This window comes from Paenibacillus vortex V453, assembly GCF_000193415.1.
GTDB lineage: Bacteria > Bacillota > Bacilli > Paenibacillales > Paenibacillaceae > Paenibacillus_AQ > Paenibacillus_AQ glucanolyticus.
On sequence record NZ_ADHJ01000018.1, the window covers coordinates 57,672 to 115,342 of the forward strand.

Consider the following 57,671-nt stretch of genomic DNA (forward strand, 5'->3'; position numbering starts at 1 on the left):
TTGGGTCTGGATGCGAAGGATCTTCATGGAATCTTTACGGAGTGGAACCAGGGCGAACTCGACAGCTATCTGATCGAGATTACAGCTGACATTTTCTCCAAATACGACGAAGAAACCGGCAAGCCGATGGTTGACGTTATTCTGGACACGGCTGGTCAAAAAGGAACAGGCAAATGGACAAGCCAAAGCTCGCTGGATCTGGGCGTGCCATTGTCCATGATTACGGAATCCGTATTCTCCCGCTTCCTGTCCGCCATGAAAGAAGAGCGCGTAGCAGCAAGCAAAATCCTGAACGGTCCTAAAACGGCTGCATTTGACGGCGACAAAGCCGAGTTCATTGAAAATGTGCGCAAAGCGCTGTTTGCAAGTAAGATCGTATCTTACGCCCAAGGCTTCGCACAGCTTCGTGTCGCTTCCGACGAGTACGGCTGGAACCTGCAGTACGGCAACCTCGCTAAAATTTGGCGCGGCGGCTGCATTATCCGTTCCCGTTTCCTGCAAAACATCACCGATGCATATGAGAACAATCCTGAGCTGAAGAACCTTCTGCTGGATCCGTTCTTTACCGATATTATCGAAACCTATCAAGATGCATGGCGTAAAGTTGTCGCTTCCGCGGTGTCCCTGGGTATTCCGGTTCCTGGTTTCTCCAGTGCGCTTGCCTACTACGACAGCTACCGCACAGCAAACCTGCCAGCAAACCTGCTGCAGGCACAGCGTGATTACTTTGGCGCTCACACCTTCAAACGTGTGGACAAAGAAGGAACGTTCCACTACAACTGGATGGACTAAAACCTCAGGTGTAGGACAGAGGTCAATCGGTGCGGGCTTGAGAAGGGGAGATCGCTTCCCGCAGCTCAGCAAGTCCGTGCATGGCTTCTAACAGACAGGTGCGAATGTCGTCGCTCTTTGTGTGGACGTGGTTTCCGCTTCCGAGCAAGAGCAGCGCAGCTTCGCTATAACTGTTGAAATTTTGCAGTAATCGTGGCTTTGAAAGATCCAGCAGCGCCGGATCCTTCAGAGCCACTTTTTTTTGCACAAAATGAAGCACCCAGATCACGTCTTCACGACATAAGGGATAGGATGGGTCGAGTATTCGGCGGATGCGTATGGACGAGGAGGTCAGACCGGTCGGATGGAAAGACATGGATGAGGTTCACTCCTTTCTTTGAGTCTGGTGAGTCTGGTATTCTTGTAATGATTATATGATCCAAGTGAACGAGATAGACTCGCTAAAATAGGAGTTTTGCCTGCTGCAGATGTAGGATTTAGAGAGTCAGGTCCATTGTCGAAAGATTTGGGGCTGTGGTATGATATGAACAACCTTTACAGTGAAGCAGCAAATGGGGTGTAATACTTGGATAAGATGGGTAAGAACATCATTCTGATCGGGATGATGGGCACGGGGAAGTCGACCGTAGGACGCCTCGTGGCAGATTCGCTTGGATATACGCTAATAGATTTGGATACCGAAATCGAGAAGCTGGATGGAAGAACCATCCCCGAGATGTTTGAGGCAGATGGAGAGTCTTATTTCCGTGAAGCGGAATCTGCTGCACTTCGCAGTGTTCTGCTCCGGAAGGGAATTGTTGTTGCATCCGGAGGCGGAGCTGTCCTGAGCTCGGAGAATTGTGAAGCGATGAAACAAGGCGGCTGGGTTGTTGCGCTGACCGCAGATGCAGCCAGTATCGTGGAACGGGTTCGGGGCGATGTCAATCGGCCGCTGCTTGCGGGAGATGTAGAGGAGAGGGTCGGGCGCATTCTGGATGAGCGGAAGGATAAATACCTGTTTGCGGACGTCATGCTCGATACTGTAGGCCGTTCCGCGGAAGAAGTGGCGACTGACATTTTAACGCATTACCGCGGCTAAGATGACAAGAGATCGGCCTGCTGCTTGCGTAATAAGGCATGACGTGGATAGTATTATGCAAAAAAAAGGCGGGGATGATCTTCATCCCGCACCTTCAACTTGATGGAATTCCTATTCTTCATCGTCATGCCATTGCAGCATGCCGCCCTTCATGTTAGTTACATTGTCCAAGCCCTGGTGACTCAAAAATTCGCACACATGCTGACTGCGTCCGCCGCTGCGACAGATAATGATTACTTCTTGATCGCGCGGGATATCATCCAGGCGATTCGGAATGTCGCCCATAGGAATATGCTTGGCACCGCTGATCATGCCTGCCGCAACTTCCTCGTCCTCGCGGACATCAATCATGTACACATTTTCGCCGTTTTGAAGCCGGCTTCTAAGTTCCGAAGTTTCAATCTGAGGGATCGGTTTCATCATATAGACCTCTTTTCTAATCATAAAAATTTAAGATCATATCGATCTTTAGTTTCTGGTTTCATATGAACTATGATAACCAAGCGGTTCTTCCTCTGTCAATTTATCCTAATGGATGATTCAAGCGAGGATATCCGCATCATAATATATACAAGGAGAGATACATACCATGGACGTAATCGTCAGGCCTACACCGAAATTGAACGGAGAGATTGGAGCTCTGTCCTCCAAGAACTATACCACTCGCTACTTGCTTGTAGCTGCGCTTGCGGAAGGGACCAGCACGATTTATTACCCTGCTCACAGTGAAGATAGTGATGCTATGAGACGCTGCATTCAGGATCTCGGAGCCGTGATCGAGGAGGACGAGGAGAAAGCGGTCATTACAGGTTTTGGCAAATCTCCTCGCGATGTGAAGGAATTGAATGTGGGCAACGCTGGGGCCGTTCTGCGCTTCTTGATGGGCGTCACCGCATTGTCTAAAGAAGTAACTTTCGTAAATACCTATCCCGATTCCCTTGGCAAACGCCCCCATGATGATCTTATTGAGACGCTGGGCCAACTGGGTGTGGAAGTGGAGCATAATGAGGGCAGACTGCCCATCACGATACGCGGCGGACATCCGAAAGGCGGACAGCTCACCGTATCAGGGGAGGTCAGCTCGCAGTATTTAAGCGCACTGCTGTTCTTGACCCCACTGCTTGCCGAGGATAGCGAGATTACCGTAACCGGTGATCTGAAATCCAAGGTGGTTATCGGTCAGACTCTGGAAGTGTTGGAGCAGGCGGGCATCACCATAGACGCAGCAGAGGATTATACGTTCTTCCGCGTTCCTGGCGGACAATCATACGAAGCGAAGACCTACACGGTTCAAGGGGACTATCCGGGATCTGCGGCTGTCCTGGCAGCTGCAGCGGTAACGCAATCGGATGTTACGATCCGCAATCTGTCGGAGGACAGCAAGCAAGGCGAGCGTGCCATTATCGATGTTCTCCGTAAGATGGAGGTTCCCCTCACGCATGAGAACGGTAACGTTCATGTGGAGGGGAACGGTACCCTGAAGGCGCTCGAATTCGATGGAGACGCAGCGACAGATGCGGTTCTTGCCATGGTGGCGGCAGCCGTATTTGCCGAAGGGACGTCCCGGTTCTACAATGTGGAGAATCTCCGCTACAAGGAATGTGACCGGATTACCGATTACTTAAACGAGCTGCGGAAAGCGGGAGCCAATGTGGAAGAACGTCAGGCTGAGATCATCGTGCATGGTCGGCCGGAAGGAGTCGAGGGCGGTGTGGAGATCAATGCCCATTTTGATCATCGCGTCATCATGGCCCTGACGGTGGTTGGTCTTCGCGCGCAGCAGCCGATCCGCATTAAGGACGCGCATCACGTAGCGAAGTCGTACCCACAGTATTTTGATCATGTGAGGGCGCTTGGCGCCGATGTGGAATGGGTAAAATAGAGGGGAACTCCGCTACGCATATCAAGGGAATGGAAAGGTGGTCATAAACCATGGCATTTGAAAATCCGACACGTGAAGAAATCGCGGATATTTTGCGTAATGCAGGCAATATCGCTGTCGTAGGTCTGTCTGACCGGCCGGATCGTACATCCCATATGGTATCCGCTGCAATGCAGATGCGCGGATACCGCATCATCCCGGTTAATCCTGGTGCAGCTGAAATTCTGGGGGAGAAGAGTTATCCGTCTCTGAAGGACATACCGGAGCCCGTCCATATCGTCAATGTGTTCAGACGCAGCGAATATTGCGCGGAGGTCGCACGGGAAGCTGCCGAGATCGGCGCCAAGGTGCTCTGGCTGCAGCAGGGCATTATCAGTGAAGAGGCTGCGGCCATCGCCGAGAGCAGCGGTATGATCGCGATCATGGACCGGTGCATTAAGGTGGAGGACTCTATTGCACTCGGCGGGCGTTAACATGAATCTGTAATCAGGGTATCGCGAGTTAGTAAAGCAAGTCTTACATTGAAGCAGCCGGTAGCAGACTGGACACGGTCTGAACCTGCCGTTGTTCCTGCTTGTAGGACTTGCTTTTCTGTGTGACATGGCCCTTATTTCTTTTTGACAAAAACAGGCTTAACGCTTACCATCAAGGATAGAAAGGAGGGCTCGCCTTGAATTGGTTGGGATCATTACAGCAGCTGGGCAGAGCAGTCATGCTCCCTACAATGGCGCTTCCGGCTGCAGCTCTCCTGCTTAGCGTGGGGAGTCTGCCATGGTCGGCGTGGGGCTTCGGAATCTTGGGGGAAATTACCCAGGCAGCCGGACACGGTGTGTTTTATTATATGCCGTATTTATTTGCCATCGGTGTCGCGTGGGGGCTCTCGAATCAGGGAGGTCCTGCAGGGCTTGCGGCTCTGGCCGGTATGTTCATTTATGATCAGGTTATATCCCGTCTGGGTGACGGGAGTGTGCAGCCCTCAACCTTGATCGGTATTATTTTTGGAGTCATGTCCGGTTACGTTTATAACCGGTTCAAACATATCAAACTTCCCGAAGCCATACAGTTTTTTGGAGGCTCCCGGTTTGTCCTGTTGTTCATGGGACTGTTCTCCACCATATTTGCATGGATCATGCTGGGGATGGCACCGATTGTACAGCGAGGTTTTGATGCGTTCTATGAGCTTACCGTACATATGGGCGCTTTCGGTTTGTTTCTTTACGGTATTTTGTACCGGGTACTGACAGCGTTCGGTCTGCATCACCTGCTGAACAATGTGTACTGGTTTCAGCTGGGCTCCTATGAGACAGAAGACGGTACCATCGTTCAGGGGGATCTGCCTCGATTTTTTGCAGGTGATCCGACTGCGGGGGACTTCATGGCTGGGCTCTTCCCGATCATGATGTTTGCCCTGCCGGCGATTGCGTTTGCTATCATTCAAGAAGCGCGTGAAGATCTGAAGCCGAAAGTGAAAAAAACGTTTATGCGGTCCGCGCTTGTCTGTTTTTTAACCGGGGTTTCGGAGCAGATCGAATTTGCGTTTTTATTTGCGTCTCCTTATCTGTATGTGCTCCACGCCCTGATGGCCGGATTCGCCATGGTGCTTACCTATTCATTTGATATTCATCACGGGTTTTCGTACTCGGCCGGATTTATCGATTATGTGCTGAATTTTCACTTGTCTCAGAACGCCTGGATGATCATACCGATCGGGATCGTGTACGGTCTTGTCTATTATTTTCTGTTCCGATGGGCGATACGTACCTTCGAGATCCCGACACCAGGGCGCGAGGAAGGCTCGGCGCTGGAAGGCCGGGCGGGAGATATCCCATACCAGGCACCGCTCATACTGGAGGCGCTTGGCGGCAAAGACAATATCGTTCAGGTCCAGTCCTGCATGACGCGTCTGAGATTGACCGTATACAACGATCGCCAGATTGATTCCGATGCACTTAAACTGCTGGGTTCAGCTGGCATCATTAAGCTGGGCGGAGGGAATGTGCAAGTGGTGTTCGGGACCTATTCCGAGCTCATCCGCGAGGAAATCAACAAGCTGATGCAGCAGGATTTGCCGCGCGTTCTGTTCAGTGCACCTGTACAGGGGCGCATGCTTCCGATTGACGAGGTGCCCGATGACATATTTGCCGCCAAGCTTGTCGGCAACGGTGTTGCTTTTATACCGGAAAAAGGGGAGCTTGTATCCCCGGTCTACGGTACCGTGATGCATGTCTACCCGACGATGCACGCGATCGGGATATCAACACCTGAGGGGCTTGAGGTGCTGATTCATATTGGCATCGATACTTCCCAGCTGAAGGGGCCGTTTACGGCTGTAGTTGGGGAAGGGGATACCGTTGAACCGGGGCAGCTGTTGGTCAAATTTGATCTGGCTTATCTAAAGACACATGCCGCATCACTGGCCACGCCAATGGTCATCACCAATCCCGATAAAGTAAGATCTTGGAGCTATGCTCCATTCAAGTCCGTTAAGAGAGGACAGTCATCTGTCATGTCCGTCGTTTTAAATGAGAGTAATGCTGGGGGTAGAGAATCATGATACAAGGCATTGGCGCAGCAACAGGCGTAGCGATCGGTAAGGCTTTCGTACTGCCGCATTGGGAGCTGGATCTTCCCGATTCCGAAATGGACGCTGTCGATTTAGCCAAAGAGTTCGAGCGCTTATATGAAGGCATACGAACCTCCAAGAATGAAATTGAATATATCAAGAACGAGTTCAAGGAAATGGTGGGGCACGAAGAATCGCAGATCTTTGATGCGCATCTGGCCATACTGGAGGATCCTGTATTTATGAATGAAATTCAAGGGATCATCGAGCGCCAGTACAAGGCGGCCGAGGTGGCGGTCAAAGAGGCGATTGATCATTTCGTATCCATGTTCGATCTGCTGGATGACGAATATATGAAGGAGCGGGCGCTCGATATTAAGGATGTTGGCAACCGGCTGCTCAAGCATCTTCTCGGTGCTCCCGAAGTCAAGCTTCCGGCCGATACCCAGCCCTACATCCTGGTGGCGAAGGAGCTTTCTCCGTCACAGCTGGTGCATCTTAACCCTTCCCACGTTCTTGGTATAGTAACGATGACAGGTGGCAAGACCTCTCACTCGGCAATTATGGCTCGTGCGCTTGGCATACCGCTTGTATCAGGCATTGAGAACAAGCTGGAGAAGCCGATCCAGACCGGGGAGCATTTGGTTGTGGATGGGGACGAGGGCCTGCTGTATTTGGAGCCGGACACCCTGATTGTGGAACGTTATGAAGGAATACGCGATCAGCAGCGGAAAAAGAAAGAGCAGCTGCAGCTCCTAGCAACCGTTGACGCGGTGACGAAGGATGGCACGTATTTCAATCTGGCCGCGAATATGAACTCCGTCAAGGAGCTCGATATTGCGCTGAAGAACGGGGCTAAGGGAGTCGGACTGTTCCGGACTGAATTTTTATATATGGATCGTCACAATTTCCCGACCGAGGAAGAGCAGTTTGAAGTGTATAAGCTGGTGGCCGAGAACGCTGGTAAAGCCTCGGTCGTGATACGTACACTGGATATCGGCGGTGATAAACAGCTGGATTACTTCGCGCTGCCGGAAGAAGAAAACCCATTCCTCGGTTACCGCGCGATACGTATCAGCTTGGATCGGACGGAGCTGTTTCAGACGCAGCTGTCAGCTATTTTGCAGGCGAGCGCTTATGGCAACGTCAAAATCATGTACCCGATGATATCCTCGGTTGAGGAAGTCAAGCAGGCTAATGTCGTGCTTCGGCGTGCGATGGCCGATTTGGACCGTCGTGGCATTGCATACAATCCTGACATTAAGGTCGGGATCATGATTGAGGTACCGGCAGCTGTCACGATCTCGGATTTGCTGGCGGAAGAAACGGATTTCTTCAGCATCGGCACCAACGACCTCGTTCAGTATGTGCTGGCGGTGGACCGGATGAATGAACAGATCGCGCATATGTACCATCCGTTTCATCCTGCGGTCTTGCGCATGCTTCGGACGACGGTAGAGGCGGCACACGAGGCTGGCATTCCGGTTAGTGTGTGCGGAGAATTGGCCGGGGACGAGAGAGCGATTCCGCTGTGGCTTGAGCTTGGCGTTCAGGATTTAAGCATGTCTCCGCAATCCCTGCTTCGCGTGAAGCATCGCATATTGAATACAAATGCGGCTGAAGCGAAGGGAGAGGCAGCAGCTTGCTTCAAATTGCGCACCAGCTCCGCTGTTGAAGAACGTCTCAGCGCCTTTGCGGAACGCAGCAGTTATTTGAACGGCACCAACGGTACGGACAGCACGGCCTCTTGAAGGTTCATAATAAGGGTTGAAATTTTTATTTCAGGTTTTCTTTTCTGGGAGGACAAGCTATATTTACGCCAAAACAGCCTCTGCATTCACGGTCCAGTGAATGCAGAGGCTGTTTGTGCATCGTTAGGTTAAGGGGAATCTAGTCACGCTGTGCCAGAGCATCGCAAAAAGCTTTGCCGTATGGCGGCAGGTCCGGTGGGCGGCGCGCCGAAATAATGTGGCCGTCGGTCACAACCGCCTCATCCACCCAGATGGAGCCGGCATTCTCCATATCGTCCCGAATCCCGGGCGTGGAGGTCACCGTGACGCCATCCAGAATTTTGGCGGAGATCAGCACCCATCCAGCATGGCAGATTTGTCCGATCGGCTTTTTGTCTTCGTTCATTTCTTTGACCAACTGGAGCACTTTATCATAACGGCGCAGTTTGTCCGGCGCCCAGCCGCCTGGGACGAGAATCCCGTCATAGTCCTTGCTGTTCAGCTCTTCGAATGCATACTCGGCCTGAGCCGGAACACCATATTTGCCGGTGTACGTTTTTCCTTTTTCAAGCCCGGCAAGATGGACCTCCGCCCCCTCTTCACGGACCCGGTATACGGGGTACCACAATTCCAGATCCTCAAACTCCTCGTCTACAAGCGCTATAACTTTTTTTCCTGTCAGTCTCATGTTATAACAGACTCCTTTCTCCGCGAATGTTTTGATCTATCCGTATTACGACTGATTACATCTCTTGAGTCTGTATATATTGTAACAAAGATAGAGGGGCGTTTCATAGGAATGACCCGGAAATGAACATTTGGAAACATATCTGGTAAATAAAGCATTATCACAAATTAGCAGGATTCTTTGGTATGATAGTCGAATAGAACTAGTTTAGGTGACAGATTTGTGACAAGGGACTTTTGGTTTTAGATTACGCGATAGGATTTGGGGTGGGCAATTTGTTCAAAACCTGCAACTGCGGACAATTTATGAAGTTAGAACTAAGAAAGCTGATTCATGAAAGAAAAACTCGAATATGTCATGTTCCTGTTTATGCCTGTCAGGCTTGCAAGAAGTATGAGCTTCTACCTCTTATTAAACCGGATTTACTTCGCTATCTCGCATCGATTAGCAATGAGAGCAGGCGAATAAGCGTCTCGTTTGCAGATGTCAATGAGTCAGCCTATGTTCTACGAGAAGTGTTCCGTACATACGTTGATGATTCTATGGTAGAATTGCAGTCACGCTGCATGGAAGCTTTTGATGACCGAATTAACATGCTGTTGGATCTGTTTCGGTATGCCCAGAACATGGGCGATGATGACTGGATGAGACAAATGGAGGGGAGACTTGAGCAGTTAAGCGCCATAAAATCCCTCATTCCTGAAAACTCCGGTCATTATTCAAGATAATTTTCAGAAAATTTTCGCGGTTGTTGGATTTTTCACGCACTTTTTGTTAGGATAGAGGATAGGAACTTCAATACAATGAAGGGGATGTATATCCTATGGCGACGTTGACGAAAATGACTACTATCGAGGAGGTTACGCAACACGCTTGAATCTTCGGAACAGAAGCCCTTGTCTGTTGTTCAAACATAGTACCAGATGCCCAATCAGTGCCAGAGCTTATAAGGAAGTCCAGGCTTACCTCCAGGACCGGCCGAACGAGCAGATTGACTATGTATGGATCGACGTCATTGCTGACCGACCGATATCGACTCAGGCTGCGGAAACTCTGAGCACTGTACACGAATCGCCACAAGTTATTCTTGTAAAAGAAGGAGCGCCAGTCTGGCATACATCCCATTTTCATATTACGGCTGAAGCGCTGAAAACTCAATTGGACGGCATCTAGTGCCGTGTCGTTGCACAAAGCAGTAATTTGTCGTATCATAAATTCAATTGGTATTGAACGAATGAAAATCTATTGGCAATGGAGAGAAGGAATTTGACGGTAACCATTTACGATGTTGCGCGCGAAGCAGGCGTTTCCATGGCGACGGTATCCCGGGTTGTAAACAATAACCCGAACGTTAAGCCTCAGACCCGGAAAAAAGTATACGAAGCGATTGAACGTTTAGGGTATCGTCCGAATGCGGTAGCCAGAGGTCTGGCCAGCAAGAAGACCACAACCGTCGGCGTTGTGATCCCGGACATTTCGAACTCGATATTTGCGGAAATTGCCCGTGGTATTGAGGATATTGCTAACATGTACCACTATAATATAATTTTGTGTAATGCCGACAAGCGGAAGGAAAAAGAAATCCGCGTTATCAACACATTGCTGGAGAAGCAAGTGGATGGCCTGCTGTTTATGGGCGGGACTGTGACGGACGAGCACATCCAGGCATTCCAGACATCGGCTGTGCCGATTGTTCTGTGTGCGACAAGCGATGAGAGAGGTTCGTATCCTTCAGTCGATATTGATCATGAGCAGGCGGCATTTGATGCGGTTAGCACATTGGTTCGGCATGGACATCGCGAGATCGCTATGATCAGCGGTACATTGCAGGATCCGGCTAACGGTTATGCCCGTTTTCAAGGCTACAAAAAGGCGCTTGAGGCTGCAGGCATCGAGTATCAAGAGGATCTGGTGCGGATCGGGAACTACCGTTATGAGTCCGGTGTTGAAGCTATGAAATACTTCCTGGGACTCAAGAAGAAACCAACAGCGATTTTTGCCGCTACCGATGAGATGGCGATTGGTGCCATTCACAGCATTCAGGATGAAGGTTATAAGGTACCGGATGATTTCTCGATTATCAGTGTAGATAATATCCGGATGGCTTCGATGGTTCGTCCGCAGCTGACAACCGTAGCTCAACCGATGTATGATCTTGGTGCAGTGGCGATGCGTCTGCTTACCAAGCTGATGAAGAAAGAGAACGTGGAGAATCCTCGCGTGATTCTGCCGCATGAAACGATTCTTCGTCTGTCGGTTAGCCATGTGAACGAGTAAGAAGAGAGTACCAAAGCTTTAAAATTAACACCGAATTAATCTGAAGAAAGCTCCTGGTTTTAAGGGGCTTTTTTCTGGTGGAAATCTTTATGCGCTTTTGAACAGGAGGGACGAAGTATGACAACACAGGTAATCGGCCTCATTGGGGCCATGGACGAAGAAGTGGAGCTGCTGCTTGGTCAATTGGAGAATAAAGTGACGACGGTTAAAGCAGGGGTTACTTATGCTTCGGGAACGCTTCACGGCAAACAGGTTGTGGTTTGCAAGAGCGGGGTGGGCAAGGTTAATGCTGCTGTCACCACGCAAATTTTGATTGACTCCTTTGGCGTTTCGAAAATATTGTTTACGGGTGTTGCAGGTGCGCTGCATCCGGATCTGAATATCGGCGATATTGTCATTTCCTCTTCATGTATGCAGCATGATATGGATGTGACCCCGTTAGGATTTGCCCGTGGCATGATTCCTTATCAGGAGGTATCTGATTTTCCTGCGGATCAATCCTTGATCGAGCTCGCAGAAGAAGCTTGCAAAGAGTTGTCTGTTGATCACTATGTGATCGGTAAGGTACTGTCCGGTGACCAGTTCATTGCCAGCCGTGAAACCGTCCAGACTCTCTACGAGGATCTAAACGGAGCTTGCGCGGAAATGGAGGGCTCTGCCGTTGCGCAGGTATGCTATATGAACCACGTGCCTTATGTCGTGATCAGATCCATGTCGGACAAGGCAGACGGTTCGGCGCATGTCAATTTCCCCGAGTTTACAGTGAAAGCTTCCAGGCGCTCTCACGAAATCGTGAATTATATGCTGGGCAGACTCTAGCAACGAAATAGTATAAAGCGAAACTATCATAGTCTTGCATATCGTAGCGTAGTGCAGGACAATATAAACAAACTCCCCGGGGAATCCGGGGAGTTTGTTTATATTCTATCGATTAATACATGAATCGCTGTCTGAACCGGATGCGGTCGAATTGCTCTTGCGATGATAGCGGCACATGTCGCCCGATTTTGACCATCAGACAGTTGGCCGGGTGGGAACAAATCTCCGGATCATCGGTAGCATACCATTCCATATCGACCACTTTCATTAATCGCTCCATCATTTTGCGGTAATCCCATACGTTAAGGCCGCTTCCCTTGAGGTCCCAATGCCAGTAATATTCTGTGGTGAAGACGATGTACTGCTCCATCTGTCCTTCTTGAAAGGCAGTCTTAATCATCTGCTGCCCAAGTCCCAGCGAACGGTAGTCGTTCGCTACTTCAATAGCACCCAGCTCAATTAAATCTTTCATATTGCCCTCAGACCAGCGTTCCTGCTCATCCGGGTAATGAAAAGTTACATATCCTACGATCATGTTGCGGTCTCTCGTGATGATAATTCTGCCTTCGGGCAGGCCTGCAATTTCCACCAAAGCTTCATGCTGCTCACCAGGACGACGAAAAGCCTTGAGATCAGGGTGCATGGTTAGTTCGGATAGTTGCTCGGGAGGTACAGGGCCTTCGATGATCAGGCGGCGGTCTTCAGGGAACAAAACATGAGACTGGTATACCTTGCAGTGTTCCATCCGTTACGCTCCTTTCAATTCCATACCCTACTTATAGCAAAAAAATAAAAAAATGAAAAGCAATGACAGGCAAACAACAGCTATGATATAATCTTTTCGACATAAAACCTTCACAATTATATCGTACTTAACGATATGTTTCCTTGCGAAATCCAGGGCTTCATTACTCGATGACTGTGACAACATGACGGCCCACCGCAATGTGTAAATCGTATGTTTCATTCAATCATTTTGTAAGCGCTGTCCACTATGAGGAGACGATATGAGAATGAGGAGGATGTTATCATGAATCAAACGCATAGCGAAATATTGCCAAGTGAAGTTTCACATTCCAATATGAAGAGTTACGAGCAGGCACGCTCCGAGTTTTCATGGGACGAAATCGAGAGACATTTTACTTGGTATGAGTCGGGTAAAGTGAATATGGCGTATGAGGCTATTGACCGGCATGTAGCGGAGGGACGAGGAGACAAAATTGCTCTCTTGTATAGCGATGCTTCACGCGAGGAATCTCTTACTTATGCACAATTGAAAGAGCAATCCGACAAATTCGGCAACGTGCTGCGCAAGTATGGTGTCGGCAAAGGAGATCGGGTCTTTATCTTTATGCCGCGTGGTCCCGAACTCTATGCAGGACTGTTGGGGTATTTTGAAAGTCGGCGCTGTGGTTGGACCCCTGTTTGAAGCATTCATGGAGACGGCGGTGAAGGACCGTTTGGAGGACAGCGGAGCTGTTGCGCTGATCACTACGCCTGCATTGTTGTCGCGTGTAAAGCGAGACGAGTTGCCTGAGCTGAAGCATATTTTTGTGGTTGGTGAACTGGAGGAAGAGGATCCGCGGCTAGTAAGTTACTTCGAAGAAGTAGAAGCTGCATCCAGTGATCTGGAGCTTGAATGGCTTGAGCGGGAAGATGGATTGATCATGCACTATACATCAGGCTCTACCGGGAAACCGAAGGGCGTGTATCATGTGCAGAATGCGATGATTCAGCATTATTATACCGGCAAGGTTGTTTTGGACTTAAGGGAAGATGATATATATTGGTGCACGGCGGATCCGGGCTGGGTAACGGGTACTTCGTACGGTATTTTTGCACCTTGGTTGAACGGGGTTACGAATGTTGTCCGTGGTGGCCGTTTCAGTCCGCAGGATTGGTACAGCACGCTGGTAAACAATAAAGTGACGGTATGGTACAGCGCCCCGACTGCATTCCGTATGTTGATGGGTGCAGGCTCGGAGCTTATCGACCAGTATGATTTGAGCAATGTGCGCCACGTGTTGTCCGTCGGCGAGCCGCTTAACCCCGAGGTTGTCCGTTGGGGTCACAAGGCTTATCACCAGCGTATTCATGATACGTGGTGGATGACAGAAACTGGCGGTCAGCTGATCTGTAACTATCCGGGCATGGCAATCAAGCCAGGATCCATGGGACGCCCGCTGCCAGGCATTACGGCCGCGATCCTGGATGATCAAGGGCGAGAAGTAGCTCCGTACACGATGGGGAATCTGGCAATTAAGACTCCATGGCCGTCCATGATGAGAGGAATCTGGAATAACGAAGCGAAGTATGAAGAATATTTCCGAATTCCAGGCTGGTACATTTCAGGTGACTCGGCGTATATGGATGAAGAAGGATACTTCTGGTTCCAGGGCAGAATCGACGATGTTATCAATTCGTCAGGCGAGCGGATTGGACCGTTCGAGGTAGAGAGCAAACTGGTTGAGCATCCGGCTGTTGCCGAAGCAGGCGTTATCGGTAAGCCTGACGTTACCAGAGGCGAGATCATCAAGGCCTTTATCTCCTTGCGTGAAGGATATACTCCTTCTCAGGAGCTCAAGGATGAAATTTACCGTTTTGTGAAGGAAGGATTATCTGCTCACGCAGCCCCACGGGAAATTGAGTTTAAGGATAAACTTCCGAAGACACGTTCCGGTAAGATTATGCGCCGCGTACTGAAAGCGTGGGAGCTGGATCTTCCTACAGGTGATCTGTCCACGATTGAAGATTAAGCTAAGAATCGATGCAGGGCTGAGAATGAGCACGGTTTCGACCATGCTCGTTCTCAGCCTTTTTTAAGAGATTAGGAAGCATAAACTTATAGAGGCCCGTCAACCTGATCCAGCAAGTAGTAACTTCTGTTATATGCGTTCTGTGTTCGGAGAAGATACGATGAACTGATTCTAACAAAAAAGCCAGCCCCTCGAACAGGTAATCTGTAAGAGGGACTGGCTTTCTATTTAACGCAACTATTTCTTCTCAAAATATACGGCCGGTGAAGCCGGGGATTCACCGATCGGATTCACAGCAGTAATTCTATAGGTACCGCCTATCGGACCACCAGAGGAATAGTAGAACTCCGTACTCTTGCTAGAGCCAAGAATTTGGTAGTTGCCGTCGCTATTTGGACTGATGTAAATGTTGTAGACCATTACCTCTTCCTCTGGAGCATTGCCGCTCCAGCTGGCCGAGAAGCCCTCAGGAGTAGCCACCAGGGTCGGCTGACCCGGTGCAGTCGGTACGGTTGAAGCACCTTCATTCCCGAGTCCAGGATCGATATTGGGATCTTCCTCCGTGATCCCGTCATCCGGATTGTCGATGGTATCATCAGGATTCGTTCCAGTTTCGCCTGGAAGAGGGAATCCTGGTGTGGTACCGCCCACAATTGCACTTGGCTCGGATGTTTTCCCGGCTACATCAACGGCTACAACATAATACGTGGCAAACATGCCGTTAGCCCCAAGGCCTGAGAAGACAAGGCTTTCGTCGCCAAGGATAACCTGACCTTGATGCGTATACGGACTGCCGTTAATGGATTTAAAGAGTCGGTATCCGACAACGTCAGGCGATCCGCTGGCATTAAAGCTTATCGAACCGCTGCCCATCGAATAATGTACATTTTTCGGTGGAGTAGGGGCTTTGCCATCATCGGTTCTTGGGTCGACCTTGCTTGGCATGCCTTTCTTTGCGTCTTGTGGAAGATAAGATTCTAGAGGTCGCTTATCTCCTTTCATGACTTTCAGGGCATTCTGCAGCTCAACAATCAATTCATCAAGCGGTTTCTCTCGCTTGATTACGATTTGCTCCCTGAGCATATCAAGCGGCGTTGCTTCCTGCGGAATGTAATTTACACCCCGGTAAGTGATATATTTCGCCTTTGCGACACCGTCATCGCTTTCAGTAGGTACAAACTTCGCATTGAACAGATCCGTTACGAATTTGTCCGTTAATGCCGTCGGTATTTTACCGCTGTATGCGGAGACAGTTTTGGAGATAATGCCTTCCGGTTTCTCGAACGTTTTGGTAGGGAACAGGTCCGGTTTGACGTCTGTCACTTCGTTCATGATTCTTGCCCAAATGGCTTGGGCGTGCTTGCGCTGATCGCCAACCAGAGTATTTTTTTGCTCCTTGTATCCGACCCATACTCCGAGTGTAATGTCAGGCGAATAACCCATAAACCAGACATCCCCGTAATTCTGGGTGGAGCCCGTTTTACCGACAACCGGAACTTCATTAAATTTCTTGTAATTGTCTCTAACCTTGCTGCCTGTACCGTTCGTAATAACGGTTCGAAGCATATCCGTCATGAGATACGCTGTCTGCTCGGAGAATACCTGTTCCGGCTTTACATCGTGCTTGTAGACGATTTTTCCTTTGGAATCCACGATTTTTTCAATCATGAATGCATCGGTGAATTTACCCTGGTTACCGATGGCGCTGTAAGCATTGGTAAGCTCTTCTACCGTTACTCCGTAATGCAATCCCCCCAGTACACCGGTTGAAGCATTATAATCGTCTTCCTCCAAGGTAGTGATGCCCAGCTTCTTGGAAAACTCCCAAGCCTTTTCAATGCCGACCGTGTTGTTAAACAGCTTGAGTGCCACCGTATTGGTCGAATCGTTGAGTGCCTGCCTGGCTGTCATCAATCCTCTGTACCCGGTGTACGAGTTTTTAGGGATGTGGTACACCTTGCTGTAGTCTTTTAATATGATGGGTGAATCATCGACTACGCTCGCAGGCTGGAGTGCCCCTGAATCCAGTGCCGGTAAATAGGCGGCAATAGGTTTCATGGCAGATCCAGGTTGTCGTTTCATTTGCGTAGCATAGTTCATTTGTTCGGTGTTGAAATCCCTGCCCTCGATCATACCGAGAATGGCGCCGGTTTTGTTGTCAATCATCATGGCGGAGGTCTGTTCCATTCCTTTTTCCGCGCTGTCAGGGAGATAGTTGCTATCATCCTCCGCAATGGTGCGCATCGTTTTGTACAATGTACGGTCAATCGTTGTGTAAACACGGTAACCGCCAGTACTCAGCTGAGTTCTGGAAGCATCCATAAGCTCTGAGTTCCCTTGGGCGCCTTTTGCGTTCTCATCCGCTTCCTGACCCAGTTTCATCAGAATATTCGATGCTTGGCGTTCTACTTCCATCATGAGATAAGGATAAGTCACATAAGCCTTCTGCGTGCGAGGGGCAAGTGATTGTTTGATATCAAATGCTTTAGCCTCTTCATATTGAGCTTGGGTTATCTTGCCTTCCTCGAGCATGCTCGCCAGTACCCGGTGGCTGGCGGTTCACCGCGCGGTTGAATGCCTTCTCATTCAAATTTCTCCCTTGCCGTTGAAGGCAGAGTAGGAGGATGGAAGCTGCGGAAGACCTGCCAAATATGCTGCTTGAGCAACGTTCAGGTCATTCAGATTGTTGATGTTGAATATCCCTCGAGCGGCGGCCTTGATGCCGAACAACTGGTATCCGCTTGAGCCGTTACCGTAAGGAACCTTGTTCAAGTAAGCTGTTAGAATTTGATCTTTACTTAAAAAACGTTCCATACGCATGGCCAGCAGCATTTCCTTAACCTTGCGGTTGTCGGTTTTATCGCGACTTAGGAAAGTTAGCCTGGCGAGCTGCTGTGTCAAGGTACTGCCGCCGGTTTGGACCGGACTCATTCAGCACACGTTCCTTTACGGCGCGAGCTGTACCTTTTAGTGTCAACACCCTTATGTGTATAAAACCGGTTGTCTTCTATAGATACGACGGCATCTTTAACAAGCTGGGGGAGCTCCTTGAACTCCACCGGTCGTCTGTCTTCTTCGGTTCTAAGCTGTCCTATCGGTGAGCCATCCGCGAAGTAGGCGAAGCCGGTTATGGCATTATCGTTCATCGTGTTCTCGATGAGCGCTCTTGATCTTACTGGCTCATTCTCAACGATAGAGGTTACATAGCCGGCTACGGCTCCTCCGGCGAACAAAGCGCCCATCAGACCTACCACAAAGAGCCATCCGATAACGGATCCGAAAACCCGCAGAAAGGACCGTTTGCGCGGTTTTTTCTGTTTCTCAGGCTCCTGTTTTTTCTCCTCAACCATGAATGTATACTCCTCCTTTTAACGCACCTATTATAGCATAAATCGAAGGTTTTGAATCATGTGTACACGTATAGCGTGTCCTTTTTTGAGGAAGTTTGACTTTTTCGCAAAGCCTATGTTACAAATAATGCAAAGTTCATATCGAAAAAAGCGTTGAAGGACTCCAGTAGAAGGCGGATCCTATCGTTTCAGAGAGTCGGTGGCTGGTGCAAACCGATAACGATACCCCTTTGAATTACCGTCCAGAGCTGTCCGGGGGAATAAGAGCTGCGTATTTGGTGCACAGCTGCTGTGTAGTCCGGTTCCGGGATGACAATTCCGTTATGGTAATGAAGTGAAAATCCGTTTTTTTGCGCGAAGGTTTTGTGTGAAGACGGGTTTTAATTAGGGTGGTAACGCGAGCGCTCCTTCTCGTCCCTTGGGATGAGAAGGGGCTTTTTTGCGTTTCATAATAGAGAGGAGGCGTGCTGAAACATGAAGTGGGAACTATTGTCAATGGTACAGCGGCAGGAGGTAGAGCGTCAGATGGAGGTCATCTCCCGTGGGGCCGTGGAGATCGTTCCGGAAGATGAGATGAAATATAAGGTGATGCTATCGGTCGTAACCGGCGAGCCGCTGCGTGTGAAGCTGGGAATGGACCCGTCTGCGCCGGATCTTCACGTAGGCCATACCGTCGTGCTGCAGAAACTGCGCCAGTTTCAGGAGCTTGGTCATCAGGTGCAACTCATCATTGGCGACTTTACCGGCCGAATCGGGGATCCAACCGGTAAATCCGAAACGCGTAAGCAGTTGTCGGAAGAAGAAGTGAAGCATCATGCGGAAACGTACAAAAAACAAATTTACAAAGTGCTGAACCCTGATAAAACAAAGATATACTACAATTCCGAGTGGCTCGCACCGATGACTTTTGCAGAAGTTGTCAGTTTGTCGGCAAAGGTAACCGTTGCACGTATGCTGGAGCGTGATGATTTCACTAAACGTTACCAAAACGGGCTGCCGATCAGTATTCACGAGTTTTTTTACCCGCTGATGCAAGGAATGGATTCCGTTGCGCTTAAGACCGATGTAGAGCTTGGCGGTACAGATCAAAAGTTCAACCTGCTGATGGGGCGTACTTTGCAGAAGGAGTATGGCACAGAGGCGCAGGTTGCGATCACAATGCCGATTATCGAAGGACTTGACGGCGTGCAGAAGATGAGTAAAAGCCTGGGCAATTACATCGGAATCGATGAAGAACCTAACGAAATTTATGGCAAAACCATGTCCGTTCCGGATGAGCTCATGCTGAAATACTATAGGCTGGCTACCGATGCAAGAAGCGAGGATTTGAACAAGCTGGAGACAGGGCTACAGGACGGAAGTGTACATCCTCGGGATGCCAAAATGGGGCTGGCGCACACTTTGGTACGTATGTATCATGGAATGGAAGCAGCGGATGCTGCCCAGCAGCATTTTGTAACCGTCTTCCAGCAGCATGCTCTGCCTGAAGAGATTGAGGATTTCGTTGTAGCCGAAGAGACACTGGAGAACGGCAAGATTGGTTTGATCAAGCTGCTTACGCAACTTGGCTTTGCGGCTTCGAACGCTGAGGCCAGGCGGTCAATCCAGCAGGGCGCTGTAAAATGGAATGAAGAGAAATGGACTGACATCTATGGTGAAATCACTCCTCAAGATGGCGATATTATTCAGGTGGGCAAACGTAAATTTGCCAGATTAAAGCTTTCTTAAAACAAAGGCACAGTAAAGTACGTGATCACAGAGAGAAAAGACACAAGACGGTTTTACACTCTGTTGGGTATCGGATGAATCAAGAGGGTCCGTATTTAGGCATAAAAAAACCTGAAGGCAGGAGCCTTCAGGTTTTTTGAGTTCTGCGTTAATCTTAACGGTTGTAGAACTCGACGATTTGTTTCTCGTCGATATCTTGGGAAAGTTCGGAACGCTCTGGAAGACGGATGTACTTTCCTTCCATTGAAGCTTCATCAAGCTCGATGTAAGCTGGAAGATGTACACGGTTAGCCAAAGCTTCCTTAATGGAAGAGAGGCTGCGGCTTCTTTCACGAAGACCGATAACATCGCCTGTGCTTACAGCGTAAGAAGCGATATCGACTTTCTTGCCGTTCACAGTCACGTGACCGTGAGCAACCAATTGACGAGCGCCTGCGCGGCTGTTGCTGAAGCCAAGACGGTAAACCAGGTTGTCCAGACGGCTCTCAAGCAGGAACATGAAGTTCTCACCAGCAATACCTTTCATGCTAGTTGCTTTGTTAAACAGGGTTTTAAATTGCTTCTCGCCCAAGCCGTACATGTGACGCAGCTTTTGCTTTTCTTGAAGCTGCATACCGTAGTTGCTTACTTTTCTCCGTTGGTTAGGACCATGCTGACCTGGAGGGAAAGGGCGTTTTGCCAATTCTTTACCTGTACCGCTCAGGGAGATTCCCAGACGACGGCTTAATTTAAATTTAGGACCGGTGTAACGTGCCATGTTATATAGACTCCTTTTTAATTAAAGTTTCATTAGGGCTCTATTTGCGCCGTATTTGTTTACTCTAACCCGTGATTTCCGGAAGATCTGTCAGGAAAGTTCAGCCGCTGTCCTGTCAGTAACAAATAACGTGAGGGTGACACAACCCGCCCAAATTCATCGAATGCATTGCATTCTTACTCAACAATAAATATTATATGAAGTAATGATATAAAGTCAAGTTCAACCTGTAACTTACCATTTCTTGTTTTTTGTCTAAATTTGTCGATAGGACCATGGACCTAAAAATATTGTGAAAAACGCATAAATTTTAATGCAAAAATGGGTAGAAAAGAGTAAGATATTAGTGAATTAAGTAGTCGCATTTATCTAGTTACATAACGGAACGTTTTCGGTGATTATACTCCCCAACATGTTGAACAGCTGGGTTACCGCAATCTAAAGCGGCAGCACTAATGGATCCTTACATTATGAATCGGAACGCCAGTCTTGGATAGGCCTTTTATAATGGTGCAAAGGAGCGCCCAATATGTCAGAAGAACAACGGAAAGTGTACGAAAGCTCTCCCGGTTCTGTGGTCATGTTCAATGATTCCGGGCCTATTCCGGGAAATGAGCCTTGTCTTTGGCTTCAGGGCTTGGATATTACACCCCATGATTTCCCTTACCTTCAGCCTCTCATAACAGACAGCTATATGGAGTGGCAGAGAGAAAGTGCAGGCACACAAGCGATGAAGAAATTCAGCTGGGCCCTTCTTTCTCATGAGGGGACTTGGCTGACAGGGGCACCTGAAATAAGAGAATACCTTTATGCGAGCGAAGACGATACGCTATCGGATACTATGATTGCTAAAGAAGCCGCGGCAGGTATGGGTAAGGAGTCGTTTGAGGGGAGAGTGCTATGCTCTGTTCCGCTGTTCACCCGTGTTCATGGCGATTTGTTTGGGGTGCTGGTCTGCGTCTCTACAGATGCCATGGAACAGGAGCAGTCGCTTATGCTGGCAGAGAGTCATGCCTTGTTGTTTCGCTCCTGCTTCTATCGCCAGCTCGAATACATATTTGCTGATGATCTGGAGAAAGTTCATTCCCAGGCGGAGCGCGAAGTTCATCGCCGTTCCATTTTATTTCAGTATGTAAAGCGGATGCATGTTCAGATTAATGTGGACAACGTGCTTATTGAGGCCATTGATAGTGTCCTGGCTCTGTATCCTAGGGCGAAAGTCGAATTGTTTATGTCCCAGGATCATGAAAGCGGGCATCCGCTGGTGCGTCCCTTGCTTCTCCATCACTGGCAGGAGGAGGTCTACGTCCGAACATTTATGGAAGGCACCTTGACGATCCGTGAACATGAGCCTCCTCATCCTATAGTGGAGATCGGGATTCCAATGGGGGGCAAGCAAGGAGTTTACGGCGTGCTTCACGTGGAAGTGGACAAATCCGAACTGCCGGACATGGATTTGGAATTGCTCGGCATGATGGCCGATGCGGCGGGTACAGCGTTTGAGAATGCCAAGCTGTACGAGCAGTCCAACCTGATGATCCACGAGCTCCGTATGATTAATGAGCTGACGCAGCGCCTGAACAAAAGCTTGCATTTGGCGGAAATATTCCAATTTGCCAACCATGAGTTGCTCAAAATCCTAGAGGCGGATTATTGCTGCATTCTGATATACAACGAGGAGCTTGGCGGCCTTGAAGTGGTGTCCTGCAACGCCGAGTGGCTGGCGAAGGAGGTCTTTGAGAAGGATTACGGTCTGGGCGGTCTGGTCTATCATTCGAAGGAGCCGCTCATTCTGTCGGATTATCATGAAGAACGTCCGGCGGAGTCGAGACTGATGGACAGCACGAATTCAAGCTCGATGATTGCAACTCCGCTGACGGTTAACGGCGAGGTTCGGGGCGTGGTTCTCTTAACACACGCGAAGCGGCATTATTTCTCATATGACAGCTATCGTCTGCTTCAAGCGCTTACAAGCCATATCGGTCTGGCAATCGGCAATGCCTTTTTGCATGCCGAGGTGCGACGAATGGCGAATCGGGATATGCTGACTGAACTGTATGCAAGACATTATCTTGATGAGATGATTCATGAATGTCAAAACCGAGATTTTTGCGGTTCTCTGATTGTTGTGGATATCGATGAGTTCAAGCTGGTTAACGATACGTTTGGCCATCAGAGAGGCGACAAGATCCTGAAGCAGGTCAGCAGCATTGTGAAAAGTACCATTCGACACAGCGATATTCCTGCCCGTTGGGGCGGCGAGGAATTGGCGGTGTATTTGCCTGGACTCGGCATTCAACAGGCAGTGCAGGTAGCTGAGCGTATTCGTTTAAGGGTGGCGGAGGAGACCGATCCGAGAGTCACGGTTTCCTGCGGCGTTTCCGAGTGGAACTGGACCAACGACAAGATCAGTGTGGAATCGCTCTTCTATCGAGCGGATATGGCGCTGTACGAAGCGAAGAATAGCGGGCGCAACCGGATCGTCGTGGAGAGGGCGGGAGCCGAGATTGCTTTGGACTAACAACTCTGCAGCTGAGTGGCTGCAGGGTTTTTTTTGTAATCTGAATAATGTCATGAGCCGCGGATAGCCTAAGAGCAAGATCAACGAGAGGCTGATGATTATGAGAATGAGGAAATTATGGACACTCATCGGAATGATTTTGCTCATAAGCTGCTTAACGGGATGTGCCTGGCAGGAACAGCTGTCCGCCGAAGAATCGTTCAATCGTGCCCTTTCGGGACTGTCTGGCATCGACAATTTCTCATTTAAAGGGGAGGCGGCGATTCGGAGCGAGGAGAATGGTCCGTTTCAGCAAAGTATGGCATTTGAAGGGCATTTGCAGCATCACAAGGATTTAACGTTATCGTCAAAAGGCGAGGCCGCGAAGCTGCTTCAAGAAAAGGGACCGGCGGATTCGATATATAAAGCAGATGGGCTTAAAGTGACACTTAAGCGCAAGCAAGGCAGGTGGAGCACACTCTCATCACAGGGAGCTGACGAAATGTGGATGACCCGCCTCAATCCGTTGGAATTGCTGGAGTATTTGGGTAATTCGGAGAAGACGGTGACTCAAGAGCTCGGCGCGGCAAGAGGGACGAAGGTGCTTCGAATCGAATTGTCCCCGGAAGCGGCAGCCGAGATGGCATATGGCTCCTTGGATGAACAGATGAAGGTGCTGGCAGAGCGGATTGAGCGTAAAGGAGACCCGCTATACAGCGACAATCCCAAGGTGCGTAAACAGCTGAAGACCGTGTGGGAAAGAGATTATAAAGAGATGAGGAATAGGCTGCAGAAGGCGGATGCTCTTTCCGTAAGTCATTTGACAATTAACAAGAAAAACCATCTTCCAGCCAAATTAACGATGGAGCGAAAGCTTTCATTTATAGATAGCCACGGCAAGACTCGGACGGAAACGCTCTTGTCTGAAGTTACATTTACCGGCTATTGACGTAAGTGACGTGAAAATATTTTTCACGTGGAGCGCTGACGCAAGCCGGCTTCCATGCTACAATAATCTATAAATTTACCGCTGTTCAATTATTGAAGTAGGGAACAGTCAACACAAGGAGGATAAGACATATGCGTGATCCCAGAATTCAGAAACTGGCTCAGAATCTCGTGAATTATTCCGTTGATATGCAGCCGGGAGAAAATGTGCTCATCGAGATGATCGGATCGGAGCGTGATTTGCTGAATGCGATCATTGAGGAGGTCGGGAATCAAGGAGGCCGTCCGTTCGTACAGTTGACCGACCGCACGGTTCAACGCGCCATGCTGAAGAATGCCAACAAGGAGCAGCTGGAGCTGTGGGCCGAGTTGGACCTGGAGCGTATGAAACAAATGGATTGTTACATCGGCATACGTGCAGGCGAGAACGTCAACGATATGGCTGACGTGCCTGAGGAGAATATGAAGCTGTACAATGCCCTTTATTCCCACCCGGTACATAGCGAAGAGCGTGTCAAGCGCACGAAATGGGTAGTTCTCCGCTATCCCAACGCCAGTATGGCGCAGCTCGCCAACACGAGCACAGAGGCATTCGAGGATTTTTACTTTGATGTCTGCAATCTGGATTATTCCAAAATGGACCGTGCCCAGGATCCTTTGGCCGAGCTGATGAGAAACACCGATAAGGTTCGTATTGTCGGACCCGGTACGGAACTCGGCTTCTCGATCAAAAACATCGGTGCCGAAAAATGCTCCGGTCAGAAAAATATTCCGGACGGCGAAGTGTACACGGCTCCTGTTCGCAACTCTGTTAATGGAACCATCTCTTACAACACGCCGACTTTGTATAACGGGGTAACCTTCGAGAATATTAAATTCCGCTTTGAAAACGGGAAAATCGTAGAAGCAACGGGCAGCGACACCAAGCGTCTGAACGAGATTTTGGATTCGGATGAGGGTGCAAGATACATCGGTGAGTTTGCCATCGGTTTTAATCCGTACATTTTGACGCCGATGAAAGATATTCTGTTCGATGAGAAAATCGCTGGAAGCCTGCATTTTACGCCAGGTCAAGCATATGATGTAACAGACAACGGCAACCGCTCCTCCATTCACTGGGATCTGGTTTTAATCCAGCGGCCTGAGTACGGCGGCGGGGAAATCTACTTTGACGATCGTCTGATTCGCAAGGATGGTATATTTGTGATTCCAGAACTCGCAGCGTTAAATCCGGAAAATCTTAAATAGATTGGAAAAAATGTTGCATAAGAAAACGGATTCAATGTATCATGAAGGTGCAGTGATGAGCTTTATTCAGATCCTAAAGTTACGGAGGGATTCGTATGTCCAATAATCAATCTATCGTGGAAATTTCACAAACCGCTAGCCAGTTCTCTTCCTCTATCGTTTTGCAGGCAGAGAACAAGTACATCGATGTGAAAAGCATCTTGGGTCTGTTCACAACGCTTGTCAACAGCCAAAGCTATGAACTGCATGTACACGGACCAGATGCTGATGAAGCTAAAAAAGCAATGATCGACGTATTCACCAAACATGGTTTGAATGTATCCGTCGTGGCTGAATAACAGTCGCCAAAAACACCCTTCCATTCAATGGAAGGGTGTTTTTTCGTAGAGCAGGGGTCTATTTTATTCAGGTCCTTGTATTGAGATTCGATTTCGACTAATATTAAAGATAGTAACTGTGCTGTGATTTTTGACATAGGGGGGAAGATCATGACTTCATCTGATTTACAGGAACAGCTGAATCTAAAAGCGATCAGTCTTCTTCATGAAGATGCAGATAAAATCCTAAAGCTTATTGAAGTACAGATGGAGAATCTGGCGACCCGTTATTGTCCTCTCTATGAGGAAGTGCTGGATACCCAAATGTACGGTTTTTCAAAAGAGGTTGATTTCGCGGTGCGGGCCGGGCTTCTTCCGGAAAGTACGGGAAAGCAGCTGATCAGCAAGCTTGAACGCAATCTGGCGCTCCTGTACGAAGCCATGAATCAATCCAAATAGCCTGTACTTGTACAGGCGCATACATAGAGAAACGCATGTCGCGCCCACACGACATGCGTTTTTTGACATGCGGTTTTTCTTGCATTCATACCGGGGCTGCGGCTGTGCCTATACCATGAAGAAAGAGACGCCTAAAATTACATATACAGCGATCAGCAGAAGGCCCTCATACCAGTTAGAGGCTCCATCCTGCGTGATGGACCTTGCAATGAATACGGCGACGCCGATTGCAACCAGCTCGAGCGTGGTGAACACGAGATCCATTGTATTGCCGAGAAAGAAACTGATGAAGACAAGCACCGGAGCAACAAACAAGGCAATCTGCAGGCTGCTGCCAACGGCAATTTCAACCGCAGCACCGATCTTGTTCTTCATGGCGAGCATGATGGCTGCACTGTGCTCGGCCGCGTTACCGATAATGGCCACAAGGAATGCCCCGATAAAAAGCTCACTGAGACCGTACTCATGGCTGATCGGCTCAAGCACTCCGACAAGCCATTCGCTTACAAACGCAACCATGACGGTTGCAACCACAAGGAACAGAATCGAGCGTTTCTTGGACCAGGTGGGACCGTGCTCGTGCGGCAGCGCATCCTGATGATGATCATCACTGACATCCGCTAAATAATTTTTATGCGTGATCATCGAGAACCCAAGCCATGCGAGGTAAGCCACAATTAGAATTCCCGCGACAATGAGGCTGAGCGTTTTGGTTTGTCCCTCCGTAATGGAGTGGGTGTTCAGAAAGACTGCAGGGACAAATAGCGCAATGATGGCCAGCGTCATCAGTGATCCATTCAGGCCCGCCAGCGTCACGTTGTATTTCTGGATTTTAAACTTCAGTCCTCCGGCAAACAGGCTGAGACCCAACACGAGCAGCAGGTTGCCGATAATGGAGCCGGTGATGCTTGCCTTGACCATATCGTACAAACCTTCTTTGATCAGAAGGATTGCGATGATCAGCTCCGCCGCATTTCCGAAGGTGGCGTTGAGGAACCCCCCGAGCCGCTGACCGGCGTAATGCGCAACACTTTCGGTTGCCCTGCCCAGAAAGCCGGCCACAAAAATAACCGAAATGGAAGACAAAATAAACTGGAGCGTGAAATTCCAATTCGCAAAGTGCCCAAGTGCGCTCAGCAGAAAGGTAAAGATGAGAAGCGAGGGATTCAACCACTTTTTCATAACCTGCACCTACCTTTAGTTTATGTAATGATAAGTTCTATACGAGTCGAAACGACGATTCTCGTATTACTTTTTACAATATACCCAATTTTTTTGAAAAATTAATCCGGCTTTTGTCGAAGTGAGCATTTGCTTTTTAGGTCCGTTACCATTTACAATAACGGATAATGAGGTGAAGGAGGATATGGCATGACGGAACAACTTCAACTGGATAACGGTTTGATTCGAATATCGGATGATGTCGTCTCGAAAATTGCCGGATTGGCTGCCTTGGAAACCCCAGGTATTGCAGCAATGTCCGGTGGATTGTCAGAAGGCTGGGCTAAGCGACTGAGCGGCAAAAATGTGCAAAAGGGTGTTACGGTAGAAGTAGGGCAGCTGGAAGCTGCGATCGATCTGCGGATTATCGTGCTCTATGAGACACCTATACATGAAGTGTGCCGCATGCTTCAACAGAATGTCCGCGAAGCAGTGGAGAGCATGACAGGGCTTCGTGTGGTTGAGGTAAACGTGAAGGTCGAAGGTGTAGCATTTAAAGACGATGAAATCGACGATATTCAGTTTCGAGCAAAATAAGACAAATCCTAGGGGGTTACTTCCCCCGCAAACAATGAAAAAAATGAAGAAAAAAGACTACACGGTTGCCCGGTAGTCTTTTTTAATTACGGATTTAACCTGCTCCTCTTTCATCGGACGGTTGCTGTCTCTAGATATGCTGAGCACAATGCCCATACTCAGCATCATTACCAGCAGCGAAGATCCGCCATAACTGATGAACGGAAGGGTAACACCGGTAATCGGAATGGTATTGGTCACTCCGCCGATGTTGATGAATGCCTGGATGGCGATGAGTCCCATAATTCCGACACCTGTTAACGTCCCGAACGGATCCGAGCAGCGAAGTGAAACAATGATTCCCCGCAGTATGAAATATAGATAGAGCAGCAGGAAGATGGCGGTTCCGATAAAGCCGAATTCTTCACCGATGACGGAGAAGATAAAGTCATTGTAGGGATTCGGCAGGTAATGCAGCTTCTGCACACTTTCTCCATAACCGGCCCCGGTAAGACCACCCTGACCGATAGCAATCAGCGATTGAACCAAATTGTAGCCAGTGTCTGATTCATCTTGGAACGGGTCCATGAAAGCCTCGATACGGCCCACTTTATAGTTCTTGGAGGCCTGCTCCTGGTCACCGCCGGAGTTAAAGAGCGATCCGATACCCAGTGTGAGCGCCAAACCGAGCACAACCAGCGAGATACAGCCGAGAATATGCTTGAGGCTGGCTCCGCCTGCATAGATCAGCAGGCCGCTGGTAGCGACCAGAATGAAGCAGGAGCCTAAATCCGGCTGGAGCATGATAAGGCCGGCAACGATCCCCACAATAATGAGTACGGGGAAGAAACCGCCCTTCCACTGACGGATTCGTTCCCCTTTTTTGGTGATCAGCGCTGCCAGATAGACAATGGTCGCAATTTTGGCAAGCTCGGTCGGCTGAATGCCAAGTTTCCCCAAGTTGAACCAGCTTGTGGCTCCGTTGGTGGCTGAGCCGATGATGACCACAAGAATCAACAGAATCAGTGTCAGAAAAAACACCGGAATAAAGAGCTTCTTGAATTTCTTGTAGTTGATGTTCATCGTGACAAACATAACCAACGTGCCAAGGACCGCAAATGCGACTTGCCGTTTCGTAAAATGCAGTGGATCGTTATTAAATTTTTCATTGAAAACGGCCAAGCTGGAGCTGGAACTGAACACCATGATCAGTCCGAATCCCACTAACAGCAAGGTAAGGATCAGCAGTTGAAAATCAGGCGTCCCTCTCTTCGGCTGAGGTTTGGTCGTATTCATAATGTTCGACCTTACGCTTCCAGAAGAGCTTTGAGCTCTTGAAGCTTCTTGGTTGCCACATTCATAACAGGCTGAGGAGCCATGGATTCATACTCAAGTCCGTGCGGGAACGTAGCTTTACCCAGGTATACCGCTTCGATTTTGAGGATGGTATCCGGTTTTTCGAGCTTGCCTTCAACCGCACGGGTGTTCATGCGCAGGAAGTACTCAGCCTGATTTTTTTTATCTTCGATTTTCAAGTCATATGTAGCACGGTAGTATTCCCACTGCCAACGAATGAAGCCAACTTTCTCAGCACATTCGTCAAGGTAAGCTAAATCACTGTGCAATCCGTCCAAGCCTGTATTTTCGAAAATCATGTGGTCGTAACCCCCTTAATAGTCCTTGCAAAGTTCTTTAATATGATAGTATGTTTCAGGAACTTGTGCAAGCCTGAAGCGCCCGTCACGCTTCATTTGAGACCTTTTATCCAGAAGAGATTTTGATAACGACAGGCATTCTTCTTTTCTGTTAGAATAAAAGAAAGTGAAAACGCTGTGAAATGTACGCTTTCCATTCCAGTGGTTATATATTCATAGGGCTTCAATTCAGATGAAGGGTGGAAATTACCTATGAATCGCATCGTTTACCGCACGGATTATTACGCAGTGGAAGAAAACACGCAGAAGGAAATTGTTGTGATGGACCAGATTCCGGAATCGGCGGCGGTGGTGGCTGTTCATCAGGGCTGTTTATTGTTGGTATGTCAGCATCGTGAAGCGGTTAATGAAATCACGTGGGAGCTCCCGGGCGGGACGGTTAAGCCGGGGGAGGAACGCGCGCTGGCCGTAAAGCGGGAGCTTGAGGAAGAAGCGGGTGTTCTTTGCAAGGATCTGACCTATATGAGTTGCGCTTATCCAATGGCTTCCCTGGCTAACCGCTGCGTGCATTATTATTTCACCGACGATTTGAAGGTGTCCGGGAAGAAGGAGTCGAATCAAGAGGATGACGAAGATGTGACAGCTGTGTGGGTTCCGCTCAGGGAGGTGTATCGCAAGATGAAGGAGGGCAGCCATATGGATGCGATGGTCGGGCATGGACTGCTGTTAAGTAAGCTTTACGGATTTCTTGCGATCGATTGAGCCGCAATAATAGCGGGGAGAGGATGATGCAACTTGACGAAGGAAGTTTTTTGGGAGCAGTGGTTTCCACGGATGGTGGAATGGCGGCGTCATTTACATATGAACCCGGAGCTTTCGTTCCAGGAGAAAGAAACTTCAGCATTTATAGCGTCCCGGCTTCAGGAGTTGGGTCTGGAGGTCAAGACGAACGTAGGCGGGCATGGTGTTATAGGCATTCTAAAAGGGGATAAACCCGGCAAGACCGTGGTGCTGCGGTCCGATATGGACGCGCTGCCGATTGAAGACGGTAAAAGCTGTGAATACAAATCCAAGGTTCAAGGGGTTATGCACGCTTGCGGACATGATGGTCATGCCTCCATGCTGCTCGGTGCTGCGGCATATTACAGTACGTATCCGGAAGAGGTTCAGGGTGAGATTCGGTTTATGTTCCAGCCTGCGGAGGAAGTGTGTCCCGGCGGAGCCGTGGAGATGATCAAGGATGGAGCGCTTGAAGGAGCCAACGTGGTGTATGGACTTCACCTGTGGTCGCCGTTCCCCGTAGGGACGGCAGCCAGTGCGCCAGGTCCGCTGATGGCAGCGGCAGATGAGTTCTTCATTGATATTACAGGGCGCGGAGGACATGGCGGGATGCCGCATGTTACGGCTGATGCCTTGGTGGCCGGTGCAGCGCTTGTCATGCAGCTCCAGACGATCGTAAGCCGTACCGTTGATCCGCTTCAGCCGGCCGTTGTTACGGTAGGAACCTTTCAAGCAGGGACGGCGCAAAATGTGATTGCCTCCACTTGCCGGATTACCGGAACGGTTCGCACATTCGACGAACATACCCGGGTTTTGATCCGGGAGCGGATCGAGCATATGGCCCGGACGGTTTCGGAAACCTACGGCACAGAGGCATCGGTTCGATATCTCGTCGGCTATCCGACCGTCGTAAATGATGAAGCAGAAACCGCGCGTTTCTTTCGGACGGCACCTAAGGTATTCGAAGCGGAGCAGGTGCTGGTCTCTCCTAAATTAATGCCTGCAGAGGATTTCGCTTACTATCTGCAAGAGATCCCGGGCTGCTTTATTTTCGTGGGGGCGGGTAACCCGGATAAGCAGGCGATTTATACCTCACCATCATCCGATGTTTGACTTTGATGTAAGATGCGATGCGTTACGGGGCGAAGCTGCTGATAGAAATGGTATCGAGTTATCAGAATGGGGAATAGAACCCATAGAAAATCGCATTCATAGCGCATGAACCCTCGTATTTTGGAAATCCTATAAATCATAGGGGAAGTTCAGATCCATGACATTGGATGTGGGCTTCTTTTTTTAGCTCAGCTATGGAAAACGGAGATCCATATGATACGAGGAGGGAAAAATGGTGCACAACAAACCATGCATTGTCCAGCGGGATCGGACCATACTTCTTGAAACCACGCATGCTGAATTTGAGGCCGCACGAGAACAATTGGCGCACTATGCGGATTTGATCAAAAGTCCTGCAACTTTTCATACATATCGTTTGACCCCGTTGACGTTGTGGAATGCCGCCGCCGCGGGAATGACGGCAGAGATGATTTGCTCGAGTCTCCAATCGCTGTCAAGGTGGGACGTGCCGGCAGCGCTTCTGGAAGAGGTTGGACGGATCGTTGGCCGCTACGGGCAGTTGTCGCTGCTTCCGCATCCAACGCTTGAGCATTCCTTGCTCCTGCGCAGTGAGGAGGAATCCGTGATGCAGGAACTGAAGTCCAAGCACTCTCTGGTGGAGATCGGGGTGCAGTTTATTTCGCCGAACGAGGCAGAGGTGTCTGCCGGCCGCCGTGGCGTATTAAAACAGGAGCTGACCCGGCTTGGCTATCCTGTTCTGGATCATGCGGGATATCTGGATGGACAATATTTGAACATCTTCTGGGCGGGAGAACGACCGGATACGAGAAGAAGTGAGGAATCGAGCGGAGAGTTGCCGGAAGAAGCTGATCAAGAATTCAAGCTTCGCGAGTATCAGCAGAAAGCTGTGGAATCCTTCAGGGATATCGGCGGTGAAGGAGGCAACGGGGTGCTCGTGCTGCCCTGTGGAGCCGGAAAGACGGTGATCGGCATGGCTGCCATGCGCGAGCTGCAGTGTGAGACGCTGATCCTTACCTCCAACACAACGTCTGTCAGACAATGGATCACCGAGCTGTTACACAAAACGTCGCTGTCTGTCGATGACATTGGTGAATATTCCGGTCAGCGCAAGGATGTTCGGCCAGTCACGGTAGCCACCTATCAAATTTTGACTCATCGCCAGGGAAAGGACGATGAGCAGCCGCATATGAAGCTGTTTAACGAACGCCGTTGGGGTTTGATCATCTATGATGAGGTTCATCTTCTTCCTGCTCCGGTGTTCCGTGCAACGGCCGATATTCAAGCAACACGCAGGCTTGGCCTGACGGCCACATTGGTTCGGGAGGATGGACGGGAGCATGACGTGTTCTCGCTGATCGGTCCCAAACGGTATGAAATGCCGTGGAAACGGCTGGAGGAACAGGGCTGGATTGCCTCGGTGGACTGCGTTGAGATGAAGGTGCCGATGCCGGAAGAACTCAAAGAAGCTTGCGGGGCTGCTGGCAAAAGGGAGCAGTATCGGCTGGCGGCCGAGAATCCGTCCAAGCTGCTAGTTGTAAAGCAGCTCGTGGATTTACACAAAGGAGCTCAAATCTTGGTCATCGGCCAATACCTGGATCAGCTCAATACTATTGCCCGGCAACTGGATGCACCCCTCATTACGGGACAGATGGCGCAGGATCAGCGGAATGAATGGTATAAGGCGTTTCGGGAAGGAGCCGTGCGCGTGCTTGTCGTTTCTAAAGTGGCTAATTTCGCAGTGGACTTGCCGGATGCTTCCGTTGCGATCGAGGTTTCGGGCAGCTATGGTTCAAGGCAGGAGGAGGCACAGCGGCTCGGACGCTTGCTGCGGCCGAAGCAAGGGGAGAACCGGGCTTATTTTTATGCAGTAGTCTCAGAGGATAGCCGGGAGGAGATGTTTGCCATACGGAGGCAGCTGTTCTTGATTGAGCAGGGGTATGCATATCACGACGGTTCTGGCGAAGCCTCCGGGTTCTGTTGATCTGCGCGGGATTTCGGGGACTTCTCGGTTCGAATTATCTCGCGGGAAGGAGGCTTCCTGGAGATGACGGACCAGCAGAACAGCGCGGGACGCTGCAGTTTAGACCAGCTTCATCCGAAGGAGCGTTCGGTTCTCCAACACATCTGGCGCCGATTTGCGGGACAGAGCTTTGACGACGACAGGCTGCGCTCCATGCATGTTCAGCGTCTAAGCGGGATGGAGGTGCAGCTCGCATTTGTATCCTTGCGGCAGCAGGGCTGGGTCCAGGCGGTCAAAAAAGGATGGAGCGAGAGGCTGTACTTTATCCCTTTTGACAAGCTGCAGACGCTTCAGGAGGCTTTCTGTCATCTGAAGCCTGAACCGCTTACCGCGACAGCCGTGAAGCTGCTGCAGGAAGGCAGGAGTGGCATCACAGTCGATCTGTTCAATGTACTCGTATATATTGCCAAGCATCACGCAGCTATGACCGGCAAAGGGGTTCTGCATAAGAAGCATATTCAGAGGCTTGGTAGCGTGGCAGAACTAACACCGTCCGACGTGGAGGGACTTCTTCTCCGTTATGCCCATGATGAAGCTTACCCTCCTCATGTCGCGGTTATATTGGATCTGCTGCTCACGTTTGAGCTGGCAGCTCCGGTGCAGGGCTCACTGAAGGCAAACACGGCCGCATTGCAGCATTGGCTGGCACTTCCGCGTGAAGCGATGGACCGATTAGTGCTTCTTAACATGATGGAGCGCTATGTTCCGAATCAAGCGGAATATCAGCATTTTACCTGGCGGATATGCGATTCTTCTCTAACCAGAGGCATCTGGTTTGCCGTTGATCAGCTGCTGGCAAGCAGCATGGATCGGCCCGAAAGGGATGCGTCCAAGGCACAGAGCTTGTCGGTGCAGGATGCTGCTCCATGGGTACGGCTGCTGACCGGGTGCGGGTACACCGATCTTGGAGTCGATGAAGAAGGCAGGCTGCATTTTAGATGGCGTATGGATCCATCAGCTTTGCTGAGTGGGGGGAACCGCAATCATCCCGTGGAAGGGCAGCTCTTTATCCAACCGGATTTTGAATTATTGATCCCACCAGATGTGTCTTATACGGTTAAATATACGGCTGCCATGTGCACGGAACGCATCTCGGATGATCTTATGACGGTTTACCGTCTGACCAGAGACTCTGTGGCACAGGCAGCGGAAGCAGGAATGGGACCGGAAAAGATACTGTCCTTCCTTAAGGAGCATGCGGGGACGGGGGTTCCGGAGAACGTGCAGGCTGCGTTATGTCAGTGGGGCAAGGATACTGAAAGATCGTGGAATCCGGAGAACTTACCACAGGCGAGCATAACCCTGGAGGAAAGAGTCGAAGTCTTGGCCTGCGACGGATCGGATAATCGTTACCATGCGGCTCGTTATGTGTGCAATCCAGCCTGCGGATGGATGCTCCCTGCGCGCAGGGAGTTTGTTCTTGAGCTGGATGATTGCGTTCCGGATAGAGTTTCGATCGTTCCGGACCTGAATCATATTCCTGTGATGTGGACGCGGGATTGGCGATCGTATCACAGCTCGACGGCGAAGCAAATGATGGAGCAGGCACTTGAGTTGTCAGCCAAATTAGAGATAGCGATCGATGGCAGCCGCATGGAGTTTATTCCGTTTCAGCTTGAACGCCAGCCATGGAAAATTTCGGGTGCGCTATACGAACCGGATTCGGAAAAGATGGGGAGTACCGTGCAGTTAGGTGAAGGGGAATGGAAGGAAATGCGGCTTGTCGTTCCGTAAAAGCGTTTGAATTTCCCCTTCTTAAGATGCGAGCGTTATGCTATGATAAAAGAGTCCACTCCACCCAGGTGTGGGCCAAACTAATAGAAAAGCGGGATGAGTTCATGAGCGTATCGGAATTAAACACGGTCGATATGGCCGAGGTGCTCACCTATGCCTATGAAATAGGCGACATGATTAATGCTTCCGTCGAAGTGGCGGATTATCTATATTGGAAGCAGGAAGTAGAGAGTGATCCGACGATCCAGGCTTTGATCAGAAAGCTTGAATCCAAGAAAGAACTGTTTGATGAGACTCAGCGGTTCGGTCACTTCCACCCGAATTATCATTCGGCGAAGGATGAAGTAGCCGCAGTGGAATCCGAGCTGGAGGCGTACGAGCCTGTCGCACGGTTCAAGCAGGCCGAGAAGAATCTGGACGATTTGCTGCACTCGATGTCGGAGAGAATTGCTTTTTCGGTCTCCGAGAGCATCAAGGTTCCGGGCAATGATCCACTTCCGAAGAAGGGATGCGGCAGCGGCGGAGCTTGTTCCTGCGGATAAGAGGAACACACTAGAGATAGAGATGAAAGTGAGGCGAGGAGCTTAGGATGTTGGCTGAACGGACCGGTTTTATTATATGGGTCAGCGATGTAAAGGCAGCAAGGAACTTGGAGAAATACGGCAGCGTACATTATATATCACGCCGTATGCATTATGTTGTCATGTACGTCAACGCTGACCGTGCCGAAGAGACAATGAAGAACATCCGGAGATTGTCCTACGTTCGTAAGATCGAGCGCTCCTACCGGAATGAGATTAAGACGGAGTACAGCAGCAAAGGGCCGGACAAGGCGAAGTTTTACGGCCCCTAGCCCACAGGCTGTACCGGACTTTGAAGTCAACGGTAATCGCATAGTTGGCGGATGAGCGTAAAGCGGCCCCTTCCCGGGGGCCGCTTTTTTTGTATAAGCATGTCAGCAGTTTGCAGCTTTCGCTTTTTGTTGAAATTCCATCGCTCACCTCCGCTGCGCAAAGTTTATTATGGAATGGGGACGACAGATTGGCATAAATCGGAATCTTGTTTGATAAAATAGTATAAATACGGTACAATTTACACTTTAATTGGTCCATCATTCCATATGACGTTGCACCTTCCCACACAGGATACAACTAGAGCTTTTTCTAAATTTTCGGTGATTGTTCACAAGAAACGATGTTTCAATCTTGTGAATACTAGTGGAATGATGTAATATGTTGGGTATATATACATAGATACAAAGACCCATTTGGTGGAGAGTGATATTCCATGCGCGACAAAGGGACTGAGCGGTGGAGCACCTATGAGCCGTTTTATATTACGTTAAATGATAAAAAGGTAGCCGACATCGTGATTACCAACCATGCGAAGAGCCGTTATACAGACCGGGTGGAGGGCAATGACACATCCCATGAGGAGATCGGAACCTGGATGTGGGAATGCCTGAAGCAGGACCGGATCGTGCCGTATTATCGTAACGAACAGGACGTCTATCTGATTGATGACGACCTGGTTGTTGTGGCGGAGTTTTCGGAGCTGGAGCATGAGCGTGATCTGATTGGCAATCCACTGCATCGGATGATCATTGTAACTTTTCTGGGACGTATGTCTGAAACCATTGAGCTTCGTGATTTGAAGTCTTATTACTCATGGCTTCGCCATTCGCGTCGTATGACACTGATCAAGAACAGCCGTAAGCGTAAATAGAGATGAACCATAATTCATGATGTGGCATGCGAGCGTAAGCGCGGATGTCTTTTTTTGTATGCGCTGCTGTGATCCGTTACAATGATAAAACAAGAGAGGCAGCGAGAGGGGAACCGATGTTATGAACTTTCATCAACTACATATTTTTTACACGGTCGCCGAGCGGGGGAGCTTTTCCGCTGCCGCGCAGGCGCTCCACATGAGTCAGCCGGCCGTGACGATGCAGGTGCAAGCGCTGGAGGAATACTTCGGGACAAAGCTTCTTAATCGTTCCACCAAACGCATGGAATTGTCCGAGGCAGGGATGACGCTGCTTCCTTTTGCACGACGGAGTCTGGAGCTGTCTCAGGAAACGGATGCGGCGATGGCCGCTTTCTCGAACAAACTTCAGGGAAGGCTGCAGCTCGGGGCGAGCCTGACCATCGGAGAGTATGTTCTGCCCCGTTTGCTGGGTCCTTTTGGGCGGGAGTATCCGGACATATCCATTATGCTTAAAGTGATGAACACCACGCAGATTCTTGAGGAAATCGCAAGCCACCAATTGAATTTCGGGTTGATTGAAGCCCCGGTGGAACATCCGGATATGGTGCTCGATGCGGTCATGGAGGATGAGCTCAAACTGATTGTACCTTCAGGGCATCCACTGGCGGCAAGGGAAGACAAAATCTATCTGGAGGAAGTGCTGGCCTATCCGTTTGTCCTTCGCGAGAAGGGATCGGGGACCCGGCAGGTCATGGAGGATGTTCTGCTGGAGCGGGGGTTTGACCCCGGGAGCATACAAACGGTAATGGAGCTTGGCAGCACAGGGGCGGTGAAATCGGCCGTAGAGGAAGACCTCGGCATTACGATGCTGTCGATCTCAACGGTCAAACATGAAACTGCGCTCGGTTTAGTCAAAATGATTGATATTGCCGATGCCTCGTTTAAACGGAACTTTTATTCGATACAATTGCGTTCAGCGCTGCTGCCCATGTCAGCCATAACGTTTCTGTCCTATCTAAGGGAGCGTCAGCGCTAGGCAAAGGCATATCGGAACTGGCAGCAAAGAAAGGAGATGGAGCAGGATGGACCAAACGACGGAGCGGATGGGCTGTGATCTTCATTCCCACACCCAGGCATCGGATGGAATGAATCGTCCCTCAGAGAATGTGCAGCTTGCCTTCGAGCGGGGACTGGGAGCGCTGGCAATAACGGATCATGACACAGTGGCTGGCGTCGAGGAGGCGTTGCAGGCGGGAGAACGATTGAACATGGTCGTCGTTCCGGGCGTGGAAATCAGCACCATGGCCGGAGGAACGGATATACATGTCCTTGGCTATTATGTAGATTACCGGGATCCCGTGTTTCTTGAACGTCTGGCAGAGCTGCGACGAACAAGGGAACAACGCAATGCGCGCATCATAGATAAACTTCAGGAGCTGGGAATTGAGCTTACGATGGAGGATGTAATCAAGGGTTTGGGACGGCCGCTTGAGCCTGATGAGAGCATCGGGCGCCCGCATATTGCGGATGCGCTGGTTTTGAAAGGACATGCCCTCCATATGAGGGATGCCTTTGATCGTTATCTAGCGCAAGGCGCAGCGGCCTACGTCCCTCAGCCGCGAATTCATCCGAAGGAGGCCTGCGAATGGATTCGCGAGGCCGGCGGAGTACCGGTGCTTGCGCACCCGGGGCTGTACGGTGACGATGGATTGGTAAGAGAGGTAATCCAAGCGGCTGCGTTTAAGGGAATTGAGGTTTATCATTCCGATCATGAAGCCCCGGATGAGCTGCGGTATTTGGCAATGGCCAAGGAATACGGCTTAATCGTCACAGCCGGATCGGATTATCATGGCGTGAGGCAGGGCCAGGTATTTCATGGGGATATCGGCAGTCGGCAGGTGCCTATGCAGGTGCTGGAACAGCTTCAGCAGGCGCGAACCATATCAAGCTAAATCATAAACGGGTACCCTGGCAGGTCAGTTGATCTGCCAGGGTACCCGTTTCTTTGTGTAGCGATGCCACTGTGTTTGAGCTTGTATTAATTTCGGTTGTTTTTCACCGAATTGGGCAGGGCCTTGATCTGCTGCTCGTTCGGTGTGACGAACAAGGTTTTCTGATTGTCATAGATGACAAATCCGGGCTTGGCTCCATTCGGCTTGCGAACATGTCGAATGAGTGTGTAATCGACCGGCACGCTGCTCGATTCTTTAGCTTGGCTGTAATAAGCGGCAAGCTGAGCCGCTTCCTGCAGCGTGGCGTCACCGTAATCGCTGCTTCGGATGACGACGTGAGAGCCTGGAATATCCTTGGTGTGCAGCCATGTATCATTGGAGGATGCGAGACGGTTGGTCACATATTCGTTCTGAAGGTTGTTTTTGCCAACGTAGAGCTCGACACCTTCGGATGAAGTATAGACATGCAGCGTCGGCTTGTCTATTTTTTTTCTTTTTCTTGGCTTTGCGGTTTCGATCTCTCAAATATCCCTGTTGAATCAGCTCGTCGCGTATTTCGTCGATATCGTTCAAGGAAGCGTGCGCCAGCTGCTGCAGCAGGTTTTCGATATAATCAATCTCTTCACGGGTCTTAATCAGCTGCTCATCGATGACGGCGAGGCTATTTTTGTATTTGTTGTATTTTTTAAAATAACGCTGCGCATTGTCCGATGGAGTCAAAAGCGGATCCAGTGGAATGGTAACGGAAGCTTGGTCCTCATCATAGAAGTTGGTCAGCTTTGCTTCCCGGTCTCCCTTCTGAATCTGATGCAGCGAGGCGAAGAGCAGCTCGCCATAGATGCGATACCGGTCTGCATCACCGGCTTCCTCCAAATCGGCATTCAGGTTATCCAGCTTCTTGATGTTCTTGGTTCGTTCATTCTGGAGGAACCGAAGCAGGTCGCTGACCTTCTGCTTAACCGTATCCCGCTGCGCTTTATCACCATAATAATCCTCCAAGCATTGACTGACGGAGTCGTAGGTTGCGGCTTCTCCTGCCAGGAGGCTTAACGGAATGACGGAGAAGACCGATTTCCCCTTTCCATTCAGGCCTGTAACCGGGGTATATTGATGGCTCCGAACTAATTCCATGATCTCGTTGAATGTGCTCCACAGGCTGCCGCAGTCCTTCTCCGTTTCCTCTTCGGCAGATGCATGAGCGCCCGTGCGGTGGGTTATCTCCTGGGCTGCCAGAGGGCTTAGACCGCTGAATGTCCCTACGAGCCACGGAACGGCTTGCTCCTCACTCATCAAACAAGCTTCCCGGAAAGCTTCCTGCCCGGTTTCCAGCGGATTAAGTTTGTGCTGCTCCGGCGGATTCGTGTAGGAGAACCCGGGCATAACCACTCTGTAACTGCTGATGGACGGGGTTACGTGATGGATGCCGTCCAGAATGGTGCCGCTTGCGGGATCGAGCAAAATAATGTTGCTGTGTCTGCCCATTAGCTCGATGATGATTTTTTTGGTAGGATATATCCCCGAGCTCGTCACGCTGACGGATCGTAATATGAATAATCCGTTCCATGCCGACCTGCTGGATGTCCTCGATGATGCCGCTCTCGCAATGCTTGCGCAGGACCATGCAGAACATCGGGGCTTCAGCCGGATTCACAAACGTCTCCTGTGTCAGATGCACCCGGGGATATGTAGGGTTGGCCGATAGCAGCAGTTTGGCATTTCCTTGTTTTGTGCGCATATGAAGGACGATGTCCCGATCGTTCGGCTGATATATTTTATTGATCCGCGCACCCTGGCATGATTGAAGCTCATGCACGATTGCGCGTGTGACAATACCGTCTAATGCCATCATTCATTCTCCTATCTGTCTGTTACCCTTCCTAATCGTACTTCTCTATGATGCCATATTTCCCTCAAAAACTTAAGGCCCCTTCTGTGATAATTCAGGACCTGTCCGAATACATTTACGTAGAAAGGGTGGAAAAGCTGTCATCCGCCGGAACTTGCAAAACAACCGGGAGGGAATGGAAGCATGGAACAAAAGCAATGGCACCAGATGGATATGGAAGAATTGCAGCAGGTGCTGCAAGTGCGTCCGCAGCAGGGCCTCACGGAAGAGGAGGCCGGGGAGAGACGGAAAAAAAGCGGCTATAACGAGCTCTCCGAGGGCGTTAAAATTTCTCCATTTGTTCTGTTCTTGAATCAATTTAAGGATTTCATGGTGTTGGTGCTCCTTGGAGCCACCCTGGTGTCCGGCCTGCTGGGCGAGTATCTGGATGCTGTAACGATTGTAGCCATCATTCTGATCAACGGGATTCTTGGCTTCGTTCAGGAGTTTAGAGCAGAGCGCTCGCTCCGGGCATTAAAGCAGCTGTCCGCACCTACGTCCAGGGTGATTCGGGACGGGAAAGTGGTTCAGCTTGCGGCAAAAGAGCTCGTGCCGGGCGATGTGGTACTGGTCGAGAGCGGCGACCGGATTCCGGCCGATGTTCGCTGGCTCGAAATCAGCAGCTGCAGCGTCGAGGAATCGGCATTAACCGGAGAATCCCTGCCGGTTAACAAACATGCCGAGCCGATAAGCGATGCGGATGTTCCGCTGGGTGACCGCAAGAACATCGGATTTATGGGCACGATGGTGGCCCGAGGCACAGGCAAGGGCGTTGTCATCCGCACAGGAATGGACACGGAGATGGGCAAAATCGCCGATCTGATCCAGAATACGGAATCCCAGGAGACTCCACTACAGCATCGCCTGGAGCAGCTTGGCAAAATTTTGATCGGCGTGTCGTTAGGCCTGACGATTCTGGTCGTTCTTGCAGGTATTCTGCATGGACAGCCTGCTGCGGGCATGTTCCTCGCAGGTGTCAGCCTCGCGGTTGCCGCTATACCTGAAGGTCTGCCGGCGATCGTAACCATTGCCCTCGCACTGGGCGTGCAGCGGATGATTAAACGCAAAGCGATTGTGCGCAAGCTGCCATCCGTGGAGACGCTTGGCTGCGCGTCCGTGATCTGCTCAGATAAAACCGGAACGCTTACCCAGAACAAAATGACGGTGACCCAAGTCTGGCTGGGAGGCCGATCATTGGAAGTAACTGGACAAGGTTATGACCCGACGGGTCAGATCCTCCACCGAGGCAAGCCTGTTGAACTGAGATCGGATCAGGGATTGCGCAGGCTGCTGCAAATTAGCGGGCTGTGCAACAATGCCGAGATTTATGAGAACGTGCAGGAAGAAATGCGGAACAAGCGGAAGAGCAAGGAAGAACCGGCAGCCGCTGCCTGGGAACTAAAAGGGGACCCGACAGAGGGAGCGCTGCTGACGCTATCGTCCAAAATGGGATTAAACCGGAGCAGCCTGAATTCTGTCTATCAAAGAGATAAAGAGTTCCCGTTTGATTCGGAACGGAAGCTGATGTCTGTCATCGTCAGCCATCAGGGCGGACGCTTGTTGTGTACGAAGGGCGCCCCGGATGTCCTGCTTGATGCCTGTACCTATATAATGTGGGACGGCAATATCGTCCCGCTCACGGGGACGCTCCGTCAGAAGGTGCTTGCAGCCAATGAAGGCATGGCTTCCGATGCACTGCGCGTGCTTGGCCTGGCGTATCGGGATCTGCGCTCTTACGATAAGCCCGAAACGGAGAAAGAGGCGGAGAGTCAGCTTATTTTTGTTGGACTGGCAGGGATGATTGACCCGCCGCGCCGCGAAGTGCGAGATGCGATTGCGACTTGCCGCCGTGCGGGCATCAAGACCGTAATGATAACAGGCGATCACCGGACAACGGCAGAAGCAATCGCCGCCCAGCTTGGCATCCTTCCAAGGAACGGTCTGTCGATGTCGGGTCAAGAGCTGGCACGGCTGGATGACAAGGAGCTGGATGCGAAGGTGGATCAGACCTTTGTTTATGCCCGTGTATCACCGGAACATAAACTCCGTATCGTCAAGTCGCTTCAGCGCAAAGGGCATGTAGTTGCCATGACGGGAGACGGCGTGAATGATGCACCGGCGATCAAGGCAGCGGATATCGGGATTGCAATGGGGATTACCGGAACAGATGTAACCAAAGAAGCTTCGTCACTGGTGCTCAGCGACGACAATTTCTCCACGATTGTTTCGGCGATCGAGGAGGGGCGTAGCATCTATGAGAACATCCGTAAATTCATCCGTTATTTGCTTGCTTCCAATGTTGGTGAAATTCTGACGATGTTTTTTGCCATGATGCTGGGCTTGCCGCTTCCGCTTGTTCCGATCCAGATCTTGTGGGTGAACCTGGTCACCGACGGCCTCCCGGCAATGGCGCTTGGCGTGGATCAGCCGGAGAAGGATCTGATGGAGCACAAACCGCGGGGAGCCAAGGAAAATATTTTTGCAAGACGTCTTGGCTGGAAAATCATCAGCCGCGGTATATTGATCGGCCTGTGTACACTCGGCGCCTTCTGGGTCACGCTGCGCATTGCGCCAAACGATCCCGCCCAGCTGGCCAAAGCGCAGTCCGTTGCCTTTGCTACACTCGTCATGGCACAGCTGATCCATGTGTTTGACTGCCGCAGCTCGCGGTCGATTTTCCACCGCAATCCGCTCCAGAACAAAGCCCTGGTGCTGGCCGTGCTGTCCTCGATCTTACTGATGCTTGGCGTGATGTACATCGAGGCGCTTCAGCCGATCTTCAAAACGGTTCCGCTCGGTCTGAAGGAATGGGCGCTTACGCTCGTGGCTGCCGGGATCCCTACGTTCCTGATGGGGGCGGGAAGCGTGTGGGGAGGCAGACGGAATCGCAACCGCCGCAGCATGATGACGAAGAGTGCAAATATTTCGGCGTAAAATGAATGGATGGCCCATCCCTTCTGCGATAAACTATGCACAAGCGTAGCAATTGCAGAGGAGATGGGTTTTTACTATGGAATTTACGAAAATGCACGGACTTGGCAACGACTTCGTTGTTGTATACGGCGAACAAGAACTTCCTAATGATGCGTCCGAACGGGCTGTGAAGCTGTGCCATCGCTTCTTCGGTATCGGTGCTGACGGACTTGTATATATATTGCCTTCCCGGAAGGCGGACTTCATGATGCGAATTATGAACTCGGACGGCTCCGAAGCCGAGCAGTGCGGCAACGCCATTCGCTGTGTCGCGAAGTATGTATATGATCACGGGCATATCAACCGTGAGGAGATAACGATAGAAACCATCGGTGCCGGAGTGCAGCAGGTTCGCCTTACGGTGCAGGATGGTCAAGTGAGCAGTGTGCGGGTAGACATGGGCGAGCCTGTACTGAATGGACTGAGTGTGCCAACAACCATTGATCTCAACCCGGTTGTGGATCATCCCGTTGAGGTGGACGGCCGGGAGTTCCGTTTCACTGCAGTATCCATGGGTAATCCGCATTGCGTGATTTATGTTGACGATGCTGTTAACTTTGATCTGGGTACATGGGGACCTAAGCTGGAGGTGCATCCGCTGTTCCCGAGAAAGATTAACGTGGAGTTTGCGACCGTGAATTCACGGGATCAAGTGGATATGCGGGTATGGGAGCGCGGCGCAGGTCCGACCCTGGCTTGCGGAACGGGCGCATGTGCGACGCTGGTATCGTCTGTGCTGAATGGATCAACAGACCGCAGCGCAACGATATCCCTGAAAGGCGGAGACTTGTTTATCGAGTGGGATGAGAACGACAACCATGTCTATATGACAGGCCCAGCCGAGCTCGTGTATAAAGGAACGTTAGCCATTTAAGGCACAGCTGTTGGCGATTAGGCACGATTGCGAGATAAAAACTAGCATTTTATAAAGTTTGTCCTGTAGGGGTGGACACGGTAGGGAGGCCTTTGGAAGGTCTCCCTTTTGTCTCTTTATCTTTATGAGAGTTTTATGATACATTAGTTGAAAATAAATGTCAGGTGGAGGGAAAACGCGATGAAACCGGATCTTCGGCAGGCATGGGAGAATCAGGTACTGGTCGGTGACGGCGCGATGGGTACTTATTTATATCAAAAGGGATTTCCTGTAGGCATATCATATGAAGAACTGAATTTAACCTCCCCGGAGGTCATCGGGAACGTTCATCGCCAGTATGTTGAAGCTGGTGCTCAGGTGATCGAGACGAACACGTTCTCTGCCAACTACGACAAACTGTCCAAATACGGTTTGGAGACGAGGGTAGAAGAGATTAACCGTGCAGGTGTAAGAATCGCCCGTGAAGCTGCCGGTAATCACGGATACGTAGTGGGGGCTGTGGGCTCCATTCGGGCAGGCAAAAGAAACAACATTTCTACCAGCGAGCTGAAGCGTTACTTCGAAGAGCAGCTGAAGGTTCTGATATCGGAAGGCGTTGACGGCATCCTGCTGGAGACGTTCTATGACGTGGACGAAATGCAGCTGGCGTTGGCGCAGGCGCGAATGCTGAGTGATATTCCGGTAATCTGCCAGTTTGCGGTCGAGGATATAGCCCGTACGCTGGACGGCTTCACGATGCCGGATGCTTACCGCATCCTGAGCCAGGAAGGCGCGGACATCATCGGCTTCAACTGCCGGACCGGTCCTAACGGCATTATGCGCGCGCTGGAAACCTTGAACGGCGTTATGAATCTTCCGGCATCGGTCTACCCTAATGCGGGGATCGCCGATTACGTGGACGGAGAATACCGTTATGGCGCGAGTCCGGAGTATTTCGGCAAGACGGCCCTGGAGTTTGCGGATCGGGGCGCCAGAATTATCGGCGGCTGCTGCGGAACCACACCGGAGCATATTTCAGAAATTTCCTTGGCCTTATCCGGGTACGTGCCTTCACCGCTGCCAGTCGTTGAAGAGGCTGAGGTCAACCGCATCGTGATCCATGAGTCGGCTCAAGAGCAGTTTTATGAGCGCAGCGGGGAACCAACAATCGTAGATATCGTGAAGGAGCGTCACACGGTTATCGTAGAGCTGGACCCTCCAAGGGATCTGGATATCACGAAGTTCATGAAAGGTGCGGAAGCTTTGAAAAAAGCCGGTGCCGACGCCTTGACCCTGGCTGACAATTCGCTGGCCGTAACGCGTATGAGCAACATGGCGCTCGGTCATCTGGTACAGGCGCGCACAGGTCTGCGGCCCTTGATTCATATCGCTTGCCGTGACCGCAATCTTATCGGAACGCAGTCGCATATGATGGGCTTCGATGCTCTTGGCATCGATCACGTGCTGGCGGTGACAGGGGATCCGGCGCGATTCGGAGACTTGCCGGACTCCAGCTCGGTTTATGACATGACCTCATTTGAAATCATACGAATGATCAAACAACTGAATGATGGCATTGCCTTCTCGGGCAAGCCGCTCAAGCAAAAAGCCAAGTTTGTTGTCGGGGCCGCATTTAATCCCAATGTCCGGCATCTCGACAAGGCGGTTGCACGCCTGGAGAAGAAGATTGCCTCCGGTGCGGATTATGTGATGACGCAGCCTGTGTACGACCCCGAGCTGATGGTTAGACTTAGAGAAGCGACAGCTCATTTGGAGATTCCAATCTTTATCGGCATCATGCCGCTGGCAAGCGGACGGAATGCGGAGTACCTGCACAATGAGGTGCCGGGCATTCAGCTGTCGGACGAAGTTCGGAGCCGCATGGCCGGGCTTGAAGGTGAAGCGGGACGGGCCATGGGCGTCAAGATCGGCAAGGAGCTGCTGGACGTGGCAACAGAGCATTTTAACGGCATCTACTTGATGACTCCGTTTATGTTCTATGAAATGAGTGTGCAATTAATGGAGTATGTCTGGGAGAAATCGGGCCGCCGATTGACCCCCTTGTTTCATTAATAATTATCAATTACAATAGTGTAATGGATGTGATTCCGATGTCATTGAGCATGACCGGATATGGGCAATCCGTTGTCGATTTTCAAGGTTACAATATCTCTTTCGAATTGAAGTCTGTCAATCACAGGTATTGTGAGATCGTCTTTCGAATGCCTCGTGAATGGGCATGCTTCGAGGATTCGCTTCGAAGGGCGGTACAGAGCCGAATCGGTCGTGGACGGATTGATGTTTATATTAACAAGGAAAACAACGGCGAGTCCCAGGGTGCTGTGCTGAACCACGCTATGGTTAAGGCATATTTGCAGGCTGCCGAGGATTTGAAGTCATACGGAATTAAGGGAGATCTGGCGGTGCGGGATATTATGTCGCTGCCAGATGTTCTTGTTAGTCCGAGCGGACTTCCCATGGATGAAGCGCAGCAGAAGTTATGGAATGATGCGCTTCTTCAAGGTCTTGAGCAAGCGTTGGACGGTCTGATGCAAATGCGCGGCAGGGAAGGGTCTTTTTTGGTGAGGGACATCGAACAGAGACTTGACCGCCTGCAGCTGCTCCACCGCGAGATGACCGAGCTCGCTCCAGACGTGCCGGAAGAATACCGGAAGCGTCTGCGGCAGCGCATCGAGTCGCTTGCTGAGGGGGCGCTTGCTGTTGATGAACATATATTCGGAATGGAAGTCGCTCTGTTTGCCGAACGTTCCAATGTGGACGAGGAGCTGATTCGTCTTCACAGTCACTTGGAACAGTGCAGGGAGCTGCTTCATCAGAAAAATCCTGTAGGCCGTAAATTGGATTTTCTGATTCAGGAAATGAACAGAGAAGTCAATACGATTGGATCGAAGGCCAATCATCTGACTCTGGTAAACCGTGTTGTCGAAATGAAAGCGGAACTGGAGAAGATTCGTGAGCAAGCCGCCAATGTGGAATAACCGCAGCTTCATCGGCAAATAAGAGTCAAATGTATAGGGGGAGCAACCGCACTATGGCAATCAAACTTATTAATATTGGCTTCGGAAACATCGTATCGGCCAATCGAATCATCTCAATCGTGAGTCCTGAATCGGCTCCGATCAAGAGGATTATTCAAGAAGCACGGGACCGTCATATGCTGATCGATGCTACATATGGCCGAAGGACACGGGCTGTTATCATTACCGATAGCGACCATGTGATTTTATCGGCTGTGCAGCCTGAAACGGTGGCTCACCGTCTGTCCAGCAAAGATGACGACAACGACGAATAAGATGGGGAGTACTATGTCTAAAGGATTATTGATTGTATTGTCCGGTCCTTCCGGGGTGGGAAAAGGAACCGTTTGTACGGCGCTTCGCAGCCGGGTTCCGGAATTGGTGTATTCGGTGTCGGCAACGACACGGTCGCCGCGGCTCGGTGAGGTAAATGGTGTGAACTATTTTTTCAAAAGTCGCGAGCAATTCATGGATATGATTGACAATGATCAGCTGCTTGAATATGCGGAATACGTCGGGAACTATTATGGGACCCCGCGTGATTTTGTGGAAGAAACATTAGCCACTGGCAAGGATATTATACTGGAGATCGAAGTGCAGGGTGCACTAAAGGTGAAGGAGAAGTTTCCGGATGGTATCTTTGTGTTTCTCATGCCGCCGTCGCTGGATGAATTGAAAGACCGAATCCAGGGCCGGGGAACAGAGAGTCAGGCTACAATCGACCATCGTATGTCCGTAGCTGTTGACGAAATCAATCTGCTGCAGCATTATGATTATGCGGTAGTGAATGATGAAATCAATCTCGCTTGTAAGAGAATAGAATCTATCATTATAGCCGAACATTGTAAGGTGAGAAAGTAAGCTGTCTGTCTGTTCATAGACGGCATAAACTTTCAAGTAAAATAAGAAGAGGTGCTTCGACTGTGTTATATCCATCCATTGATGAAATGATGAATAAGGTAGACAGTAAATATTCTCTTGTGGTTGCGGCTTCCCGCCGTGCACGCCAATTGCGTGAAGGAGAAGTTAGCGAGTTGAAACATCCGAAATCTCATAAGTATGTCGGTGTCGCTCTGGAAGAGATCTACGGCGATTACGTGAAGATTGAGAAGGGCCAGGACTAGGACTTTTTCCGACATTTGAATACAACAGCGTTAGCGCGCAAAAATGTGACAACCGAAAGGTTGTTATTTTTTTGACAAGATATGATAGTGTAACTTTCAGACCAATCGAAAGCGGGGGATTGTCATGTTGAACGGAAAAGTCATCGTACTTGGCGTTACAGGTGGCATTGCCGCGTATAAAGCAGCGACTTTATGCAGCAGGCTTGTCCAGAGGGGAGCGGATGTGCACGTCATTATGACGGAATCGGCGAAGCAGTTCATTCCGGAATTAACGCTGCAGACTCTGACCAAAAACCCGGTTTATAGCGATACTTTTGATGAGAGGGACCCGTCGGTAGTCTCGCATATCCACTTGGCCGACTTGGCCGATCTGGTGCTGATCGCTCCAGCAACTGCGAATGTTATTGGTAAAATGGCGCACGGCCTGGCAGACGACATGCTGACCACAACGCTGCTTGCGACCACTGCACCCGTCATGATCTCACCGGCGATGAATGTGCATATGTACACGCATCCGGCCGTTATGGCGAATATGGAGACGCTGGTTTCCCGCGGAGTGGCCATGATTGAACCCGGAGAAGGTCTTCTGGCATGCGGATATGTCGGAAAGGGACGGATGGAAGAGCCGGATACGATCGTTGACGTGGTTGAACGGTTTTTCAATGATCAAGCATCTCAGCTGGAAGAGGTGAGCGTGAGCACGGGAAGCGAGTCTCTTGGCCCATTGCAAGGCAAAAAAGTGGTTGTCACGGCTGGGGGTACGGTAGAGCGTATCGATCCGGTCCGTTATATCACGAATGATTCTTCCGGAAAAATGGGGTTTGCGATTGCTAAAGCTGCCCAAATGCTGGGAGCGGATGTTCACCTCATTGCCGCCCACACGGATGAAGCTCCGCCTGAGGGAATCTCCACGGAAAAGGTGGAATCGGCTCAGGAGATGTACGAAGCGGTGCTTCGCGTGTTTGAGAACAGTGATATCGTTGTTAAGGCGGCAGCTGTCGCTGATTATCGCCCGGCGGAAATTGCAGCGTCCAAGATCAAGAAGCGCGGCGAGACCATGACGCTTGAGCTTGTAAAAACAACGGACATTCTGGAGAGTCTGGGGCGCCGGAAAATCTCGCAATTCTTGATCGGGTTTGCCGCAGAGACGGATAGCGTGGAGCAGTTTGCCCAAGAGAAGCTGAAGCGTAAAAACTGCGATCTGATCGTTGCCAACGATGTTACGCAGGAGGGCGCGGGATTTGGCACGGATACCAACAGCGTTCATATCTTTGACGCAGAGGGGCTGGTATTGCAGCTTCCCGTAATGTCCAAGGAGGAAGTGGCCCTGAGGCTCTTAACGCTGGCGGCGGAGCGGTTACCCGGGAGGTTATCCTAATGGAAATGGCCCGTGTAATTGTGGACGTGCCGTCCAAGGATACGGACCGGCCTTTTGATTATTTGATCCCGGAGGATCTGCGCCCCTGGATTGAGGTAGGAAGCCGTGTCGGAGTGCCCTTTGGACACCGTACGCTGCAGGGTTTCGTGGTTTCTCTGCATCCGCGTCCCGAGATGGATACGGCCAAAATGAAGCCGATTCAGGAAGTGCTCGATGTGATGCCGCCTCTTTCTCCTGAACTTATTGAGGTCGGGGAATGGATGAAGGAGCGCTATGCTTGCCGTCATATATCTGCTCTCCAATCGATGCTGCCAACGGCGCTGAAAGGAAAAGCGGAGCGCTATATTTCCCTTGCCCATTCTGATATGGACATGGACAGCACAGAGGAAGCGGACGGACTATTTGCTCTCCTGCCCGAGAGTGAGCTGGAGCAGCAGATCATCCGGTTTGTCGGTCAGAAGGGCGAGGTGTCGCTTCAGCAGTTATCCCGGGCGTTTCCGGATGGGGCTGCAACGATAAAAGCGCTGATCGGCCGAGGACGGCTCAGCGAATTTCAGCAGATCAAGGATAAACTGCAGAAAAAAACGATGAAGGCGATAGAGCTTGCCGTTTCGAGCGAGGAAGCGAGCACGGCTTTAGCGTCTTTTCCGGCGAAGGCTCAGCGTCAGAAGGAAGTGCTCCAATATATTTTGGAGATGGAGGACTTTCTGCCGATATCGCAAAAGGATCTGCTGCAGACGCTTGGCGTCACAGCGGGTACCGTCAAAGCGCTTGCTGACAAAGGGCTGATTACCCTTGAAGATGTCGAAGTGTTTCGCGACCCATACAGAGGGCGGAACTTCACGCCGAGCACCCCATTGGCGCTCACGCAGGAGCAGCAGGTGGTGTACCGCAGCATCGTGAATAAGCTTGACGAACGTGAGCATGGCGTATTTCTGCTGCATGGGGTTACAGGCAGCGGCAAGACGGAAATCTACCTGCAGACCATTCAGCGCTGCCTGGAACAGGAGCGTCAGGCGATTGTTCTGGTTCCGGAAATATCGCTCACCCCGCAAATGGTGGAACGATTCAAAGCCCGCTTTGGCGACCGCGTGGCCGTCATGCACAGTCGGCTTTCGGACGGTGAACGCTATGATGAATGGCGCAAAATAAGGGAAGGCCGCGCCTCTGTAGTTGTGGGTGCCCGATCGGCGGTGTTTGCGCCGTTTGATCGCCTAGGTCTGATCATTATGGATGAAGAGCATGAAACATCATATAAACAGGAAGAAACACCGAAGTACCATGCCAGGGACGTTGCGATTCACCGGGCCTCGCTGACCGGCGCTGCCGTCATTTTAGGCTCTGCAACGCCTTCGCTTGAGAGCTATCATGCGGCAAAATCGCAGGCGCAGGATCATTTTGCGCCGCAGCTGCTGGAGATGCCAAGCCGCGCGCTGGGGAACCGGCTGCCGGAGGTGCAGATCGTGGATATGCGGGAGGAGCTGCGTGATGGAAACCGCTCTATGTTTAGCCGTTCCCTGCATGCAGCGATTACAACGCGGCTTGAACGCGGAGAACAGACGGTACTGCTTCTGAATCGGCGGGGCTACTCTACGTTTGTGATGTGCCGGAGCTGCGGATATGTGGCAGGTTGTCCGGAATGCGATATCTCGCTGACCTATCATCAGAAATCGAACAATCTGCGCTGCCATTATTGCGGTTATGCGGCACAGGCACCAGAGGTGTGTCCGGATTGCGGAAGCGAGCATATACGCTATTTCGGTACGGGCACACAGCGCGTCGAGGAAGAATTGGCCAAGCTGTTTCCCGGGATACGCGTCATTCGAATGGATGTGGACACGACCACAGAGAAGGGCTCCCACGAGAAGCTGCTTAAGCAATTTCGAGATAAAAAGGGAGACGTCCTCCTCGGCACCCAGATGGTCGCCAAAGGACTGGATTTCCCGGATGTTACCTTAGTCGGTGTCATTACAGCCGATTCGGCGCTGAACCTGCCCGATTTCCGGGCTGCCGAGAAGACGTTCCAGCTTCTCACTCAGGTTGCCGGACGTGCCGGGCGCCATCAGTTGCCTGGTGAAGTGGTCATCCAGTCGTATACTCCGGAACATTATTCGATCATTCACGCGAGCAGCCATGATTATTTATCCTTCGTCAAGGACGAACTGAAGCACCGCAAGGCGCTCCACTACCCGCCGTATTGCAGGCTGATACTGGTGACGCTGTCCCATGAGCAGCTGCCGCTGCTGGTTAGAATGGCGGAGAATTTTGCCGCTGCCATAAAAAGCGAATCCGACCGGCGAGGATGGTTCGGAAGCCTGGACCGGTTTGACGCGAGCGCGCTCGATATACTGGGTCCCGTGGCTTCGCCAATTCCGCGGTTAAAAAATAGATACAGATTTCAATGTATGATAAAATGGCGGGGAACGATGGATGCCGTCTCGCTGGTGCGTTTGGTTGCCGAGAAGCTTCAGGATTCGGCGCGGGACAGCAAACTCCAAATCAGTATTGACGTTGATCCGCAAATGTTAATGTAATACCGCATATAATGATGAAAAGCACAAGGATGGTGTCGTATACATGGCGATTCGAATTATCGTTAAAGAACCGGATGAGGTTCTTCACAAGAAGGCAAAGGAAGTTACCAAAATCACGCCGAACGTACAAAAGCTGCTGGATGACATGGCAGATACGATGTACGATGCAGATGGCGTGGGGCTGGCTGCGCCGCAGGTCGGCATATTGAAGCGTCTGATCGTCATTGATGCTGGCGACGAGCACGGTCTCATCAAGATGATCAATCCAGAGATTGTGGAGAGCGAAGGCGAGCAATTCGGACCGGAAGGCTGTCTTAGCATACCGGGATGGAACGGGGATGTGCGCCGCGCGGAGAAAGTGACGGTTAAAGGGCTTGATCGTGAAGGCAATGAACTCATCGTTACGGGTACGGGGCTGCTTGCACGTGCGTTTCAGCATGAAATTGATCATCTGAACGGGGTGCTGTTTACAGAAATCGCTGATCGGGTGTACGAATATGTTCCGGAACAGCCAAGAAAAGAGCTGGAGAACCGATGAAGATCGTATTTATGGGCACCCCGGCCTTTGCAGTACCCAGCCTGGAAATGTTGATTGTCGAAGGTTATTCCATAGCGGCCGTGGTTACGCAGCCAGATCGTCCGCAAGGGCGTAAAAAAGTGCTGACACCGACGCCGGTGAAGGAAGCCGCGCTTCGCCATGGTATCCCGGTTCTGCAGCCCCAGCGCCTGCGGAGCCCGGAAGCTGTGGCTGAACTGGCGGAATATAAGCCGGATCTAATCGTAACGGCCGCTTATGGTCAAATCCTGCCGAAATCGGTGCTGGACATGCCATCGCTGGGCTGTCTGAATGTACACGGATCGCTGCTCCCCGCTTACCGGGGAGGAGCACCAATCCAGCGCAGCATCATCAATGGAGAAGCGGTAACAGGCATTACGCTCATGTATATGGCAGAGGGTCTTGATACGGGCGACATGATTGCCAAGGCCGAAGTTCCCATTGAAGAAACCGATACGGCCGGAACCATGTTCGAGAAGCTGAGCCAAGCAGGCGCGAAGCTGCTTCAGCAGGAGCTTCCGCGTTTGGTGAAGGGCAAGGTGGATGCTGAGCCTCAGGACGAGGCGAAGGCAACGTATGCACCGAATTTGACCCGGGATGATGAGAAGATTGATTGGAGCCGCAGCTCCCGTGAAATTTATAATCAAATCCGTGGTCTTGTTCCGTATTCCGGCGGATTTACGCTATGGAACGGGGAAGTATTTAAGGTATGGGCAGCGGCCAATCCGAGCAGCGCTCAAGTGGTATCCAGCGAAGCTCAGCCCGGAACGGTCCTTGGACTTCACGAAGAGGGCATCGTTGTGAAGACCGGTGACGGCTCACTTACTTTGCTTACCGTCCAGCCTAGCGGCAAGAAGGCGATGGATGCTGCCCAATTCGTGCGCGGGACAAGCCTGGCGGTCGGGACGGTGCTGACGTGAGCGGTAACCGTAACCCGAAGGGACGTCAGGAATCCCCGCGGGAGCTAGCGATGAATGTACTGACACAGGTGGAGCAGGAGGGAGCGTACAGCAATCTCCTGCTCAACTCGGCTCTGCAGAAGGCCTCGCTATCCAAGAGTGATGCAGGCCTTGCTACGGAGCTGATCTACGGCACAATATCGAGGCTGAACACCCTCGATTATTTTTTGGACAGGTATGTCAACAAAGGGGTCGCCAAGCTTCAGCCCTGGGTAAGAGCGCTGCTTCGAATGAGTCTGTATCAGGTCGTATATCTGGATCGGATTCCAGATCATGCGGTTGTCAGTGAGGCTGTTAATCTGGCGAAGCGCCGCGGGCATCAAGGGATCTCCGGCATGGTGAACGGGGTGCTTCGGAATATTCTGCGTCAGAAGGCAGACCTGACAATCCCTGAGGACATGCCTGCTGCCCGGCGGATCTCTCTCCTGCATTCTCATCCGCAGTGGCTGGTTGAGCGATGGATTGCCCAGTACGGAACCGAGGCGACAGAGGCAATCTGTGCCGCAAACAATGAACCGCCGGCTGTCAGCGTCAGAGTCAACACAACGATGATCAGCCGTGAGGAGATGTTGAAGCTGATGGGCAGCCACGGCCTGGATGCGACACCTTCGCCCCTCAGTCCCTATGGGATTGTAGTTAAAGGCGCAGGAAATATGGCGCTGACCGATTGGTACCGGGATGGGCTGATCTCCATCCAGGATGAGAGCTCAATGCTGGTCGCTGAAGCCATTCAGCCTGAGCCGGGTATGCGGGTTCTGGATTGCTGTGCGGCTCCTGGCGGCAAAAGCGCCCACATGGGCGAACTGATGAAGGATGAAGGCTCCATTATTGCCAACGACATTCATACCCACAAAGGCAAGCTGATATCGGACCAGGCAAGCCGCCTGGGACTGGACAGCATTATGACCGTGACTGGGGATGCGCTGGATTTGGCCGATCGCTTCGAGCCTGCGTCTTTTGACCGAATTTTGCTGGATGCTCCCTGCTCGGGGCTTGGTGTGATCCGGCGCAAGCCCGATTTGAAGTGGGGCAAGTCAGAGGAGGACATCGCTGAGATTGCCGCGCTGCAGTTAAGGCTGCTGGAGTCGGTATCTTCCCTGCTTCGTCCAGGCGGAATCCTGGTATACAGCACGTGTACCATGGAACCGCTGGAGAACGAAGGCGTGGTATCTGCTTTTCTGGAAGGCCATGCGGAGTTTGCCATCGCGGACGATGGTCTTGGGAGTCTGAGCCGCCTGGAGGAGAAATCCCTTCTGCGAGGAGGCGGAGTTCAGATTCTGCCCCAACACTATCATAGTGACGGCTTCTACATTGCAAGAATCAGCAGACAGTCCTCTTAGGGCGTCCTGCTGTTATGACTATAGTCGTATCCCGCCAGTGCCGGCGGGTTTTCCTCTTTTACCGTCTCTTTTATTTATGTTAGAATAGGAAGAATGAAAAAAGAGATGCATATGAATGTAATAGCGGGATTTCAGGAGAATGTTTCCGAATATCCTCTAAATTAGACAGGTGTGGTGAGAATGAAACCTTTTATATACGATTATTCACTGGAAGAACTACAAGCATGGGCTCAAGAGAATGGAGAGCCGGCGTTTCGCGGAACCCAGATCTATGACTGGCTGTACGTGAAGCGGGTAAATGACTTCGAGGAAATGACGAATTTGTCCAAGGAGCTCCGCGGCAAGCTGGAGCAGCAGTTCAGCTTCGTTACGTTGTCCGAAATCACCAAGCTCGAATCCAAGGACGGAACGGTCAAGTTCCTGTTCGGCCTGCATGATGACCATGCCATCGAGACGGTCATTATGAAGCATAACTACGGTAACAGCATTTGCGTTACGACACAGGTGGGCTGCCGTATCGGATGTACGTTCTGTGCATCCACCTTGGGAGGCTTGAAGCGGAATCTGACCTCCGGCGAGATCGTGGCCCAAGTGGTTCAGGCGCAGAAGATTCTCGATAAAACGGGAGAGCGTGTCAGCAGCATCGTGATCATGGGTTCAGGCGAGCCGTTCGAGAACTATGAGGCAACCATGAAGTTTCTGCGCACGATGATCCATGAAAAAGGGCTGAATATCGGCCAGCGCCACATCACCGTTTCGACGAGTGGCATTGTGCCTAACATTTATAAATTCACAGAAGAGAATACCCAGATTAATCTGGCCATCTCCATTCATGCACCGAACGATAAACTGCGCTCGAAGCTGATGCCGGTCAACCGTCGTTTTCCGTTTGATGATGTGATTGAATCGCTTCGTCATTATCAGGCGAAAACCGGACGGCGCATTACGTTTGAGTATGCGCTGATCGGTGGGGTGAACGATCAGGTTGAACATGCCGAAGAGCTTGCGGACGTCATCAAGGACATGAACTGCTTTGTCAATCTGATTCCGGTTAATCACGTGCCGGAGCGGAAATATGTTCGCACATCGCGAAACGACATTTTCAAATTTCAGCGTGCGTTAGCAGACAAGGGGGTCAACGTGACCATCCGTCGTGAACAAGGCCATGATATCGCTGCCGCTTGCGGTCAGCTGCGGGCCAAGCATATGGAGTTGAGGTGAGAACATTTGATCAAGACGGTTCATGTAAGCCATGTGGGACGTGTTCGTCCTGTTAATGAAGATTCGGTATTTGTTAGCACACTGGAGCATGGCTACACCTTAGGTGTGGTTGCTGACGGTATGGGAGGTCATCTTGCAGGTGACACCGCCAGCAGGCTTGCGGTAGACACCGTAGCCGAGGATTTGTCCTCACTGGAGCAGGACATGTCCATGGAAAGTATTCGGGCTGCGCTGGGGGATGCCATTTTGCATGCTAACGCAGTTATCTATCGGGAAGCCTCGTCTGATGAGCGGCTTCACAATATGGGAACGACAATTGTAGCGGTGCTGCTGCGAGGATCCGAGGGTTATATCGGACATATCGGGGATAGTCGGGCCTACAAAATCATTCCCGGACAAGTGATTCGACTCACGGATGATCACACACTGGTCAATGAGCTTTATAAAAGTGGTCAGATTACGGAAGATCAACTGGAAACCCATCCCCGGAAAAATGTATTAAGCCGGGCGCTTGGAACGGATGTGGATGTGACGGTTGAGCTTACACCGGTTACGATAGGAGAAAGCGAAGTGCTGCTTCTCTGCAGTGACGGGCTAAGCAACCGGGTCAGCCGTGAACTGATTGGACAAATTTCGGGTTCACTTGACCTTCCTCTGGAAGAAAGAGCGGATCGCCTGCTTCAACTGGCACTTCTCGCTGGCGGTGAGGACAACATTACTGTCGCAATGTTTGAACATCATGAAGAGGTTGACGGGCAACGTATAAAGGGGTGGGATTCATGATCGGACATGAATTGGCTGGTCGTTATAAGATTATTGAACGCATCGGTGGCGGTGGCATGGCGCTGGTCTACAAGGCTCAGGATATTTTGCTGAACCGAAACGTAGCGATCAAAGTGCTGCGCCAGCAGTTTGTGCACGACGAGGAATTTATTCGCCGTTTCCGGCGCGAGGCACAATCAGCGGCTTCGTTGTCGCATTCCAATGTGGTCAGCATCTATGATGTGGGCCAGGAGGAAGAAGTGCATTACATCGTCATGGAATATATCGAAGGCCAGAACTTGAATGAAATCATTAAAGAACGGGCGCCGCTGCAGGTGGAAGAAGCCGTGCGGATTGCTACCCAGATTTGTGATGCACTGGGGCATGCCCATCATAATCAGATCATACACAGGGATATCAAACCGCATAACATTCTGATTGGCCGCAATGGGAGGGTCAAAGTAACCGACTTTGGG

Annotated in this window: 48 protein-coding genes, 4 pseudogenes and 1 other annotated feature (2 of these 53 cut by a window edge); of the genes and pseudogenes, 42 read left to right on the top strand and 10 right to left on the bottom strand. The window is 50.8% G+C overall.

Annotated features, from left to right (window positions below; all coding sequences use genetic code 11):
* On the top strand, positions 1-792 hold the 3' portion of the coding sequence (gene gndA, locus PVOR_RS10685) for an NADP-dependent phosphogluconate dehydrogenase (protein ID WP_006209180.1). Its footprint begins 618 nt before the window's first position; 792 of the gene's 1,410 nt are visible here — the last part of the coding sequence; its start codon lies beyond the left edge, outside the window; the stop codon is at positions 790-792.
* A 22-nt stretch (positions 793-814) separates the two neighbouring features.
* Here gndA and PVOR_RS10690 read toward each other — a convergent pair whose 3' ends face one another.
* Positions 815-1,147, bottom strand: a complete 333-nt coding sequence (locus PVOR_RS10690; protein WP_006209181.1) for a hypothetical protein — start codon at positions 1,145-1,147, stop codon at positions 815-817.
* Between the two features lie 219 nt (positions 1,148-1,366).
* On the opposite strand from PVOR_RS10690, the gene PVOR_RS10695 reads away from it, so the two are divergent.
* Complete coding sequence (locus PVOR_RS10695) at positions 1,367-1,870, top strand: shikimate kinase (RefSeq protein ID WP_040680510.1); 504 nt, start codon at positions 1,367-1,369, stop codon at positions 1,868-1,870.
* Positions 1,871-1,981: 111 nt separating this feature from the next.
* On the opposite strand, the gene PVOR_RS10700 is transcribed toward PVOR_RS10695, so the two are convergent.
* Complete coding sequence (locus PVOR_RS10700) at positions 1,982-2,290, bottom strand: rhodanese-like domain-containing protein (protein WP_006209183.1); 309 nt, start codon at positions 2,288-2,290, stop codon at positions 1,982-1,984.
* A 169-nt stretch (positions 2,291-2,459) separates the two neighbouring features.
* Here PVOR_RS10700 and aroA point away from each other — a divergent pair, with 169 nt between their 5' ends.
* The 4 genes from aroA (at position 2,460) to ptsP (ending at position 8,066) form a co-directional block, all read left to right on the top strand.
* Positions 2,460-3,752, top strand: coding sequence for a 3-phosphoshikimate 1-carboxyvinyltransferase (aroA, locus tag PVOR_RS10705; protein WP_006209184.1), 1,293 nt, complete (start codon positions 2,460-2,462; stop codon positions 3,750-3,752).
* Positions 3,753-3,802: 50 nt separating this feature from the next.
* Positions 3,803-4,225, top strand: a complete 423-nt coding sequence (locus tag PVOR_RS10710; protein ID WP_006209185.1) for a CoA-binding protein — start codon at positions 3,803-3,805, stop codon at positions 4,223-4,225.
* 197 nt (positions 4,226-4,422) lie between these two features.
* A complete protein-coding gene (locus PVOR_RS10715; protein WP_006209186.1) occupies positions 4,423-6,306 on the top strand; it encodes a glucose PTS transporter subunit IIA in 1,884 nt (627 codons plus the stop codon).
* Positions 6,303-8,066: a phosphoenolpyruvate--protein phosphotransferase gene (gene ptsP, locus PVOR_RS10720; protein ID WP_006209187.1), complete on the top strand. Its 1,764-nt coding sequence runs from the start codon at positions 6,303-6,305 to the stop codon at positions 8,064-8,066. Before PVOR_RS10715 ends, ptsP begins: the two co-directional genes overlap by 4 nt.
* A gap of 139 nt (positions 8,067-8,205) precedes the next feature.
* Here the strand turns inward: ptsP and PVOR_RS10725 are convergent, their stop codons facing one another.
* Positions 8,206-8,733: a type 1 glutamine amidotransferase domain-containing protein gene (locus PVOR_RS10725; RefSeq protein WP_006209188.1), complete on the bottom strand. Its 528-nt coding sequence runs from the start codon at positions 8,731-8,733 to the stop codon at positions 8,206-8,208.
* 236 nt (positions 8,734-8,969) lie between these two features.
* On the opposite strand from PVOR_RS10725, the gene PVOR_RS10730 reads away from it, so the two are divergent.
* From PVOR_RS10730 to PVOR_RS10745, 4 genes are all read left to right on the top strand, one after another.
* Positions 8,970-9,461: a hypothetical protein gene (locus PVOR_RS10730; protein ID WP_006209189.1), complete on the top strand. Its 492-nt coding sequence runs from the start codon at positions 8,970-8,972 to the stop codon at positions 9,459-9,461.
* 145 nt (positions 9,462-9,606) lie between these two features.
* Complete coding sequence (gene ytxJ, locus PVOR_RS10735; protein ID WP_006209190.1) at positions 9,607-9,906, top strand: bacillithiol system redox-active protein YtxJ; 300 nt, start codon at positions 9,607-9,609, stop codon at positions 9,904-9,906.
* Between the two features lie 93 nt (positions 9,907-9,999).
* Complete coding sequence (gene ccpA / locus PVOR_RS10740; RefSeq protein WP_006209191.1) at positions 10,000-11,010, top strand: catabolite control protein A; 1,011 nt, start codon at positions 10,000-10,002, stop codon at positions 11,008-11,010.
* Between the two features lie 117 nt (positions 11,011-11,127).
* Positions 11,128-11,829: a 5'-methylthioadenosine/adenosylhomocysteine nucleosidase gene (locus tag PVOR_RS10745; RefSeq protein ID WP_006209192.1), complete on the top strand. Its 702-nt coding sequence runs from the start codon at positions 11,128-11,130 to the stop codon at positions 11,827-11,829.
* A 112-nt stretch (positions 11,830-11,941) separates the two neighbouring features.
* Here PVOR_RS10745 and PVOR_RS10750 read toward each other — a convergent pair whose 3' ends face one another.
* The gene (locus PVOR_RS10750; RefSeq protein ID WP_006209193.1) at positions 11,942-12,574 is read right to left on the bottom strand and encodes a GNAT family N-acetyltransferase; all 633 of its coding nucleotides are present in this window, start codon (positions 12,572-12,574) and stop codon (positions 11,942-11,944) included.
* 285 nt (positions 12,575-12,859) lie between these two features.
* On the opposite strand from PVOR_RS10750, the pseudogene acsA reads away from it, so the two are divergent.
* Positions 12,860-14,585, top strand: a pseudogene (acsA, locus tag PVOR_RS10755) (acetate--CoA ligase).
* Positions 14,586-14,822: 237 nt separating this feature from the next.
* Here acsA and PVOR_RS10760 read toward each other — a convergent pair.
* Positions 14,823-17,935, bottom strand: a pseudogene (locus tag PVOR_RS10760) (transglycosylase domain-containing protein).
* Positions 17,936-18,079: 144 nt separating this feature from the next.
* Positions 18,080-18,357 (top strand) — a binding site (T-box leader).
* 52 nt (positions 18,358-18,409) lie between these two features.
* Between PVOR_RS10760 and tyrS the strand changes: the two are divergent.
* Positions 18,410-19,663 (top strand): tyrosine--tRNA ligase, encoded by a 1,254-nt coding sequence (gene tyrS, locus PVOR_RS10765; protein ID WP_006209194.1) that lies wholly within the window; start codon positions 18,410-18,412, stop codon positions 19,661-19,663.
* 154 nt (positions 19,664-19,817) lie between these two features.
* Here the strand turns inward: tyrS and rpsD are convergent, their stop codons facing one another.
* Positions 19,818-20,420, bottom strand: a complete 603-nt coding sequence (gene rpsD, locus PVOR_RS10770; RefSeq protein WP_006209195.1) for a 30S ribosomal protein S4 — start codon at positions 20,418-20,420, stop codon at positions 19,818-19,820.
* Between the two features lie 529 nt (positions 20,421-20,949).
* Between rpsD and PVOR_RS10775 the strand changes: the two genes are divergently transcribed.
* The 5 genes from PVOR_RS10775 to PVOR_RS10795 all read left to right on the top strand — a co-directional run bounded on the left by PVOR_RS10775 (position 20,950) and on the right by PVOR_RS10795 (position 25,892).
* Complete coding sequence (locus PVOR_RS10775) at positions 20,950-22,941, top strand: sensor domain-containing diguanylate cyclase (RefSeq protein WP_006209196.1); 1,992 nt, start codon at positions 20,950-20,952, stop codon at positions 22,939-22,941.
* A 106-nt stretch (positions 22,942-23,047) separates the two neighbouring features.
* Positions 23,048-23,869, top strand: a complete 822-nt coding sequence (locus tag PVOR_RS10780) for a hypothetical protein (RefSeq protein ID WP_234972835.1) — start codon at positions 23,048-23,050, stop codon at positions 23,867-23,869.
* Positions 23,870-24,000: 131 nt separating this feature from the next.
* Entirely contained in the window at positions 24,001-25,116 is a 1,116-nt protein-coding gene (locus PVOR_RS10785; RefSeq protein WP_006209198.1) for an aminopeptidase, read from the top strand.
* Positions 25,117-25,211: 95 nt separating this feature from the next.
* Positions 25,212-25,454: an HPr family phosphocarrier protein gene (locus PVOR_RS10790; protein ID WP_006209199.1), complete on the top strand. Its 243-nt coding sequence runs from the start codon at positions 25,212-25,214 to the stop codon at positions 25,452-25,454.
* Positions 25,455-25,604: 150 nt separating this feature from the next.
* Entirely contained in the window at positions 25,605-25,892 is a 288-nt protein-coding gene (locus PVOR_RS10795) for a YlaN family protein (protein WP_006209200.1), read from the top strand.
* 108 nt (positions 25,893-26,000) lie between these two features.
* Here the strand turns inward: PVOR_RS10795 and cax are convergent, their stop codons facing one another.
* Entirely contained in the window at positions 26,001-27,074 is a 1,074-nt protein-coding gene (gene cax / locus PVOR_RS10800; RefSeq protein WP_006209201.1) for a calcium/proton exchanger, read from the bottom strand.
* Positions 27,075-27,263: 189 nt separating this feature from the next.
* On the opposite strand from cax, the gene PVOR_RS10805 reads away from it, so the two are divergent.
* A complete protein-coding gene (locus PVOR_RS10805) occupies positions 27,264-27,650 on the top strand; it encodes an Asp23/Gls24 family envelope stress response protein (protein WP_006209202.1) in 387 nt (128 codons plus the stop codon).
* A gap of 57 nt (positions 27,651-27,707) precedes the next feature.
* Here the strand turns inward: PVOR_RS10805 and ftsW are convergent, their stop codons facing one another.
* The gene (gene ftsW, locus PVOR_RS10810; RefSeq protein ID WP_006209203.1) at positions 27,708-28,925 is read right to left on the bottom strand and encodes a putative lipid II flippase FtsW; all 1,218 of its coding nucleotides are present in this window, start codon (positions 28,923-28,925) and stop codon (positions 27,708-27,710) included.
* Positions 28,926-28,936: 11 nt separating this feature from the next.
* On the bottom strand, positions 28,937-29,284 hold the full coding sequence (locus PVOR_RS10815; RefSeq protein WP_006209204.1) for a YugN family protein: 348 nt from the start codon (positions 29,282-29,284) through the stop codon (positions 28,937-28,939).
* 252 nt (positions 29,285-29,536) lie between these two features.
* Here PVOR_RS10815 and PVOR_RS10820 point away from each other — a divergent pair, with 252 nt between their 5' ends.
* The 9 genes and pseudogenes from PVOR_RS10820 (at position 29,537) to PVOR_RS10860 (ending at position 38,572) form a co-directional block, all read left to right on the top strand.
* Positions 29,537-30,046: an NUDIX hydrolase gene (locus PVOR_RS10820; RefSeq protein WP_006209205.1), complete on the top strand. Its 510-nt coding sequence runs from the start codon at positions 29,537-29,539 to the stop codon at positions 30,044-30,046.
* A 33-nt stretch (positions 30,047-30,079) separates the two neighbouring features.
* Positions 30,080-31,254: pseudogene (locus PVOR_RS10825) on the top strand (M20 family metallopeptidase).
* A 155-nt stretch (positions 31,255-31,409) separates the two neighbouring features.
* Positions 31,410-33,140: a DNA repair helicase XPB gene (locus PVOR_RS10830; protein WP_006209207.1), complete on the top strand. Its 1,731-nt coding sequence runs from the start codon at positions 31,410-31,412 to the stop codon at positions 33,138-33,140.
* Positions 33,141-33,203: 63 nt separating this feature from the next.
* Positions 33,204-34,913 carry a helicase-associated domain-containing protein gene (locus PVOR_RS10835; protein WP_006209208.1) on the top strand — a complete coding sequence of 570 codons (1,710 nt, stop codon included), beginning with the start codon at positions 33,204-33,206 and terminating at the stop codon, positions 34,911-34,913.
* A gap of 104 nt (positions 34,914-35,017) precedes the next feature.
* Positions 35,018-35,455, top strand: coding sequence for a YlbF family regulator (locus PVOR_RS10840; RefSeq protein WP_006209209.1), 438 nt, complete (start codon positions 35,018-35,020; stop codon positions 35,453-35,455).
* Between the two features lie 47 nt (positions 35,456-35,502).
* Positions 35,503-35,766 carry a YlbG family protein gene (locus tag PVOR_RS10845; protein ID WP_006209210.1) on the top strand — a complete coding sequence of 88 codons (264 nt, stop codon included), beginning with the start codon at positions 35,503-35,505 and terminating at the stop codon, positions 35,764-35,766.
* Between the two features lie 434 nt (positions 35,767-36,200).
* Positions 36,201-36,638 (top strand): hypothetical protein, encoded by a 438-nt coding sequence (locus PVOR_RS10850; protein ID WP_006209211.1) that lies wholly within the window; start codon positions 36,201-36,203, stop codon positions 36,636-36,638.
* Between the two features lie 121 nt (positions 36,639-36,759).
* On the top strand, positions 36,760-37,656 hold the full coding sequence (locus PVOR_RS10855) for a LysR family transcriptional regulator (protein ID WP_006209212.1): 897 nt from the start codon (positions 36,760-36,762) through the stop codon (positions 37,654-37,656).
* A 46-nt stretch (positions 37,657-37,702) separates the two neighbouring features.
* The gene (locus tag PVOR_RS10860) at positions 37,703-38,572 is read left to right on the top strand and encodes a PHP domain-containing protein (protein WP_006209213.1); all 870 of its coding nucleotides are present in this window, start codon (positions 37,703-37,705) and stop codon (positions 38,570-38,572) included.
* Positions 38,573-38,658: 86 nt separating this feature from the next.
* On the opposite strand, the pseudogene PVOR_RS10865 reads toward PVOR_RS10860, so the two are convergent.
* Positions 38,659-40,418: pseudogene (locus PVOR_RS10865) on the bottom strand (Rqc2 family fibronectin-binding protein).
* A gap of 183 nt (positions 40,419-40,601) precedes the next feature.
* On the opposite strand from PVOR_RS10865, the gene PVOR_RS10870 reads away from it, so the two are divergent.
* The 15 genes from PVOR_RS10870 to pknB form a co-directional block, all read left to right on the top strand.
* Positions 40,602-43,391: a calcium-translocating P-type ATPase, SERCA-type gene (locus tag PVOR_RS10870; RefSeq protein ID WP_006209214.1), complete on the top strand. Its 2,790-nt coding sequence runs from the start codon at positions 40,602-40,604 to the stop codon at positions 43,389-43,391.
* Between the two features lie 76 nt (positions 43,392-43,467).
* A complete protein-coding gene (gene dapF / locus PVOR_RS10875) occupies positions 43,468-44,304 on the top strand; it encodes a diaminopimelate epimerase (protein WP_006209215.1) in 837 nt (278 codons plus the stop codon).
* Between the two features lie 180 nt (positions 44,305-44,484).
* Positions 44,485-46,356: a bifunctional homocysteine S-methyltransferase/methylenetetrahydrofolate reductase gene (locus PVOR_RS10880; protein WP_006209216.1), complete on the top strand. Its 1,872-nt coding sequence runs from the start codon at positions 44,485-44,487 to the stop codon at positions 46,354-46,356.
* A gap of 38 nt (positions 46,357-46,394) precedes the next feature.
* A complete protein-coding gene (locus PVOR_RS10885) occupies positions 46,395-47,282 on the top strand; it encodes a YicC/YloC family endoribonuclease (RefSeq protein WP_006209217.1) in 888 nt (295 codons plus the stop codon).
* A gap of 53 nt (positions 47,283-47,335) precedes the next feature.
* Positions 47,336-47,596: an extracellular matrix/biofilm regulator RemA gene (gene remA, locus PVOR_RS10890; protein WP_006209218.1), complete on the top strand. Its 261-nt coding sequence runs from the start codon at positions 47,336-47,338 to the stop codon at positions 47,594-47,596.
* 13 nt (positions 47,597-47,609) lie between these two features.
* The gene (gene gmk / locus PVOR_RS10895; protein WP_006209219.1) at positions 47,610-48,182 is read left to right on the top strand and encodes a guanylate kinase; all 573 of its coding nucleotides are present in this window, start codon (positions 47,610-47,612) and stop codon (positions 48,180-48,182) included.
* A 62-nt stretch (positions 48,183-48,244) separates the two neighbouring features.
* Positions 48,245-48,445, top strand: coding sequence for a DNA-directed RNA polymerase subunit omega (gene rpoZ / locus PVOR_RS10900; RefSeq protein ID WP_006209220.1), 201 nt, complete (start codon positions 48,245-48,247; stop codon positions 48,443-48,445).
* Positions 48,446-48,569: 124 nt separating this feature from the next.
* The gene (gene coaBC, locus PVOR_RS10905) at positions 48,570-49,823 is read left to right on the top strand and encodes a bifunctional phosphopantothenoylcysteine decarboxylase/phosphopantothenate--cysteine ligase CoaBC (RefSeq protein ID WP_006209221.1); all 1,254 of its coding nucleotides are present in this window, start codon (positions 48,570-48,572) and stop codon (positions 49,821-49,823) included.
* A complete protein-coding gene (gene priA, locus PVOR_RS10910) occupies positions 49,823-52,357 on the top strand; it encodes a primosomal protein N' (RefSeq protein WP_006209222.1) in 2,535 nt (844 codons plus the stop codon). The genes coaBC and priA overlap by 1 nt, the downstream gene beginning before the upstream one ends.
* A 43-nt stretch (positions 52,358-52,400) precedes the next feature.
* Positions 52,401-52,895: a peptide deformylase gene (gene def, locus PVOR_RS10915; RefSeq protein ID WP_006209223.1), complete on the top strand. Its 495-nt coding sequence runs from the start codon at positions 52,401-52,403 to the stop codon at positions 52,893-52,895.
* Positions 52,892-53,833, top strand: a complete 942-nt coding sequence (gene fmt / locus PVOR_RS10920; protein ID WP_006209224.1) for a methionyl-tRNA formyltransferase — start codon at positions 52,892-52,894, stop codon at positions 53,831-53,833. Before def ends, fmt begins: the two co-directional genes overlap by 4 nt.
* A gap of 50 nt (positions 53,834-53,883) precedes the next feature.
* A complete protein-coding gene (rsmB, locus tag PVOR_RS10925; RefSeq protein ID WP_036637001.1) occupies positions 53,884-55,212 on the top strand; it encodes a 16S rRNA (cytosine(967)-C(5))-methyltransferase RsmB in 1,329 nt (442 codons plus the stop codon).
* A gap of 180 nt (positions 55,213-55,392) precedes the next feature.
* Entirely contained in the window at positions 55,393-56,433 is a 1,041-nt protein-coding gene (gene rlmN, locus PVOR_RS10930; protein WP_006209226.1) for a 23S rRNA (adenine(2503)-C(2))-methyltransferase RlmN, read from the top strand.
* Between the two features lie 6 nt (positions 56,434-56,439).
* Complete coding sequence (locus PVOR_RS10935) at positions 56,440-57,216, top strand: Stp1/IreP family PP2C-type Ser/Thr phosphatase (protein WP_006209227.1); 777 nt, start codon at positions 56,440-56,442, stop codon at positions 57,214-57,216.
* Positions 57,213-57,671, top strand: partial view of a Stk1 family PASTA domain-containing Ser/Thr kinase gene (pknB, locus tag PVOR_RS10940; protein ID WP_006209228.1) — the beginning only. Its footprint extends 1,671 nt past the window's final position; only the first 459 of its 2,130 coding nucleotides appear in the window; its start codon is at positions 57,213-57,215; the stop codon falls past the right edge of the window. Before PVOR_RS10935 ends, pknB begins: the two co-directional genes overlap by 4 nt.

What these genes read in the sequence shown, in the direction of transcription:
- PVOR_RS10690 (WP_006209181.1), bottom strand. Translation starts at nt 1,147, where the DNA reads ATGTCTTTCCATCCGACCGGTCTGACCTCCTCGTCCATACGCATCCGC.
- PVOR_RS10695 (WP_040680510.1), top strand. Translation starts at nt 1,367, where the DNA reads ATGGGTAAGAACATCATTCTGATCGGGATGATGGGCACGGGGAAGTCG.
- PVOR_RS10700 (WP_006209183.1), bottom strand. Translation starts at nt 2,290, where the DNA reads ATGAAACCGATCCCTCAGATTGAAACTTCGGAACTTAGAAGCCGGCTT.
- aroA (WP_006209184.1), top strand. Translation starts at nt 2,460, where the DNA reads ATGGACGTAATCGTCAGGCCTACACCGAAATTGAACGGAGAGATTGGA.
- PVOR_RS10710 (WP_006209185.1), top strand. Translation starts at nt 3,803, where the DNA reads ATGGCATTTGAAAATCCGACACGTGAAGAAATCGCGGATATTTTGCGT.
- ptsP (WP_006209187.1), top strand. Translation starts at nt 6,303, where the DNA reads ATGATACAAGGCATTGGCGCAGCAACAGGCGTAGCGATCGGTAAGGCT.
- PVOR_RS10725 (WP_006209188.1), bottom strand. Translation starts at nt 8,733, where the DNA reads ATGAGACTGACAGGAAAAAAAGTTATAGCGCTTGTAGACGAGGAGTTT.
- PVOR_RS10745 (WP_006209192.1), top strand. Translation starts at nt 11,128, where the DNA reads ATGACAACACAGGTAATCGGCCTCATTGGGGCCATGGACGAAGAAGTG.
- PVOR_RS10750 (WP_006209193.1), bottom strand. Translation starts at nt 12,574, where the DNA reads ATGGAACACTGCAAGGTATACCAGTCTCATGTTTTGTTCCCTGAAGAC.
- tyrS (WP_006209194.1), top strand. Translation starts at nt 18,410, where the DNA reads ATGAAGTGGGAACTATTGTCAATGGTACAGCGGCAGGAGGTAGAGCGT.
- rpsD (WP_006209195.1), bottom strand. Translation starts at nt 20,420, where the DNA reads ATGGCACGTTACACCGGTCCTAAATTTAAATTAAGCCGTCGTCTGGGA.
- PVOR_RS10775 (WP_006209196.1), top strand. Translation starts at nt 20,950, where the DNA reads ATGTCAGAAGAACAACGGAAAGTGTACGAAAGCTCTCCCGGTTCTGTG.
- PVOR_RS10780 (WP_234972835.1), top strand. Translation starts at nt 23,048, where the DNA reads ATGAGGAAATTATGGACACTCATCGGAATGATTTTGCTCATAAGCTGC.
- PVOR_RS10785 (WP_006209198.1), top strand. Translation starts at nt 24,001, where the DNA reads ATGCGTGATCCCAGAATTCAGAAACTGGCTCAGAATCTCGTGAATTAT.
- PVOR_RS10790 (WP_006209199.1), top strand. Translation starts at nt 25,212, where the DNA reads ATGTCCAATAATCAATCTATCGTGGAAATTTCACAAACCGCTAGCCAG.
- PVOR_RS10795 (WP_006209200.1), top strand. Translation starts at nt 25,605, where the DNA reads ATGACTTCATCTGATTTACAGGAACAGCTGAATCTAAAAGCGATCAGT.
- cax (WP_006209201.1), bottom strand. Translation starts at nt 27,074, where the DNA reads ATGAAAAAGTGGTTGAATCCCTCGCTTCTCATCTTTACCTTTCTGCTG.
- PVOR_RS10805 (WP_006209202.1), top strand. Translation starts at nt 27,264, where the DNA reads ATGACGGAACAACTTCAACTGGATAACGGTTTGATTCGAATATCGGAT.
- ftsW (WP_006209203.1), bottom strand. Translation starts at nt 28,925, where the DNA reads ATGAATACGACCAAACCTCAGCCGAAGAGAGGGACGCCTGATTTTCAA.
- PVOR_RS10815 (WP_006209204.1), bottom strand. Translation starts at nt 29,284, where the DNA reads ATGATTTTCGAAAATACAGGCTTGGACGGATTGCACAGTGATTTAGCT.
- PVOR_RS10820 (WP_006209205.1), top strand. Translation starts at nt 29,537, where the DNA reads ATGAATCGCATCGTTTACCGCACGGATTATTACGCAGTGGAAGAAAAC.
- PVOR_RS10830 (WP_006209207.1), top strand. Translation starts at nt 31,410, where the DNA reads ATGGTGCACAACAAACCATGCATTGTCCAGCGGGATCGGACCATACTT.
- PVOR_RS10835 (WP_006209208.1), top strand. Translation starts at nt 33,204, where the DNA reads ATGACGGACCAGCAGAACAGCGCGGGACGCTGCAGTTTAGACCAGCTT.
- PVOR_RS10840 (WP_006209209.1), top strand. Translation starts at nt 35,018, where the DNA reads ATGAGCGTATCGGAATTAAACACGGTCGATATGGCCGAGGTGCTCACC.
- PVOR_RS10845 (WP_006209210.1), top strand. Translation starts at nt 35,503, where the DNA reads ATGTTGGCTGAACGGACCGGTTTTATTATATGGGTCAGCGATGTAAAG.
- PVOR_RS10850 (WP_006209211.1), top strand. Translation starts at nt 36,201, where the DNA reads ATGCGCGACAAAGGGACTGAGCGGTGGAGCACCTATGAGCCGTTTTAT.
- PVOR_RS10855 (WP_006209212.1), top strand. Translation starts at nt 36,760, where the DNA reads ATGAACTTTCATCAACTACATATTTTTTACACGGTCGCCGAGCGGGGG.
- PVOR_RS10860 (WP_006209213.1), top strand. Translation starts at nt 37,703, where the DNA reads ATGGACCAAACGACGGAGCGGATGGGCTGTGATCTTCATTCCCACACC.
- PVOR_RS10870 (WP_006209214.1), top strand. Translation starts at nt 40,602, where the DNA reads ATGGAACAAAAGCAATGGCACCAGATGGATATGGAAGAATTGCAGCAG.
- dapF (WP_006209215.1), top strand. Translation starts at nt 43,468, where the DNA reads ATGGAATTTACGAAAATGCACGGACTTGGCAACGACTTCGTTGTTGTA.
- PVOR_RS10880 (WP_006209216.1), top strand. Translation starts at nt 44,485, where the DNA reads ATGAAACCGGATCTTCGGCAGGCATGGGAGAATCAGGTACTGGTCGGT.
- PVOR_RS10885 (WP_006209217.1), top strand. Translation starts at nt 46,395, where the DNA reads ATGTCATTGAGCATGACCGGATATGGGCAATCCGTTGTCGATTTTCAA.
- remA (WP_006209218.1), top strand. Translation starts at nt 47,336, where the DNA reads ATGGCAATCAAACTTATTAATATTGGCTTCGGAAACATCGTATCGGCC.
- gmk (WP_006209219.1), top strand. Translation starts at nt 47,610, where the DNA reads ATGTCTAAAGGATTATTGATTGTATTGTCCGGTCCTTCCGGGGTGGGA.
- coaBC (WP_006209221.1), top strand. Translation starts at nt 48,570, where the DNA reads ATGTTGAACGGAAAAGTCATCGTACTTGGCGTTACAGGTGGCATTGCC.
- priA (WP_006209222.1), top strand. Translation starts at nt 49,823, where the DNA reads ATGGAAATGGCCCGTGTAATTGTGGACGTGCCGTCCAAGGATACGGAC.
- def (WP_006209223.1), top strand. Translation starts at nt 52,401, where the DNA reads ATGGCGATTCGAATTATCGTTAAAGAACCGGATGAGGTTCTTCACAAG.
- fmt (WP_006209224.1), top strand. Translation starts at nt 52,892, where the DNA reads ATGAAGATCGTATTTATGGGCACCCCGGCCTTTGCAGTACCCAGCCTG.
- rsmB (WP_036637001.1), top strand. Translation starts at nt 53,884, where the DNA reads ATGAATGTACTGACACAGGTGGAGCAGGAGGGAGCGTACAGCAATCTC.
- rlmN (WP_006209226.1), top strand. Translation starts at nt 55,393, where the DNA reads ATGAAACCTTTTATATACGATTATTCACTGGAAGAACTACAAGCATGG.